This window comes from Actinomycetota bacterium (assembly GCA_014360645.1).
In the GTDB taxonomy this organism is placed as follows: Bacteria; Actinomycetota; Geothermincolia; order Geothermincolales; family RBG-13-55-18; genus Solincola_B.
This window is the reverse complement of the sequence record JACIXD010000012.1, coordinates 1-57671: the sequence shown is the minus strand read 5'-3', so window position 1 is coordinate 57671 and position 57671 is coordinate 1. Positions and strand designations below refer to the sequence as shown.

Sequence of the window (57671 nt, the reverse complement as noted above, 5' to 3'; positions counted from 1 at the left end):
CGGTTCACGGTGATGGTGCCCGTCTTGTCCACGCACAGCACGCTTGCCGCTCCCAGGGACTCCACCGCGGGCATGCTGCGCGTGAGTACCTGTCTCTTGGACATGCGCCAGGCACCCAGGGTGAGGAACACGGTGAGCACCACCGGGAACTCCTCCGGGAGCATGGCCATGGCCAGAGCGATGCCCACCAACAGCCCCTGCAGCCAGTCTCCGCGCGTCGCGCCGTAGAGCAGGAAGACGAGGGCGCAAAGGGCCAGTCCCAGCAGGGCTATACCCACCACCACCCGCCTGGTCTCCCTCTGCAGCAGGGTGGGTTCGGGCGTGATCTCTCCCAGGGCGCGCCCGATCTTCCCCATCTCCGTGGCGCTTCCCGTGGCCATGACCCGCGCCACCCCGTGCCCCTTCACCACCAGGGTGCCGGCGAAGACGTAGGGAAGGTCGTCGCCGCCGGGACGGCCCGCGGACGGTGTCCCCTCACAGGGGAGCTTGCGCACCGGCGCCGACTCCCCCGTGAGCAGGGATTCGTCGACCATGAGGTTGGAGCAGGCCAGGAGCACGCCGTCCGCGGGCACGCGGTCCCCCTCCGCCAGCAGCATGAGATCGCCGCGCACCACCTCCACCCCGGCGATGCGCACCTGCCTCCCGCCGCGGATCACCAGGGCACGGGGACTGGAGAGGTCTCGCAGCGCCTCCAGCGCCCTCTCCGTCCTCTGCTCCTGGAAAAAGGTGATGCCCATGATGAGGAGCACGAAGCTCATGAGCACCATGGCCTCCTGCAGGCTGCCCAGCGCGAGATAGATGGCGCCCGCCCCCACCAGGAGCAGGAACATGGGCTCTCTCAGGACGTCCAGGGCGATGCGGAAAGGGGTGCGTTTCTCGGCGGAGGGCATGCTGTTCGGACCGTCTTCCGCAAGCCTGCGGGCGGCTTCCTCCTCGGCGAGGCCGTCCAGGCCCGTGAGATCGAACTCCTCCGTCATTCACTGCTCCCGTCCGTGCCCGCGCGGCGAGGCAACCGAGAACCTCTGGAAGCCCACCTGCCGGAAGACGGCGACCATCAATGACCACCACCCGGCTCAGGTTCGAAATACTTCTCGGCGGAGGCCTTGACCCCTCGGGTGGCACGCCGGTGACCGGGTCGTGCCTTACCCCCTCGGTCCTGCCCTGCGGTCCCCCCCGGCCGCCAAACCCCGTTGCCCCTCGAACCACACCCGGATACCTGGCCGGAGGAGATACCGGTGCGGGGCTCTTGCCGTTATTGCCCTCTGCGGCACCTTTGCCCGGCCTTTCCTTATTCTGCCATTCACGCCACGCTCAAAGGCCTGAACCCAGGAGGTTCTCCACGAAGTCGCGGATGCGCGTCTCCACCTGGGCGCGGTCGTACCAGCGGGAGTCGGTGTGGTCGGCCTCGATGATCAGCGCCGGCTTGCCGGTGCGCCGCGTGAACTCCTTCGCCAAGTCGTACTGGCCGAGGGAGTAGGGCTTGCAGCTGCGGTTGGAGTGCATGATCATGCCGTCCACCCCGAAGCGCGTGGCCAGGGACTCTATCTTGTCCGCCATCCTCTCCAGGTTGATGTTCAGGTACACCTCGGTGTAGATCCTGGCCATGCTCTCCAGGGGCTTCTCCGCGTCCACCCCCTCGAAGGTCCAGGCGCTGGTGTAGGTATCCGCCACCAGGCAGGTCTCCAGCTCCATGAACAGCCTGCCGAGATTGCGCATCTCGTACCACACCGGGATGTTGTCCCACAGCAGGCGGTATCTCTCGGAGGGCAGGATGCCGATGCCCTCCTCGATGCGCCGCTTCATCTCCTCCAGGACCCCCTGGTAGAAGTCCACCACCTCCTGGGTCCCCCGCAGGGTGACGATGGGGGCCATGAGGATGAAGGCGTCGAAGCAGGTCATGGGGGCGGGACGGTGCTCGTTGCAGGCCAGCACCTCCTTCCACAGCGCGGAGGCGAAGAGGGACTTGGCGGCGACGTCCACGAAACGCGCGTCGTCGTATTCCTTTCTCGTCATCTTCTCCAGGAAGGAGACGTATTCATGCATCTGGCGCACGGAATATGCGGCGAGGTGCTCGGGCAGCTCGCCGCGCACGAAGGGGGTGTCGAAGATGAAGAGGGGCACGTCGAAGAAGCGCGCCAGCTCCTCGTACCACTTGAACACGGTGTTGCAGATGTTGTTGCAGGCCACCAGGAAGGTGGGCCTCGGCAGCCCCCCTATAGGCCCGCCCCTGGTGATGGCGCTGCCGATGTCGCCTCGGGCGTAGGAGCAGAGGTCGCGGGAGAAGCCCCGCCCCTCCGCCACCTCGCACAGCTCCACGTTCATGTGCGCCGCCCCGCACATCGCCCCGTGGTTTTCGGGATAGACGGGGATGACGTCGAAGGCGATGAGGGGCTCCACGGGGGCCCCGCTGGTTATCCAGGCGATGTGCCTTTTCGTGCCCTCCGCTCCCTTGGCCTCAATATAATACTTGGTCATGAGCTCGCGCATGGCGCCCGCCGACTTTATCTTGCGGCGCTCTTTGTCCGCCTTCTCCTCTTCCGTGAGCTCCCTCACGTCCTCGCTCATCTCATGCCCTCCTTGTTCGCCGCCGACGGCAACCCGATACTCGCCGGCAATGCCGTCCATGCGTTCCCGCTTGCCTCGCGATCCCACCCTTCACGGCGGTCCGGGGCCGTTCCCCCGCGTTCCCGCCACCGGGAGACCGGGCAGTTCTGGTAATATATACCATGTAACCTTCCCGCTGCGCGTGATGCCCGGAACCCGCTCGCACTCTTCTTCCGCCTGTTCGCGCCGCATGACGGCTTCGAACCTCTTCCGCCTCGCCGCGACGAGCCCCGTCCCCGCTCATACTCCCGAGATGGTCTCGATGAAGGCCTGCAGGCGGGTGCGGAGCTGGCCGCGGGAAAAGGACTGCAGCTCGCTCTCCAGCACCAGCGAGGGCACCTCCAGCTCCTCCTGGAGGCACTGCCTCAGGTAGGGGATGTCGAAGAGGTGAGGCTCGCAGAAACTCTGGAGGTAGAAGACCACTCCCTTGGCCCCGCTGTCCCCGACCTGCCGCACCAGGCGCTGGAAGCGGTCCTCGATGCACTGGTGCTTGGCGGGGCAGTTGACCCGCTCCCACATGCGTTTCGCCAGGGCCTCCTCCGGCGGAGCGGACTCGTCCACGAAGGCGTCGAAGTAGCGGTGTCCGCAGCACAGGTCGTCGTCCACCACGTCGGCGCCCAGCTCCAGCAACAGCTCGAAGAGATCCGGTGTGGTGCAGACGCTGCCGCTCACCAGCAGAGGCAGCTTTCCGTCTCCCCCGATCGGCTCGCTTCCCTCCAGGTCCTCCAGGAGTCCGTGCAGCAACTCGTTGTGCTTCTCGCGCCGCATCCAGAACCCGGCCACCAGGCAGGCGGTGGCGGACAGGCCGTCGATGGCTCCGGGCCTGGAGGCGCGCAGCCGGTAGAGGCGGTCCGCCAACCTGCGGTTGCGGTTGTAAACGCGGATGCTCTCCTCGAGGGCGTCGTCCCCTATCTCCCGGCCGAGGAACCCCTCCACGCCGCGGCGGAACCTCTTCACCTCCTCGATCAGGAAGGGAAGGGATACCTCCTCCCCCATGCGGATGGGCAGCACCAGGTCGCCGTGGTAGGAGAAGCCGGTGTTGCGGCGCCAGATGTCCGAGAGGCGCATCATGGTGTCGCAGGTCTGCACGAACACCGCGCCCTCGAGAAAAGAGAGCTCGCCCGCCAGGGCCATGTCCAGGTCGGTGCGGGCCAGGGAGCAGCAGTAGGCCTGCAGGTGGGCGTCGGCGTGGGTTATGGCGCGCACCGCCCCCATGAGGCGTACCGGCGTGAGCCCCGCCGCATGGAGGATCTCCTCAGGGGTATAGGAGCAGAAGACGCCTACCGGCCTCTCCCCCTCCTCCCCGAGCCGTGCGAGCCGGGGATAGGGGTCCCTCCACAGCTCCAGGCATTCCTCGACGATGGTCCTCACTTCCATGGCCCTCCTTTCCCCCGCGGCCTTTTCCCTTCCCCGCTCATGCATACTCCGGACCTCGCGCAGAACCTCCGCATCCTTCTCGGTAGCACCTGATCTCTCAGCGAATGCCACGTCTATTCTACCAGCAAAGCGAAGGCTGGGCCCCGTCCCGTTATCGATGCGCCGGTACGGAGAAGGCGCTCTTCTCCGCCTCCCCGGCGGTCATCATCGAAGAGCGAAGGCAAGGTTGATATCCGGCTCAACCCTATGTCTGTCATTGCACACAAACAAGGGCTCATCAGCGGACAGGTAGTCTTCCGTTGGTCAAGAGGGTCGGTTACGGCAGAACCCAGTCTGTCTCATGGTCCCGGTATGCAGGGTAAGACGGAGACGGTCCGAGCCGCTGTCAGCCCCTGCTGCCGCGCTCGCCCTTTCCGCCTCCTCCGCCGCCCGCGGGAGGGGCTTCATCGGGGGGATAGACCACGATGGCGGGATCGGGGCAGGTCACGCAGGTGTTCTGGCAGGCCCCGCACCCCACGCACCTCTCGGCGACCACCCGCGGCCTGCCGCGGGAATCGGCCTCGATGGCCGCGTAGGAGCAGCGCTCATAGCAGACCAGGCAGTCCTTGCCCTCATTCCAGGCGATGCACTTAGACCTGTCCACCGCCGCGGTGCCGATGCGCACCTCGCCGTCGGCGGGGCGCCTGATGGCCCCCACGGGGCAGGCCCGCGCGCAGGCGCGGCCGCAGAGCTCGAACTCGCACTTGGCCAGGGCGGGATTGAGACGGGGAGTCCACAACCTCAAGGTCCCGAACTCCCGCCCCGCGGGTTCCAGACACCCGGTCATGCAGGAGCGTACGCACTCCTGGCAACGCATGCACCGGGTCACGAAGGCCTCTTCGTCCTGGGCCCCGGGCGGCCTGAGCAGCGGCTCCGAGCCCGCCGCGGTATCGCGCCAGGCGGCGTGGGCCAGCACGGCACCGGCGCCGGCCATGCCCAAGGCCAGGAAGTCGCGCCGTCCCACCTTCAGTTTTCTCATGGCGCACCGCCTCTCCCCGATACCCGCGCCGTATGCGGGGCGGACGTATCCTCGTCTTCCCCCGAAACAGGGTTCCCTGATGCTTTAGGTTCCGTCCCCGGGCGTCGGGACGTCCGGGAAAGAGGTGACCTGCGGCTCACGGGAGCCATCGTTCTCTCTCGCCGTTCCTGAGCGCCTCGCGTCTCCTCCTCGCGGTCGTGCCCATCACCGGCGTGATCTGCGCCCTGCGTCGGAATGCCTGTTCCCCTACTCCTTGATCGTCTCTTTTTGCCGGAACGCTGCAGGGGGGCGCCGAAAGAGCACAGGGACAGCGCTCCCTCCACCGGACACGCGGCCACGCACTCCCCGCACAGGGCGCAGTCGGCGATGGCAACGCGGCCCGTCTTCGCGCTGTCCGCCACCTCCACGATGCCGAAGGGGCAGACCAACGAGCACCTCCCGCAGTGGATGCATGCCTCCTCGTCCTTCACCAGCGCCAGCGGACTAGCTTTGGCGGGAAGGCGGGACCCCGCCATGCTCGCCGCGGATAGGCAGGCTCCCAGGGGGCACATCTCCTGACACCAGAAGCGCGGCCCGGCCACCACCGCGAGCACCGCCAGGGCTATGAACACGATGGGCACGCCACCCGCGAGGACGAAGACGACCGCTCGGTTGGCGATGACCAGGGGGTCGAAGATCCACAGCGCGTTGACGCCCAGGAGAAAGAGTATGAGCAGTGCCGTCAGGAAGGGATATTTTATGCGCAGCCTGAGGTTTCCCTCGCCGATGGGCTTGCCGGAGAGGTCGCGGGGCCGTAGGCGCGCGAGGCTTGCGGCACGCCTTCTCTCCAGCGAGGGGAGCATCTCCAGGAACGAGCCCAGAGGACAGATCCACCCGCAGAAGAAGCGCCCGCTGAAGACGGTGAGACCCAGCAATATCCATGCGGGCAGCAGATACAACCAGAGGCTGCTCGCCCGCGCCGCAACGAAGGCGGCCAGGGGATCCACGCGCAGGAAGAGGTTCTCGCTCATCGTCCCGGCCGGCGGGTAGGAAGCCGCCCAAGCCGCCAGCACGAAGAGCGCGAGGAAGAGCGCCTGCACCGTTCTGCGCGTCCAGTGGACGGCGCGGCGTCTGCCCGTCCTCATGCATCCACCTCCCTCACGCCCAGGGATGCGAAGTCGCTCGTCCCCACCCCCAGTTGCTCGCCGAGGGTTATGTACCTGATGCTGGATGGAGCCACGCCGAAAAGCCCGCAGGTGTAGGAATCGACGGCCACGGGGTCGGTGCCGATGATCACCTTTCCCGGCGCGGCCACCGTGCCGGGTCCGCCGGGGCCGTGGTCCAGGAGGATGGTGGTTGCATCGGTGATCACCAGTGCCGGCCTGACCACGGTGTAGATCTCCGCGATGGCCCGGTGCAGGTCGATGTGGTGGAAATTCCCCATATCCCGGGTGATGCCGATGAAGTTCTTCATGGCCATGGACAGGCCGGCGCCGCTGTGGTGCTTCGCCTTGGGCATGCTCACGATGATATCGGCCTGGAAGATCTCCTCCAGGATGCCCGTCGAGGGCAGGGCGGTGGCGCCGGGTATCGCGACCGTGCGTGAAGGCCCCGGCTTCTTCACCGCGTGGAACGCCAGCTCGGCGCCCGCCGCCTTCGCCGCCGGACCGATGCCGTTCCTCTCCAGCGTCTGGTCCACCAGGTCCTGCAGGATATGGTCGAAGACGGTCACCCCGGAGGCCCCCGCCGCCAGGAACAAGCGCACCGCCTCGGCCACCAGCTCGGGATGGGTGGTGGTGGCGTCCTGCGGCGGCCGCGCGAAGGCGGCGTTCACCTTGATGAGCACCTTCCTGCCCGCGACGCCCAGGGCCCCGAGCCCTCCCCAGGCCTCCAGGCCCCTGCGCAGCATGGCCGCGGAGTCAGATCCCTTCACCACCACCAGACCGGAAGGTATCTCTTTCGGTCCTGGCGGCGTAGGGATCTCGTCAGGCGCGGCCTGCGGCCCCACTTCCACCGGGCAGGTGTCGCTATTGCCGCCGCATCCCGGTATGGCTGTGGCCAGGTACAGCGCGCCCAGCCCCGCCGCCACCCTGCCGGCCTGGCCGAGAAACCTCCTCCGCTCCAGTTCCCGCAATTCTTTACCTCCTCAGGGAACATTATCTCACCCGCCCGCCACGGCAACCCTGACCACCATCATGGGGTCAGCCCCGGACATGGGACATTCTGATCTCCATTTTTCCATCCTCTGAAACATTCCCATGAACATCCTCTAACCAGGATTTCGATTGTCCAGCGCGCTTGCGTCCTTCTGCCCTCCCTAGAGACGAGCCGGACCCCCGGTGTAGCAGCGTGGATCTACTGCAAGCTCTTCAGGCGCCGCTTTCCGCCCAGGGATGGGTTTGCTGGAAGAGTGGGTTTGCTGGAAGAGCGGGCTTCGGTAGCACCGTGGATCTATTGCAAGCTCTTCAGGCGCCGCTTTACCTGAATCAGCGGTCTCCCGAACTCTTCCTCTTAATCGGGCGCTTCAAGCTCAGGCAACCATCTGCGCCAACATCTTCGTGAGGACAGCCGAGCGTACTTTGGGTCAGCCGTTCTCCCGGAACGCCATTTTGTCCCATGTCCGGGGCTGACCCCAGACCTCGGCGGCCGCCTCTACGCCGCTGCGCAGCGCCCCCTCAACGCAGGAGATGAGGTACATGTACTCCCCGGCCAAGTACAGCCCTTCCACGTCCCGGTAGTTGTTCTTGCGCATGTGGTGGATGGCCCGCGCCTGGCCAGGAGGGTCGAGGCATATGGCCTCATCCCAGCGCACCGCCACGGTCATGTAGGGCTCGTCCGGCATGGTGGGCACGATCATCTGCAGGTCCTTGATCATCATGCGCTTCAACTCCTCAAGGGGCAGCTCGTTGAGTTCTTTCGCCCGCCTGCCCCAGGTCAGGCAGTGCACCAGGCCCGCGCCGGGGGGCGCAAAGTAGGGTGACTTGCCGCCGGCGTCGGCGAAACCGGGCTGGATGGAGCCCTCGTTGCGGGAGAAGGTGACCGCGTACCACCCCTCGGGAAGGAGTCTTTCCTTGAGGGCGAAGATGAAGTGGATGCAGGAGCTGTAGGTCACCGTCTCCAGGGGCTTGCGGAGAGTGTCCGGCAGGTCGGGGATGAGCCGCAGGGCGGTGGTGGCGGTGGTGGTGCAGATGACCGCGTCGGCGTCCATGAATCCCTCCGGGGTCTCCACCCCCTTCACCTTCGAGCCCTCCAGCACCACCCGGTTCACGGGGGTGGAGAGCCGTATGGAGTCCTTGCACTCCTCGTAGAGGGCGGCGGGCAGGGAACCGATGCCCCGTTTCAAGAACTTGAGGCCGGGCATGAGTCCCATGAGCAGGCCCAGGATATGGGCCGCCCCCACCTGGTCGGGTTCGCCCAGGGTCAGGGACGCGGTCAGCGGCTGGAAGACGTAGTCCAAGGCTACCTGTCCGCCATAGCGCAGGGCGTATTCCTCGATGCTGATGTCCGAGAGGTCGAGCACCGGCTCGGGGTCCATGGTCTCGAAGTCGAAGTCGCGGCGGCGCCTGAGCATGTGGAAGGCCGCCCTGGCCATCTGGGGGTATCCCCTCCAGGGAAGACCGCGGAACCTCACGATCTCGCGCCAGTGCTTCAGCGCCTCCCGGGGATTGATGGTGGCGGGTATGGGATAGAGTTTTCCGTTCCGCCACATCGCCCCCATGAAATTGAAATCCTGGATGGCGTCTTTCATCCCCAGCTCCTCGCAGAGCCGGAAAGTGGTGGTGCAGAGGTCGGCGGAGAACTGCGCGCCGAGGTCGAACTGGTAGCCCTCCTTGTTGTAGCCCCGGGCGCGTCCTCCCGCCACGTCCTTCTCCTCCAGGCAGATGACATCCACGCCCTTCTTGCGGAGCTCGTAGGTGGCCGCGAGTCCTGCCGGCCCCGCCCCGATGACGACTATGGGGTCAGCCCCGGACATGGGACATTCTCCTTTCCGTTCTCGCCGTCCTTAAAAACATTGTCTGCATACCTTATAAGCCGCCGCCCAATCGGTATAGGTCTTCGGGATCTTCGTGGTCAGATGCGTCCGTAGCCGGTCACGTTGACCATGAAGGCATAGCGCAGGAAGAAGCGGTGAAACAGGGGCATGAAGGGCAGCGCCGCCTGCATGGGGTACTTGAGCACCAGGTCTCTGGGGCTGCGGTCGATTATGCGCTTGGCCACCAGCAGCGGATAAAAGGTCCAGTTGAGGCGGCGGAACTCGTCGTAGGCTCCGGCGGGGTCGCTCAAGGCGCGCGCGGCGACCTTCCCTGACGCGAAGGCCCCGTGCATGCCGAAGAAGAGCAGGGGGTCCATCACCCCCGCCAAGGTGCCGGCGAGGATGAGGTCGCCATGGAAAAGCCTGGGATTGGAGAGATGCCGCGTGGGGGCCGCAGCTGCCCCTCCCTTCGCCCCCCCTCCCAGGGGCAGGAACTCCTTGAAGGGGTACCCGTCCTCCAGGGTGGCCTGCTCGGCGAACTTCTCCATCTCCCATCTCGCCACGGGACGGTGGCGGTTGAAGATGAGGGCGAAGGCGATGCCGTTCACGGAGCAGGTGAAGGCGTAGTCGGGGGTGTAGTCGTCGAAATAAAAGGACACCCGCGCCTCCTGCCAGGGCACGCGGCACTTGGCGAAATACCCGTAGAGGGGCTGATAGGGCACCCCCGCCGCCTCAAAACCGTCGCCGTGCAGGCCGGTGGCCATGATGCTCCCGCGGGGAAGCTCGCTCACCTGCCGGTCGGTGACCACCGCCTGATCGAACTCGAACTTCACCCCGTGCTCGGTGGCGATGCGGTACAGATAATGGTCCATGGAGGACTTCCTAGGCCCCCGCTCTATCATCCAGGACTGCACGTTGGGAGGGAACTTCAGCTTGAAACGCTTGCCCCACACCACCAGCATCCCCTCGGTCATGCGCACCATGGCCGGTTCGAGGTCGATGCCGGTATAGCGCGACATGGCCGCGGCGTCCATGGGGGTGCCGTGCGGCGAGGGGTTGTAGATGGCGAGACCTCCCACCCGCTTCCCCTTCTCGAGCACGGTCACCTCCCGGCCCTCGCGTGCGAGGTTTATCGCGGCCACGAGCCCCGCAAGCCCGGCGCCCACGATATAAACCGGACCCTCCTTCTTTCCCATCGCTTCCTCCTAGATGTCTATGTACCTGGCATATCTATCCATCCTCTCCAGCAAGAGGAAACCGGGTATCATGCGCCTCAGGCTCAGCCCCTGCATCCTCCCCAGCAGGTCCGACCGCGCCACCGCCCCGATGGCGGTGGTGAGGGCCACGCCGCGGGTCGCCTCCGGGGCATAGTTGATGGCCACGCGCCGCAGGAACCACATGCGGTTGAAGCTCCTGTTGCAGAGGTCGAACATCTCCTGGGCGGTGGCCTTGTCCTCCAGGGCTATGGCGGCGATCTTACCCGAGACCATGGCCCCGTGGCAGCCGAAGTAGGTCCCCGGATCCTGGGCGCCCGCCAGGGTGCCGGCGAGGATCTTGTTGCCGGCGAAAAGGCGCGGCTGGCCCGGATAACGCGAGGCGAAGTAACCCCTCTCCTCGTGCCAGGTCTTGAACTCCACCCCCTCCGTCTCCAGCAACTGCCTCTCCCAGACGTCGCGGTGTTTCTTGCCCACCGGGCGGCGGGCGAAGAAGAGCCCCGCCACGATCCCGTTGGAGGAGGGCAGGTAGCAGTAATCCTTGGTGTAGTGGTCGAAGTATATGGCCACGCGCGAGGCGTCCGAGGGCGCCCCGCGGGGTCGGTACCTGGAGCTCAGCACGTAACCGTAGGCGGTCTCGTGCGGGATGCCCAGGGCATCGAAGGACTCCCGGTACGGGCCCGTGGCCACGATGGTATTGGGCGGGAACTGCGCCAGGTCCTTCTGCGACCGTACGGGGTTTCCCCATTCGAAGGTGACCCCCATCTCCACCGCGATGTCGTGCAGGTAGCGGTCGATGGCGGTGCGGCGGGGTCCCCGCTCCACGTTGCATAGCATGGAATAGGCGGGGTTGAGCCTGCACAGCTTCCCGAAGGCATAGACATCGAAGTTCTCGCACGGCCGCACCTGCGGCTCCCCGATGGGAACGCCGAGGAAGCGCGACATCAGCCCGGTATCGAAAGGAGTCGAGTCCACGAAGGGATGTGCGCCCGGCATCCCCCCCACCCGGTTGTACTTGTCCACGCAGTGGACCTCGTACCCCAGCTTGCGCGCGGTTATGGCCGCGCACAGGCCGGCCAGCCCCGCTCCCACGATGAAGACCTTTTTCTCGGCCATCCTCTCCCCCTAAGACTTTCCTCTTCCCGACCTTCGCGCTCCCGCGCCGGAGTCCCGCCTCGCTTCGCCTGCCCCACTGTCTCCTCTCCGTCTGGGCTTAGGGCTACCGCTGCGTCAGCCCGCGGCTCGCGCCGCATCCTTCCGGGCATAGGCACCGTTGCGCCTCCCCGAGTCCGGAGCGATTGCTTTCGAGATCCATCCCTCCATATGAGCCCCTTCAGGCGAGGCTAATAGCGGCCGAAGCCGGGGAGCGACCGCAGGGCGATGTCTATCGCCGGCTGCAGTAGCGCCGGACGTGCCAAGTACAACCCGAATGCCGCCCTCAGCCCCAGGTTGCGCAGAAGATGGGGCTGGGCATCGAAGAAGCGCTTGTAGAGCCAGGAATACCGATAGGCGGAGGTGAAGCTCTTGAACAGCCTCCAGGCCCGCTCCCTGTCCTCCACCGCCACGGCCGCTATCTTCCCCGACACCAGGGAGCTCTGCACCCCGAAGAGGAAGAAGGGGTCCTGCATCCCGGCCAGGGTCCCGGCCAGGATCTTGTTGCCCGCGAAGAGGCATGGAGAGGTGATCTTCCTGGTCGCCACCACTCCCTCGTGGGGCAGCCAGGACTCGAATTCCATGCCCTCCCATTCCCGCAACTGCCAATCCCACTCGTCCCGCAGCGATCCCGTCACCGGCCTGGAGTCGAAGGCCAGCGCGAAGGCCACTCCGTTGACGTTGGCGCAGTAGTTGTAGTAACTGGTGTAGCGGTCGAAGAAACCCATGATCCGAGGCGGGCCCTCGTGCCGCGTCTTTCCGATGAAACCGTAGACCTCCTGGTATGGGCGTCTCAAGGCCAGGAAGGGCTCCACCTCCAGGCCGGTGGCCACGATGGTATTAGGGGGGAGCTCCGCGAAATCCTTCTGCGAGTTAAGATCCACCCCCATCTCGAACTCCACACCCAGCTCGCGCGCCTTCTCGTAAAGGTAGATATCGATCGCGGTGGACCGCGAGCCTCTCTCCACGGAATGCAGGTACAGCCTGCTTCCGGGGATCAAGTGCCGCTTCCCGTAAACATAGACGGCGAACTCGCCCGTGGGGGTCACATAAGGCGGCTCCAACTCCACTCCGATGAAGTCCCCCAGCCGCTCGGGATCCATGGGGGTGACGTCCACCGCGGGCCGTATATAGGGATCGCCCCCCACATGTTCAAACCTCTCCAGCACGCGTACACGGTGTCCGTTACGCGTGCAGTTGATAGCCGCCACCAGGCCGGCCAACCCCGCCCCTACTACCGTGACCTCAGCCATGACACCCCCCGCGCCTTCTCTTCCCGGTTCCCTCTGTATCACCGTCGCTTCATGCCACAGCTTCCGGAGCCCCCACACTCCCCACGCCGCTTTCCTGCCGGGCCGGGGTGCCGCCCACCGACGCGCTTGCCGGCGGGCGGCGCTTTGAACCCAGAATCGCCGTTTTCCGGCTGTGCCGGGATGGGGTTCCCGTCAAGCGACGTGTCCGCGCGCCGCTGCATTCCGCTCGCCCCGTTTCCCGGCCGAGGTCATTACCTCCTCTATCACCCCCTCCCTGCTGTTCCCGGCCGCCTGGCCGGGTCTGCGGGCTCATGCCCGTCCGGACATACCGCCGCTGCCGCCGCTCCGGACGTTCCGCGCCTTTCTCCCCGCTTCACGCCCGCGCCGGCGGCCGCGTGCTCAGAGCGACATCTTCTTGCAGAGCCCCGTCTCGTAATCCCACCTGCGGGCGGCGATGTTGTTGGGGTCTACCGCCTTCTTGAAGGCCACGTAGGCGTCGGTGAAGGCCGCCGAGTTGGGCATCACCAGGGGCAGGACGTCATCGAGGCTGGGCATCCCCTCGGGCAGGGGCACGGGCATGCCCTTGTTGAGGGGGATGGCCCCGCAGGCCAGCACCAGGCCCTCGCCCAGTATGCCGGCCATCATGGCGCGCATGTAGGTCATGAACATGCGCATGTTGTCGTCCTTGTCGCCCTGGTTTGAATAGAGGTCGTATTCCATGTAGGCGGAACGGCCCATGTGATAGGGCTGCAGGTAAGTGGAGGCGTCATCGGGAGGAAGCGCATCGTCGGTATGGCCCGCCTGGTTGGTGGTCTCCACGCGCATGCGCCGCTCCGCCTCCAGGAAGTTGTCCAGGTGGCCTATGAGGGCGCCGATGAGGAAGGAGCCCCGCACCCGCATCACGCGCACGGTGACGTTGAAGTACTTCTGCCAGCGGTCGAGGTTGACGCTGCGCAGCTCACCCACCAGGTCCTGCACCGCATCTACCGGCATGAACTCCCACTCCGGGTCGATCTCCGTGATCACCCGCTGGATGATCTCCGCCTTGAGCTTCGCCTCCTCCTCGGTAGTGCCGGAGAAGATGGTGAAGAGGTTGTTGCGCGGGAAGGTCCCGGCGATGGAGGAGGCCATGGCGTTGGTCGCCCCCACGAAGATGCCGAAAAAGGAGTTCTGCATATGGGCCAGCTCCAGGGTGAGGTTCTCGTTGGCCACCTTGTAGAGCACGTCGATGACGCACTCCAGGTCGTCCTTCTCGTATGCTGGGAAAATCTGGTAAATATGCTCCGCTTCCGGATAGAGGCGTAGGGTCATCTCGGTCACCGTCCCATACTGCCCAAAGGCGTAGCGGAAGAGCGAGGCCATGTCCGGCCCCGGGCCGGGGACGTGCGCCTTCACCGCGCCGTAAGCGGAAGGCCCGGTCTTGAGGATGGTCCCGTCGGGCAGCACCATGGTCATGTCGATGATGTTGTCGATGCCGAACCCGTACTTGGAAGCCAGGGTGTTGATGTTACAGAAGGCGTGGTTGGAGATCACCCCCGCGGTGGCGGCGGTGGAGGGGTTGAGCACCCGGCACTTCGCCTTCTGGGCCTCGATCTGGGCCATGAGGTAGTTGACCCCGGGCTGGATGACCATGTACATGTTCTCCCCATCCACCTCGAGGATCTTGTCCATGCGCCTGAGGTCCATGATGATGCCCCCGTAGAGGGGGATGTGCAGGCCCATGGTGGTGAGGCCCGTGCCCATGGGGATGACGTCCACCTTGCACTCGTTGGCCACGCGGTAGACCTCCGCCACCTCCTCGGTGGAGGAGGGCATGACCACCAGGTGCGGGTACTGCGCGGGCAGCGGGCCCTGGTCGCGGGAATAACCGATGAGGATCACCGGGTCGTCGGTCACCCACTCCTCGCCCAGCGCTTCGGCGAGCATCTCCTTGGCCCGCGCCAGGTCCTCGGGACGGTTATGCTTTGGATCTGCTTCGTGCTGGAAGATGATACCCGATATGCGGCGTTCCTTGATGTCCTTGGCGATATCCCTGACCCACATGGCCTACACCTCCTTCCCCAGCGACTCCAGGAGCACTTCCGCAAGGTCGTACACCTTCATGCCGCTGCCGGTGGCCTCCACGGCCTGGTTGAACATCTGTACGCAGTAGGGGCAGCTGGTGACCACCGCCTCCGCTCCCGTCCATTCCGCCTCGAAGAGGCGTTCCTTCGCCGTCCACAGGGCATAATCCGGGAAGGCGTAGCGCACTCCCCCGCCGCCGCCGCAGCACAGGGAGTTGAAGGTGGCGCGGGGGAACTCCAGCAGCTCCAGGCCGGGGATGGCGCGCAGGACCTTGCGCGGAGCCTCGTAGATGTCGAAGCGTCTCCCCAGCTTGCAGGGATCGTGATAGACGGCCTTGAGGGGCACCTCCTTCTGCGGGGAGAGCTGTCCCTTCTTCAGGAGGCGCGAGAAGAGCTGGCTTATGTGCAGGACCTTTATGTTCGGGTCCAGCTCCCGGGCGTACTCCTCCTTGAACACCCATGCCGCATGGGTGTCGGGGGTGACGATGGTCTTCACTCCCAGGGAGTTGAAGGTCTCGATGTTCTCGGCCGCGTAGGTCTCGAAGAAATCGCGGTCCCCGAGCAGGAGCATGAGGGAGCCGTCGCTTATCTCTTTGGCTCCCAGCGTGCCCACGTCCAGCCCCGCCTCCAGGAGCACCTGAGCGGCCGCCCGCACGGCGTGCTTCAGGGCCGGGTCGCTGGTGTAGGCGTCCCCGGCGTAGCAGAGCACCTCCGCCTGCTCCTTGGGGAGGTTCTTCAAGGCCAGCCCCTTGGCCCAGTCGCCGCGCTTCTTCTTGTCCGCCCCGAAGGGGTTGTCGTTCTTCTCCAGGCTCTCCGCCAGCGCGGCGTGCTCCGGCATGGGTCCCCACCCCTCGCGCACCGCCTTCTCGCGCATGAGCTCGAAGACGCGCGTGGGATGGAGCTGCTTGACCTCGTAGCACTGTTCCTGGCAGGAGGAGCAGAGCATGCACGTGTACAGGATGTGGCGCATGGACTCCGTGGGCTCGATCTCGTTGATGTGCAGCCCGCGCGCGATCTCCATCTTCCCCGAGGCGTAATAGGCGTCCCAGCGGAAGCGGGTGCCGGAGGGGCAGTTGCGCCAGAAACGGGACTCCGGGCAGAACTGCACGTGCACCGCCTGGCATACCTTGCACTTGGTGCAGATGAAGTAATCTTGCTGCAGCTCGTGCAGCACCTCCCTGGGCGCGGTGATCCTCTTCTTCATCCTCTACACCCCCTCCAGCAACTGCTCGGGGTTCAAGATACCCTCCGGGTCCACGATGTTCTTGAAGGTCTTGAGGACCTTGAGGAAGCCCTCCTGGACGCGGTCGTACACCATCTTGGCGACCTCCCCGCGGGGGCGGTCCACGAAGGAGCCCTCGTCCAGGAGCATGCGGTAGGCCTCGGACCTCACCGCCGCCGCCTTCCCGGCCTCGCCTTCATCCCTGGGATCGTAATAGATGTCGCTCTCGCAGTAGCAGGAGGCGCCGAAATAGACGGGGATCATCACCTGTCCGACCTCGTCACCCGCGTATCCTCTGGCCTGCGCGATATCCCTCACCCGCGCCAGCAGGCCCGGGGCCCGTCCGTAGAAGTCGTAGTGGTCGATGACGCCGGTGCGGCCGCGCAGGTAATCGCGGTCGAAGATGTACCAGGGCTCCTGGAACTTCCGGTCCATCTTCTCCACCAGCTCGCCGTCCAGCGGCCTTGCTCCCAGCGCCTCCGCGTCCTGGCGCACGTACCTCTCCCAGAGGTCCACCAGCTCCACGTGGTGCTCGAGGCTGATGGCCGTCACCCAGGGCGGCAGCTTCGCGCGCAGCTCCTCCGCCTCGCCAGCGCTCTTCGCCAGCAGGGCTGAGAGATAGCGGGCGTTGGCGGTCACGCACTCGAAGCAGTGCTCGTCCCGGTTCACCTTGTAGGCGAGCCGTGCCGCGGGCTCCGCCTGGTCGAAGCCGAAGAGAAGCATGCGGCGCGTCTCGCGCAGCGGATAGGTATAGACGATGCCGTAGAAGGGGATGCCGAAGATGTCCTCGGAAGCCCCGAAGAAGAGGGAGAACTGGGGTCCCTGGTCCTCCCTGAAGTCGGCGATGCCCTCCGAGGTCATCTGCTGCGAGCCGGACACCCAGATGCGCCCGTCCGCCAGAACGGCATGGAAGATGGAGAGGTTGGGGAACCTGTAGACCGCGTTGCCGTTGAGCACATCGCGGTCGATATAGGAGCGCAGCACCGAGCGCGACCGCGCCGCCGCCGGGAGGAGGAGCTTGCAGTCCTTCTTCAGGCACTCCTCCTGCAGGCGTTCGTAGGTGACGCCGGCGTAGATATGGGCCATGAGGTTGCGGCGGTCGATCTCCTTGATGCCGTCCATGCGCCCCAGGTCGATGAGCAAGCCCTCGCCGGCGGCCAGCGAGTTTTCCATCTTTTCCCTTCGCACCGAATACATGGGCACCCTGGCCTTGGAGGCGAGCTCCGCCACCTCGCTCAGTTCGTACTCGTCCGCCGGTTTCACCAGGACCAGTCTGGTATCTCCGGGTGCATCCTCGAAATAACCCGCCAGCGCCGATGCGCCGCGCGCCACGTTGGCCTTTCCGACTATCTCCTCCAGTTCACGGATGACATCCGCCGCCACCATCGGCTTACCTCCTTATCCCTGCCGCCCATGCCTGCCTGCTTGCCGGAAAAGGGCCCTGGCGGACCCCCTTGCGTGTCCCCTGGTTTACATACATTAACTTTGTGTTATATATATTCGTGTGAACGACTGGTCAGTCATTCCAGCGAGGTTTATTATAGGTACGTACGGGCGACCTGTCAAGGCGGCAAGAGGCGGGAATCCTGTGTGTTTTACCAGCTAAACGGCCATATTTGACAAAATCGATATAAAGTCGATTTTATGGGCGGGGGGCAGCGCGGCGGCGTACATGCGCCGCGAGACCGGAGACCGGGTCATGGAGCATCTATGTCCAGGCGGGGTTTTACCTGTTCAGCAAGGGAGGGTGATGTTATGTCAGAGGTGACCATCGTCGGCGCCGGCCTGGCCGGACTCACCGCCGCCGTCAACCTGGCGCGGCGCGGCCACCACGTGGTGGTCCTGGAGCGGGAGGAACGCATCGGGGGTTCCCCGCTCTACCATCCCTCGGGCCAGGGAAGCCCGTTGGACCTAGAGGGGATCTGCAGATACGTGGGCTTCGATATCCGGCCGGGGATCGAGCCCATCCGGGAGATGGTGGAGATCGCCGGGGGCAAGGCGATGAAGATCGACCCTTCACTCATCAACGCCTATTTCTTCGAGCGCGGCCCCCGGGAGAGCAGCCTGGATTCACATCTCTATCGCCTGGCCTTGGAAGCGGGGGTGGAATTCCGTTTCGCCACCCCTGTCCTCTCACAGGAGGATTTCGCCCAGCTGCCCCCTAACACCATCGTGGCCACCGGCCTGCACTTCGAGGGTTTCGACTCCTTCGGCATCCCCTACCTCACCTCGCATCATTTCACCTACAAGGGCACCTGCGACCCCGACCTCAATTTCGTGCACATGTACCACGACACCTACACCAGCGATTACGGCTACACCTCGGCCTTCCGAGGCATCCTCTACGCCCACCTCTTCAACCGCCGCAAGCCCATCTCCCTGGCCGGGCGCGACCGCTTCGCCGAGCAGGTGAAAAAGTACTCCGGCTTCGAGGTGCCGCGATGGAGCTCCTTCACCTTCCCCGTCCCCGCCGCCAGCATCCGCACCCCCAGGATCTTCGCGGGCAGCAAGATCCTGGCCGGCACCCTCGCCGGGGCCATGGACCCGGTGGCCTTCTTCGGATTGCACGGCGCCCTGGTCTCCGGCAGGATCGCCGCCATGGCTGTCGAGGATGGGGAAAGGGCATGGCGCGAGTTCAGGCGCTGCACGCGCGTCTTCACCACGGCCTATACCCTGGCCCGGATGATGGAGCTGCAGCCTACCCCGCTCACGGTGTTGGGCTTCCGGCTGGCTTTCATGGGATTCGACCGCCTCAAGTTCGTGCACCGCATCATGCAGCAGGGCATGCCCGGCTACGCGAACGTGGCGGGATGAAGGTCCGTACGACGAGGAAAGCGAGGTAATAGGATATGTACACGGACAGGAGAAGAAAGATCGTGGTCATCGGATCCGGGCCCGGCGGAGCGGGGGTTGCCGCGCTCCTACAGGCGCGCGGGCACCAGGTGACCCTGCTGGAACGCAACCCGTTCTACGGTGGAAAATGCTGGTCCTTCACCCGGGACGGGTTCGTGGTGGACTCGGGCGTGCACATGTTCTCCATGGGCGACTCCGGGCAGCACGGGGACATCAACCGCATGGTCCGGGGAGACCTGGAGTGGCTCACTGCCAACCCCGGCGAGCATCTGCTGCTGGGCGGACGCAATTTCATGAACCTCTACCAGAGCCTCACCGATCCCCGCATGCCTATAACCAACCTCCGCGCCAACCTCGCCATGGCGAGGGACATGGCCTTGAAGATGTTGGGGCGCGGGCGCATGAGCAGGGAGCTGGAGCGCGAGATCTATCGCGCCTCGCGCAAAAATTCTCCCCTCGAGACGTTGATGGCGGTGGTGAAGATCGCGCGCCTGAACCCCTCCTACCTCGCGGAGCTGGACGAGATAACCATGCAGGAGTTCCTGCACCGCATAACCGACGACTGGGCTCCCCTGCAGGGGATGGCCGCCCTCTCTATGCTCCTCACCGTGGTGCCCTATGAGCAGGTGAGCGCGGGCGAGTTCCTGTGGTGCTTCGCCAACGCCTTCCGCAAGAAGACCCTGGGGGTGCCCCGGGGAGGTTCGCGCGAGATACCCGGCGCCTTCCTGCGCGCTTTCCGGCGTGACGGAGGCACGCTGCGCCTGGGGTGCGAGGTGAAGCGCATCGTGGTGCGCGACGGCAAGGCGCGGGGCGTGGAGACGGGGGAAGGCGAGGTCATCGAGGCGGACGTGGTCATCTCCAACGCGGGGATCAAGCGCACCCTGGAGATGGCGGGCGAGGAGAACTTCCCGTCCGAATACGTCTCCTACGTCCGGGGCCTGCGTTACTCCTACTCCTTCATCACCATAAAGTACGGGCTCGACCGCAGGGTGATCGACCTTCCTGCCCCCAGTTTCTTCAACATCCCCAACGTGGACCCGGACCACATGTTCGACTACATCGACGAGGGCGGCGTGCCCGAAGACCCCTTCCTGTTCACCCCCATGCCCTCGGAATGGGACCCCTACGCCGCGCCCCCGGGAAAGCAGCTGGTGATCTGCGGCGTGCCTGGACCCATAGAGGTGACGAAGGAGAACGTGGAGCAGTGCGAGCGCATCCTGGACCGCGCCGAGAAGAGGCTCTTCGAGATCTTTCCGCGCATGGAATCGCACATCGAGTGGAAGATGCGCACCCACATCGCCCACACCGCCTCCATCACCGGGAAGCCCACGGGGGAATGCATCGGCCTGGCGCAGTGCGTGGGGCAAACGGGCGTGCACAAGCCGGCGCCCTGGACGCCGGTGAAGGACCTGTGGCTGGTGGGCGCGGACGCGGGCGCCCGCGGCGTGGGCACGGAACAGGCCTCGGGAAGCGCGCTCTATGTCGCCAACCTGCTGGGCTGAGCGGCTTATAAAGGGAGGAGACGCGGCTTCCCGAACAGGCGAAGGACCTGCGAAGACGGGATGCAAGCCGCGGTCACCGGCGGCAGGAGTTGCGGGACTCGAAACAAGGTCGGCCACTGCGGCCGTGCCCCCAACCCCGATTCCGCGGGCCAGAAAAGAAGAACGGGAGCCGGGCGTCCGGCTCCCATGTCCTCCCGTAAAACCGGTACCGCGTCGGCGCAGGCAACGGGATCCCGGCGGCATCGACCCTTGCTCTTCCCCCTCGGAGGCCCGGCCTCCAGGACCTCTCATATCTCCAGCTTCTCGAGAGGCACGCGCCCGTCCTCGTCCGGGCCGGCCGGCTCGTAGAACCAGGTCGTGGAACTCGGCCGACAACCTCTCCGCGTACGGCAGGAAACTCCCTGTGCGCGCCCTTTAATCCCTTCCCGGCTCCCGGGCCCTCAGATGATCTCCACTTTTTCCGAAGGCACCTTTCCGTCCTCGTCCAGGCCGGCCAGCTCGTAGAACTCGGCGAGCATGCGTTCCATGTCGGGGACGGATCCCGCGTTGGCTCCCTCCTCGGTGGGGGTTAGGGCGCGCGGGGGAAGCACGTCGTCGTTCCTGCCCGAGCCGCGCAGGTTGAGGATGTGTCTCTTCAGGTACCAGATCCTCCACCCGCACTGCAAGAGCTCGTCCAGGGTCCAGTCGAAGCCCGTCGCCGCGCGCATCATCTCCACCTGGTCGTTGAGGGACAGGAAAGCCCCGATGAACTCGCACATGCACAGGGAGTTGAAGAGCTGGCCCACCGACAGGCACTTCCAGGTCAGCTCGGCCTTGCCCTTGCTGGTCATCCCTTTATAGGGCCCCTTGAGCCCGATCTCGGGCCAGGATCCCATGCCGCCCTCTATGAGCAGGTTGGTGGAGTTCAGGTGGCAGGCGCCCCGGGCGCCCACGACGTAGGCCAGCCCGTAGCCGTGGAAACCGCGCGGGTCGTGGGCAGGGAAATCCAGCCCGCGCACCGTCACCGCCAGCTCGGGCGCGCCCAGCTCCTCCGCCAGAGCTCGCGAGCCCGCGGCCATGCGCTCCCCGAAGCCCTCTCGCGCCGCGGTCATGCGGATAGCCTCCAGGGCGGCCTCCATGTTCCCCCAGCTGAGGTCGAGCCCGGTTTCTTTTACGCCGATGATCCCCCTCTCCTGCGCCTCCATGAGCCCGGCGAGCACCGCGCCCATGGCGATGGTATCCATGCCCAGGCGGTTGCAGAGGTCGTTGGCCTTGGCCACCGCCTCCAGGCTGGGGTTCATGAGGTTGGTGCCCATCATGCACACCGTCTCGTACTCCGGGCCGGCGTGCTCCTCCATGGCGAAGGGGCCGCCCTCCACCCTGACCACCCGCTTGCAGCGCACCGTGCACGCGTAGCAACCGACGATCTTCACCAGAAGATGATCGTTGTAATAGAAGGAGTTCAGGGTATCCAAGGCCTCCATCCACTCCCCCAGGCGCCAGTTCTTCACCGGCACGTCCCCCGAGAGCATGCCGGTGTCCAGGGCCCCGTTGGTCCCCATCTCGTGCAGCGTTCCCGCCAGGAGGCCGTTCTCCAGTTTCTCCGCCACCGCCTTGCGCACTTCTTTGGCCTTCTCGGGGTCGGCGTAACCCATCTTGCCGCCGCCCCGCACCGCCAATGCCTTGAGGTTCTTCGAACCCATGACCGCCCCGAGGCCGCATCGCCCCGCCACGCTGCCTATCTCGTTCACGATGGCCGCGAAGCGCACCCCGTTCTCCCCCGCCGGACCTATCTGCATGGTGCGCACGGGCCCGCCATCTCCCTTGAGCTCTTCCTGCAGGCGGTCGTTGGTCTGATAGGCGTCCAGGCCCCAGAGGTGAGAGGCGTCGCGCAGCTCCGCCTTCCCTCCCTCGAGCCACAGGAACACGGGCTTCTGCGCCCTGCCCCGGAACACGATGCCGTCGAAGCCCGCCAGCTTGACCGCGGCCCCGAAGGAACCCCCCACGTTGCATTCGCCCCAGAGGCCGGTGAGCGGCGACAGGGCGACCACCGACGACCTGCCGCTCCCCGGGAAGTTGCTCCCGGTGAGGGGCCCGTCGAGGAACATGAGGGGGTTCTCCGGCGAGAGAGGGTCGGCCAGGGGATCCATCTCCTTAAGCAGCAGGTAAGCGCCCAGGCCGGTGCCTCCGATATAGGACCTGAAGACCTCCTCCGAGAGCGCCTTCTCGGCAATGGTTCCCTTTCCCAGGTCCACCTCCAATATCCTCCCGCAGAAACCTCTCATGCTCCTCTCCTTCCTCTCTCCGCCGGACCGACACCGGCGGCGTCATCGCCTCTCTTCCTTCCGCCGAGATCGCTTCCCCGCCGCCCTCGCGCCCCTCCGTCTCCGCCTCAACCGACCGGACTCCTGCCCCAGATGTATATGCAAGGGAGCACGTCGCGGTAGGACGGTTTCGCGGATTCCGCCGCCAGTCGAGCGGCCAGCGCCCTCACTTCCCCCTCGGACATTCCCTCCCTGAGCCACACCGACACCGGGGAGAGCTCCCCTGGAAGGCAGTCCCGCAGTTCACGCAATGCCTCGTCCGTCCCCGAGTAAGGACGTGTGACCTCGGCATGCCAGGTGAAGCTTTCCACCTCCTGGAAACCCGCCTCCTTCACCTCGCGCACCAGGTCCGAACGCCGGAAAGCGTAGGAGGGATGCGCTGTCTTCAGGATCCCCGTCGCCTTCTCCCAGAGGAATCTCTCCTCTCCCCAGTCCATGGATATCTCCTCCTCGGCGAGCACCGGCTCGAAGATGGAGAGAAACCCTCCCGGCTTGAGCACGCGCAGCGCCTCCCTCAACACCGCCGCGCGGTCCCGCACATAGCAGAGCACGGAACGCGACACCACCGCGTCCACCGCGCGGTCCTCGACGGGCAATCGGCCGACGTCGGCATGCAGCGGGCGCAGGTTCTCGAGGCCCCTTTCCTCCGCTCTGCGGGAAAGGGTGCGCAGCGCTCCTTCGCTGCTGTCCGCCGCTATCACCATGCCTCCCCGACCGACCACGCGCGCCGCCTCCAGGGAAAGAAAACCGGTGCCGCACCCCAGGTCGAGGACCACGGCACCGGGTCTGAGCGACGCCCTGTGGAGCACGCGGTCCCGCACCTGGGAGCGCAGGAGCCTTACCTGCCGGTCCGCGGAGACCTCGCGCTCAGCGTCATCGAGCCACCTGGCCCAGATATCTCCGGGCAAAGGGAGTCCTAGTCCTCCTCTTCTTCCTCGATGATCAGGTCATCGAGCCCTTTCTCCCTCAGCAGCCCTACATATACATCGTAAGCGGGCTTGATCACCGGGAGCATCTTGAGCAGGCGCGGGACGGAGCCCTCTGCCTCTATCTCCCCGCTGGAAAGGGCTCCCAGCAGGTTCAACTGCCCGCACCAGAAGGCGTGCGCGGTGTCCAGCTCCATGGACAGGGTGGCGTCCGGCTCTCCCTCGCCGGTGAATTCGCCCGGATAGACCTTCACCTCGTCGCCCCGGCAGTCGATCCAGTATTCTCCCTCGGGATTGCGGTACACGAACCTCACCAGCAGGTTCGAATCCAGGGCTTTCTGGCGGATGGCCGGGTCCTTCATCAGGGCGTCGAACACCCCCACCAGCAGGTCATAGAACACCTTTACGTCGTCGAAGTACGGCATCGCTTCCTCCTCTCCCTAGCGCCTCGCTCCTTTGTCCTCCTTGCCCCCCCGTGTGACCGTCTTTCCCGCCGCGCCGGGGGCGGATGATGATTGGTGAAAGGGCCCTCCGATGCTTCTCTTTCGTCCTAGGAGGGGTTTTATGGACCTTTATTTTTTTATCCCGGAAGGCCCTTCACCAAACCTGAATCCTCTTCCGAACCTCCTTGCGCCCAGCCATGGCGGTAACGTGGCTTGTCACCGACATCAGCCGGCCGCGGGAAGGAAACGGGAAATATCGAAAAGGCGTAAATGGAACACGTGTGCGGTGCGCGGACATATGAGACTATACCACAGCCGTCAAGAGTTGTCTATCATGGGGTCAGCCCCGGACATGGGACATTTTTCTTTATCGATTATGACATCTTCGATTATGACATCTGCTCAGGAACACGCTAAATGTAGGAGCTTTAAGCCCATGGCGCAACCTCATTTTGTGCCGGCGCCATCCCTTCCTGAGCTAATGGATTAATGTGTTTTTTCTTTTTACCAACCGTCATGCCTTACGCAAACCGCCGGTCAACACCCGCGGCTTCACGCACCTGTTTACTCTCCTCCAGGCGCCTTTCCATCAGGAACGGGTTCTGTCTCGCCTCCTGGGGGAAGAGCGATTCGTCTTTTTGGGTTATGCTTTGTGGCCGTAACGGCGGCGAAGTTGGATGATGGCGCCGGGGGGAAGAGCGATTCGTCTTTTCGGGTTATGGTTTGTCCCATGTCCGGGGCTGACCCCATAATATTTTATTCAGGGCGGCGGGCTCGGGCACCCAGTAGTCCGGCTTCTCCGCCTCCAGTACCCGGCGTGGAAAGGGGCCCCATTCCACCGCCCCCGCGGTGATGCCGGCGGCGTGTGCGCAACGTATGTCGAAGGGGCTGTCCCCGATGAAGGTCGCCTCCTCCGGCGCGGCCTCCAGACGGCGCAGCGCCTCCAGGGCAGGCTCGGGGTGCGGCTTGTGCATCACCGTGTCGTCGGCGGTGATCACGGCGTCGAAATAGCCCCCGTAGCCGAAATGGCGCAGGTCGTGAAAGGCGCCGTCGGCTCGCTTGCTGGTCACCAGCGCCATGAGATACCCCCTTTCCCGCAGGCTCTCCAAGGCCTGCCTGACCCCGGGGAACTCCCTCACCAGGCGACGGTGGTTCTCCTCGTAGATGCGCTGGTAGGTGGAGAATATCTCTTCCGCGCGGGCGGGGTCGATGTCCATGGCCTGTTCCATGAGCGGCCTTCCCACTTGGGAGAGCACCTCTTCCCTGCTCCGCGGGGGGATGCCCAGCACGCGGAAGGTCTCTGCGAAGGTGAAGAGGATGAGCTCGATGGTGTCGGCGAGGGTGCCGTCCCAGTCGAAGAGGATGGCCCTGACCCTTCCCGGCGATGCCTCAGGAACGTTCCCCGACATGTCCTCCCCTCTCCGCGTTTTCCCGCCGCTAGACTGGCATTATTTGACATCCCGCAGGCTTCCCGAACGCCGCATGTCACGCCCTTTCCGCGGGGTGCAGGCGCGAGGCTTTCCCGACAGGTGAGAGAGCGGTCTCGCCGGCCGCGGTCGAGGCCCGGAGCCGCTCACCGGAGATGCAGGGTCTCGTTGACCAGGATCACCATGGCCGTTTCCGGTATGCCGCCGTCGAAGTACCTGACGGCGGAGATGGAAGCCAGGTCTATCTGGAGGCGGAACATGTCGTCCAGGTCCATGCGCAGGGCCTCGCAGAGGATCCCCCTCACGGGACCGCCGTGGGTGGCCACCACCACCCGCTCGTCTCCGGGATGGCGGGAGGTGATCTCCCGCACGGCCTCCATCACCCTCTTTTTCACGGAGGCGAAGTCCTCTCCCCCGGGGATGGTCACCGAGGAGGGGTTGCGCATCCATCTGCTCGCGGTCTCGTTGTCCTCCGCGAAGAGCTCGGCGATGGGCTGTCCGTCCCACTCTCCCATGTCCACCTCCATCAGCCCCGGCATGACCACCACCTCGAGGCCCCTGCTCTCGGCCAGCGGCTTTACCGTCTCCAAGCAGCGGCGGAGGGGACTGGAATATATGGCGGCGATCTCCATACCTGCGAAAAAAGCCGCCACGCGGCGCGCCTGCTCCCGCCCTGTATTGTTCAATCCGATGTCCAGGCGTCCCAGCAGGCGGTGCTGGGCATGGTATTCGGTCTCTCCGTGCCTGACGATATACGCGGTTCCCATGACCCCATCATTTTATTTGCCCCCGGGCGGGGGCGCAATGACGCCCGCGGCGGCGCCGGTGAATACAGGGCGTGGCCCTCCCTCACGCGCGGCGCGCCCCCGAAAGCCTCCGCGAAGAGGCGCCTTCCCCGAAGGTCAACTCACATGCGGCGCTCCGCCACCGCCATCTCCGCCAGCGCGGGGGAGTTCCCGCGGAAGATAAAATCTCCCAGGGCACGGCGGTCGCTCACCCCCAGCACGCGCAGCGAAAGCACCAGGAGGACGCCGCCGGAGACCTCGCCGGCCCAGAAAAAGGGATCCGTGAGGTGTTCCCTTATCTGCTCCATGATGGTCCCCAGTGAAGGGTGGCGCAGGAAGGGACCCAGGGAGGGCCAGAAGGCGGTGGTGGGCTCCATCCATATGCGGTCCAGCAACAGGTGGCTCGCCATGCCGCAGGCCAGAAGAAGCAGGCGTCCGTCGCCGCGCCGCCTCCACGACCACGCTCCCGCCAGCAGCGCGGCGAGGGTAAGGGCCACGGTGTGGGTGAAGATGCGGCCGTTCTGGAAATAGGGGCGTAAGAGGACCTGGCCGACCGTCTTGTCTATCACGTCCGGGAGCACGGCGCCGGCCAGCAGCCACCGCATGTCCGGAGCCCCGTAGGAGAACCCGCGCCGCTCTCCCCACTCCCTCGCGGCCAGGGACGCGGGGGCGGCGGCGTAGCCCAGGTGCGCGAGGAAGAACACCTCTATTCCTGCTCCTTCTCTTCCTCTTCCGCGCCTTCGCCCGCGAACAGGCTCTCCTGCCCGGAGGGAGGCTCGGCCGCGCGCCGCCCCGCCCGCGTCCCCGCGAACCCCGCCTCGTCCAGCGCCAGGTTGGCGAGGTCATCCGCCTCCGCGTTCTCCTCCCTAGGGACGTGGAGGACCTCCCAGTCGCGGTAACGGCCCAGCATGGACATCACCTGCGCATACAGGCTGCGCAGGTTCTTGTCCCTGACCCGGTACTCCCCCCTTATCTGCCTGGCCACCAGCTCGCTGTCGGTGTGGATGCGCAGGCGGTCCACCTCGAAGACGGAGAGCAGGCGCAGGGCATGCACCAGCGCGGTGTACTCCGCGTAGTTGTTGGTGGTCTCGCCTATGGCCTCGCCGAAGGCCGCCACCTTCCTGCCCTGCCGGGTCTTCACCACCACCCCGATGGCCGCGGGCCCCGGGTTTCCCCGCGCGGCGCCGTCCACATGGACGTGCAGTTCCTCGAAACGTTTGGCCCCTTGGAAAAAGGGGTCCACCACGCTCCTCTTGCTCCTCCTGGTCGAAGGCATATCGCCGCCTCCTCCTCTTCCCGCTCTCCGCCCCCTACCTCACTTCACCAGGATACGTCCGCAGTTGGGGCAGCGGAAAACCGCCTCGGACTTGAGGAAACGGTCATACTCCTTGCCGGGGAGCTCCACCCGGCATCCCAGGCATACCCCCTCCTCGACCTTCACCACGGCCAGGTTGTTCTTGCTCCCGAGCAGGCGGCGGTAGAGGTCCAGGACCTCCCCGTCGATGCCTTCCTCCAGCCCTTTCTTCCGTTCCTCCAGGTCCGCGAGTTCCGCCCGCAGCCTCCGTACCTCGTCTTCCAGCGCTTTCCTCTTGCCTTCCAGCTCCGCCCGCAGGGACCCCAGTTCCGAACGCAGGCCTTCCACCTTCCTTGTCAGCTCTTCCTGGGCCTCCATGGCCTCGAGGGCTCCCGTCTCCAGCTCGTCCATCAGCCGCTTAAGGGAGCGCACCTCCGCCTGCAGACCCCGCAGCTCCTTGGGGTTGCTCACCTTGCCTCCGTAGAGCTTTTCCTCTTCGCGCTGGAGCTTTTCCTCGATGCGCTGCACTTCCTCCTCTGAGGACTGAAGTCTCCCGCGCCATTTCTCCAGCTCTTCCTGGAGACCTTCCAGCTCGCCGGCCAGCTCCTCCTCCCGCGAACCCAGCTCCTCCAGCTCGGCTTTTAGGGGATGTTTGTCCTCCCGCTCGCGCAGCTCGAAGATGCGGGTGTCCAACTCCTGTACCTCGTAAAGGGCTTCCAGACCGCTCAATCCACACCTCCGTCGCTCCAGGGACAGGTATCGCTCTCAGACGCCAGCACCTCGACCTCCAGACCCGTTTCCTCCGTCCTCTGCGCGAGCAGGGACGCCAGGTGTCCGACCACCGGCCGCTCGGTATGGAAATGCCCGGCGTCGATGACCGCCATCCCGAGGGCGAGGGCGTCGCGGGCCGCGTGATAAGACACGTCTCCCGTCACCAGCACCTCCGCGCCCGCCCTCGCGGCCACGGGCACGAGGTCTCCCCCGCTCCCGCCGCAGACCGCCACGCGGCTCACCTTCCGATCGGGGTCGCCCGCCAGGCGCACGGCGGGGTTTCCCAGCTCTCGGGAACACCTCTCCGCCAGCTCCGCCAGGCGCATCCTTTCGCGCAGCTCGCCCATCCTTCCCAGGCCCGCCCCCACCGCCACCTCCCGCAGGGGATATACATCGTATGCCGGCTCCTCGTAAGGGTGGGAGGAGAGCAGGGCTCCGAGGGCCGCCTCCAGCCTGTCCCCCTCCACCTTCACCTCGAGCCTCACCTCTGCGACCTCGTTGGGGCGTCCCGCCTCCCCGTACGCCGGATGCGCCCCCGGGCTTGGGGTGAAGGTGCCCGTGCCCTCCAGGCGGAAGGAACACCCGGTGTAGTCGCCTATCACCCCGGCGCCGGCGGCGAAGAGGGCCTCGCTCACCGCCGCCACCTCGCCGGGAGGGAGAAAGGTGACCAGCTTGTAATGGAGGCCGTGGGGCGGTGGCGACAGGGGACGGTGTTCGGGCAGCCCCAGCCTTTCCGCCAGGGCGGCGCTGACTCCCAGCGGCGAGACGTCGAGGTTGGTATGGGCGGCATAGACGCAGATCCCGCTCGAGAGCACCTCCCGTAGCAGGTCCGCCTCTATACGTCCCTCGGCCAACGAGCGCAGGGGCCGGAAGATGAGGGGGTGGTGGGTTATCGCCAGCCCGGCTCCCCGTTCCCGCGCTTCCTCCAGCGTCTCCGCCGTCAGGTCCAGACACACCAGGACGGCATCCACCGGGGTTCGCGGCGAGCCCGCCTGCAATCCCACGTTGTCCCATTCCTCCGCCCACGCTGGCGGCGCCATCTCTTCGAGCAGGGCTATGATCTCCCCCGCCGGACAGCTCATCCCTTCCTCCTTACCGAGCACGGGTTATCACCATTATATGGACTGGAGGGCCGGGTTGATAGAGAGCTCCTCCCCTCCCGGGCAGGCCATGCGCCCCCGCGGCCGAAATGAACCCGCGTATCATGGCGAGGACGGGGAACGGGTTTGACGTCGGGATGTGCCCTCTTCCGCCTCGTCCAGGGATGCATCGCCTCGCGCTCCCCGGGGCTCATCTCGACCTCTCGGCCCCCCTTCCGAATAGACTCTCCGGATAAAACGGCTCGGCATGAACACCAGAGCAGCGTCCGCCGCAGCCGGGGAAGCCGCCTCCGCCACTCCGAAAAACCGCCCGGCCCGAATCACCGGAAAGGGGGGTGCAGACGGGCGCATGGATCGACTAAAAATATATGTGGACCTATTATGGACTCCGAGCGGGACGCGGTTCGGCCCGCGAGCGGCCGCGGGCGCGCGGATTGGTGCCGCGTAATAAAATAGTGGTGGGGCGTGCGGCATATACTGCCTGCGAAAGGGAGGGTGGTCTTGCAGATACCGGGCGAAGCGCTCGAGGTCTCGGTGATCTCGCTGCGAAGGGAATACACCTCTTGCGTCCTGTCCCTCCTGCGTGATATGGGTCTCGAGGGGAGAGCGCTGGAAGAGGCTCCCCGCGGTCTCGCGGGCCTGGAAGGCCTGCTGATCGTGGATGGCGACCACCCCCACGCGGACCGCTTCCTGCAGGACGCCATACGCGTGCTGCGCGAGGGGAGGATCGATATCGAGATCCTCCGGGATCCGGACCCCTCGAGCGTGGGGCTCGCGGTGCTTCGCTGCCGGCTGCACCGCGGGCTGCGCGCGGACCTCCACCAGTACCGTTCCTCGCTGCTGGCCCTCAACGACGTGGTGCGGGCGCTCAACCGCCCCCTGAGCGACGAAGAGGCCCTGCCCTCCGCCCTGCGCGAGCTCGCGCACCATTTCGGCTGCGCTCGCTATGCCCTCTTCCACGCCGTCGAACCGGGAGCCGACCCGCAGATACGCTGTTTTCACGGCCTGCCGGTGGAACTCCTGGTGAACCTGAAGAGCGTGAAGGGAAGGGCCGCCCTGCGCCACCTCTTCTATTCCATCCTCTCCGTGGTCGACGTCATCGACGGGGAGACGCTCCTGCGCATCGAGCCGCGGGCCGTGGAGTGGCTGAGCTTCATCGAGGGGGAAGGCGGGCAAGCACCCAGCCTTCTCCTCTTCACCCTCAAGAGCAACCGCCGCCCCGTGGGCATGGTCTCCATGGACTTCGAGCGGCCGCGCGCCTTGAGCACCCGGGAGAAGGAGGCCCTCTCTCTCATCGGTCAGCAGCTGGGGCTGGTGTTGGAGAACACCCAGCTCTTCGAGGTGGTGCAGGCGGCACGCCGGGAATGGGAGGCCACCGTGGACTCCCTGCGCGACATGGTCTTCATGGTCGGCCTGGACGGGAAGATCATGCGCGCCAACCGCGCCCTGGCGCGCTATTCCGGCATGTCTGAAAAGGAGATCGTGGGCAGGGAATGCTCGGAGATCCTTATCTGTGGGCGCGGTTACACGGGCTGTCCGCATATCGACACCGCTCTGGAGCGAGGCGCGGAGGGCTATGAGATGGTGGACGACCGGGGCAGGGAATACCGCGTGCTCATCACCCCCTACCTCAACACGGCGGGCGAGGTGGCGGGGACCGTCCACCTGGTGAGCGATATCACGGAGGAAAAGGCGCTGGCGCGCCTGGAGGAGGAAAAGCGTCAGCTCCAAGAGCTCGACCGCCTCAAGAACCGCCTCCTGGCCTCGGTCACCCATGAGCTCAAGACGCCCCTCAACGCCATCATCGGATTCTCGGAGCTGCTTCTCTCGGGGACCTACGGGGACCTGGAGGAGAGGCAGCGCCGCTACCTCGAGAACATCCTCGCCGGGGGCAGGCACCTCCTGGAGCTCATCAACGAGATCCTGGAGTATATGCGGGCGCAGGCGGAGAGCCTCACCCTGAACCTGGAGGAACTGGACGCGGGGGGACTGCTTCGCAACGTCGCCGACATCATGCGCCAGGAGGCCGCGCGCGGAGGCATAGAGCTGAGCGTGGAGGCGGCGAGCGGAGGCCACCACGTGCATGCCGACCGGCGCAGGATCACCCAGGTGCTCTTCAACCTCCTCTCCAACGCCATCAAGTTCACCCCCCCGGGCGGGCGGGTGACCCTGCGCGCCTTCGCCCGCCACGACGGGGTGGTCATGGAGGTGGAGGACACCGGCGTGGGCATCTCGAGCGAGGACCAGAAGCGCCTCTTCATGGAATTCACCCAGGTGGGAGAGGGGGAACGCAGAGGCGGAGGCACCGGCCTAGGCCTGGCTTTGAGCAGAAAACTGGTGGAGCTGCATGGTGGTAAAATATGGGTCGAAAGCGAGCCCGGCAAGGGAAGCACGTTCTCCTTCCTCCTTCCCTTCTCGCCGGGCCGCGAGAGCGCCGAGGAGGTAGGAGCGGGTGAAAGAACGGAATGAAGACGGACCGCGGGACATGGGGCCGGGCGAAGCCCTGGTGCTGGCCGTGGACGACGAGCCGGTCAACCTCGATTTCCTGCAGGCGGTGCTGGAGCCTGAGGGATGGCGTGTGCTGCGGGCGGACGGCGGGAAGGCGGCGCTTCGCGCCATGGAGGAGCACTCCGTCGACCTGGTCCTGCTGGACATCCTCATGCCGGACGTGGACGGGGTGGAGGTGTGCCGGCGCATCAAGGGGGATCCCCGCACCGCCTTCGTGCCCGTGGTCATGGTCACCGCCCTCGATTCCACCGCCGACCGCGTAAAGGCCCTGGAGGCGGGAGCCGACGACTTCCTCACCAAGCCGGTGGACCGGCAGGAGCTGCTGGCGCGCGTACGTTCCCTGCTGCGCCTCAAGTCCATGCACGACGGCCTGGAGGGCGCCTATCGCTCCATGACCTTCGTCACCGCCCTCAGCGCCAACCTATTGAAGGGGAGCGAGGAATACGAGCCCTTTTTCGTGGAGACCGACCGCGAACTGGCCCAGGCGTTCCTGGCCACCTCCGGGGATCAGCGCGGTCCGAGACGCATCTTCCTGGGCCTCAACACGCCCCCGCAGGGGATAACGGGAACCCTTTTCACCAGCAAGGGGGACACCCTCGAGGAGCAGGACCGCATCTATTCCAGCGCGGTGCTCAAGGCCATGGGTATCCCGGAGGGAGACGCGCTGCTTGCGGAAGGCCTCGCGGGCGGCATCTACAGGCCGGAAGGCGGGGGTGGGGACGCCGCCTGGGTGAGCGACGGGCGTCGCCTGGTGGTGGCATCCGCCTATCCGGGACCCGTGAGCCACTTCGACCTCGAGGCGCTCAAGACCTTCTTCCTCGATGCCTCTTTTTTCCAGGAGCTCTCCCTGCGCATGCAGGAGACGGAGGAGGCCTTCCGCTACACCATCCAGGCCCTCGCTCGCGCCTCCGAGGTCAACGACGAGCTCACGGGGGAACACATCCTGCGCATCAACCTCTACGCGGCCTTCCTGGCCACGGAGCTCGGACTGCCGTCCCGCGAGGCGGAGGTCATCGGTTACTCCGCCCAGATGCACGACGTGGGCAAGATCCATGTCCACCCCGACATCATCCGCAAGCCCGGGGCGCTCACGCCGGAGGAATGGGAGGTCATGAAGACCCACTGTGAGGCGGGCGCCCATATCCTCGGCACCCACCCGCGCCTGGCGGTGGCGTCGGAGATCGCCCTTACACATCACGAGAAATGGGACGGCTCCGGCTATCCCCGCGGCCTGAAGGGCGAGGAGATCCCGCTCCCCGGGCGCATCGTGGCCATCTGCGACGTGTACGACGCCCTGCGCAGCCGGCGGTCCTACAAGGAAGGGTTGCCCCACGAGCGGGCGGTGGAGATCATCCTGGAGGGAGACGGGCGAAGTGTCCCGGAGCATTTCGACCCCAGCCTTCTCTCCATCTTCCGCTCCCACCACAGGCGCTTCGCGGAGATCTACGCGGACCTCGCGGATTGAGGCCCTTCTCTTCGGCGGGTGAGTGGATACACTTACGTCTTGACGACAAGAATCGCAAGGATACCGCTGGCCGAGGTGCCCCTGAGAGAGGCCATGGTCGAAGCGCCGTCCGCGAGACGCCGCGCGTCCGCGCGCAACTTGCTGGCCGCGGCGAGGGGCCGCCCATGCCCTCGGCGTGCGGTTATAATTGTCTGGGCCGGTAAACACGAGCGGGAAACAAACCACCGGCCGCGAAGCGTTCCCGGCGGCCCGTCTTACCGCCGGGAGCGGCAGGTGCGGAGACGGAAAGTCGGAGGGATGCGGTGAGGACGAGGTTCATAGTCAGCGACCTGCACCTGGGAGCGGGCGATTACCTGGACGATTTCGACCAGGACGAGGCCTTCGTCGCCTTCCTCACCACGGCGGCGAAGCGCCGCGGCGCCGAGCTGATCCTGAACGGCGACTGGATCGATTTCGTGGCCGTGAACCTGGAAAAACCCTCTCACCGGCCTTTCTCGCGCATGGGGTGCACCGAGGGGGAGTCCCTCTCCAAACTGGAGCGCGTGCTGGAGGCGCACGCTCACTGCTTCGAAGCCCTGCGGCGCTTCATGGAGAAGGGACACCGCGTGGTGGTGGTACCCGGGAACCACGACGTCGACCTCTTCTGGCCACGGGTGCGGGACCGTCTGCTGGAGGTGTTGGGCGGTCCGGATTCCGACCATTTTCATTTCGAGGCCAGCGGGGTGTACCGTTTCGGCAGCGTGCACGTGGAGCACGGCAACCAGTACTATGCCGACAGCGTCTTCGAGCATTTCACCCACCCCTTCCTTCGCGACCCCAAGACGGGGGAGCTGCGCCTCGAGCGCAGCTGGGGAAACTGTTTCCTGGAATATTTTTCTAACGGGATGATGAGCGAGCGCAACCCCTTCATCAACAACGTGCGTCCCATCCCCAACATGGTCTTCATGGGCATCCAGGACGAGAGCTGGTGGTTCAAGCTCGCCTACGGCTACAAGCTCATGCGGTTCATGTCCCGGGTAGGCTTCCCGCCCTTCCGCGAGAGCCGCGAGCTCCTGCGCCGCAAGCGCGAGGGGCGCCTGGACAGCTGGGGATATACGCGCAAGCGTTTCCTGGACCTGCTCTCCGGCCGCGGTAAGGTGGAGCTGATGGGCATCGACGACGCCGAGGGCCTGAGCGCGGAGTTCCCCCCCGAGGAGGAGCACGAGGAGCCGGCACGCGAGCAGGAGGGGCTGCTGCTGGATTCTCTGGCCACGCGCGAGGACGCCCTCTCGGTGGCGGCGCGCGACCTCCTCCTCTCCGATCAGGGTATAGACGTGGTGGTCTTCGGGCACGACCACCGCTACTACTCCAACGAGCTGCAGCCGGTGCTGGGAGGAAAAAAGGGGAAGTACTACGTGAACACCGGCACCTGGATACCCATGCTCTTCCTCACCCGCACCAGGCGGCAGCTGCGCTGGCGCGACCTCAGGGACGAGAGCCTCTACCAGCAGCTCCTCACCTATGCCGTGGTGCGCCGTGGGCTGGGGGGATACCACGCCTCGCTGCGCCGTATCGACCGGGTCCGGCGGGACGGCGACGCCGCGGGCGGCGATGCGCCGGAGACGGGCTGAGCTGCCCTTCAGGATTTGGAGCAGATGAGCTGGACGAACTTGCCCACGCCCTTGAGATGGGGCTCCTGTCCCGCCCGCTCTTCCAGCTCCAACATTCCCTTGAAACACTGGCCGTCCTCGAAGAGCGAGCAATCGATGAACTCCGAGAAGACCAGAAGCCCGTACTGCTCCACGATGTCATATCCCAGCGGTTCCAGGAGGGCGATGAGCTCGGCGTCCGAGTAGAGGTGTCCGCGCCCGCTGTGTAGGGGGGTGGGGAACTCGTCGATGTCGAAAGCGTCCATGGCCTCCCGGATGTTCCCCTCGGCGATGACCTTGCGCATCACCAGGCCGTAACGGTTGAGGAAGACCAGGGAGAGGGTACCCCGGGGGCGCAGCACGCGGGTGATGACGTTGAAGGCGCGCAGCGGGTCGTCGACGTACTCGATGGTCTCGTGGCAGATGACGAGGTCGAAATCCTCCTCGATGCACCCCTCCAGGTTCTCCACGCGCTCGTTGAGGAAGCGCATGTAGCTGGCGCGGTCGGGGAGCTGCAGCCGCGCCCTCTCCTCCGCCGTCTGCAGCAGGCACGCCTGCGGCTCCAGCATGGTCACCTTGTGTCCCAGGGCGGCGAAGCGCAGGGCCACCTCACCCAGCCCGCTCCCCACGTCGAGCACGTTGAGCTCCCCCGTCCGCCTTATCTCCTGCTCCAGGTACCTGGAAAGGTAGCGGAAGGCCAGCTCCGCCTCCAGGCGCGTTTCCGGCGCCTCCGCCTTTCCCATGAGCAGCTCGGCTTTTTCCTCCGGGGACTGGTCCATGCTTCCGGCCTCCTTACATCACCTTCTTTGCCTGCAAGAACATCATAGGGTGACCTTTTCCGGCCGGTCAATGCGGGGCATAGGCCTTACGGCCTCCTGCCGTGCGCGCATCACCGCGCCATGAACCCCCGATTTAAACCCGGGCGGAGGAAACGCGCTCCGGCCTGGGCCTACTGGCCAAAGAGCGTAGGAATCCGTAAGGCCTATCCCCGCTTGTCGTCCTCGAGGGGGCGATATAAAAAGGGGCCGAAGCGGCCCCGCGTTATCTGGTGGGCGTTGCGGGATTTGAACCCACGACCTCCTGCTTGTAAGTCCCTGGGGAGGACAGCGTGTTTTCTCTCAACCAGAAGTTTGGGGCGACCCCCGATGAGGCGGTGGACCTCCTACGCGCGGCGGAGCGCTTGGGGCTGTACCCTTGCGGGACGGCCTTTCATGTCGGTTCGCAGCGCCTGGATGGGACCGCTGGGCTCGTGCATTGGAACTGACGTTGCGCGTGTGGGGCGAGGCGAAGGAGCTGCCGCTGCGCCGCCTTAAAATCGGCGGGGGCTTTCCGGTAGCGTATAATTGCCCGGTGCCCGCCATAGACGCCATCGGCGCGGACGTCTTGCGCTGTCTGGAGGCGTTCCCCCCGGGGACGGAGTTGATGGCGGAGCCGGGGAGGCTCTGGTGGCGGATGCCGGAATCCTGGTGGCGTCGGTCATCGGTAGAGCTTCCCGCGGGGGGCTGTACCTGGACGTGGGGGCGCTGCACGGATTATTTGAGGGTTTTCAATCGGGGCTGACCATGTCCTACCGCGTGCGCAACATCACGCGGGGGGAAGCCGGGCCGGTCAGGGAATACGTGTTGGCCGGGCCGACCTGTGACCCCGACGATACCATCCAAAAGGGAGCGAGGCTTGGCGACACCCGAGTTTGGGACCGCTTGATATTCTCCCCCACCGGGGCGTACACCGATGTCTACGCCACGGAGTTCATGGGATTTTCCCGACCAAACTTCTATGTCACGGCGAAAGTAGGAGACGAACCTGGGTTTTGGCAGGAATGCGTGGGCAGCGGAAGAGAGACCGCGTGAAGAACGGGACGAATTGGGGAAGAAGTTCGTGGCAGACATCGACGGTCATAGGTACGAAGTCTATCCGGAGCTCAGCAAGGTGCCCAACCGGTGCCGGCTTACCTTATGGGAGATGTACGAGACCGCCCTGGATATGAAAGAGGCCGTCCAAGAGCAGCGCGTGTACACCTTACAGCAGTTTTTCGAGGCCATGATTGACCCGGAGCACGTTAAAATCCTTCCCCTAATGGACGGCCGTCCCATAGGGTTGATGTTGGGAACGCATAGCCTGGAGAAGATGCGCGTGAACTACGTGAACCCCGATTTTCTTTGCGGTCGGTTTCCGGAGGCCGCGGCCGCGGGAAGGCTTTTCTATCTCACCGTGGCGTATTTTTCCCCGGAGATTCGTGGCATGGGGTTCTTTAAGTGGTTCGTCCCTCTGGTTCTGCTGACCCTTGCCGACCTCTGCGACGTGTACGTATCAGACGTATCCGACGCCAGGGAGGCGCTCAAGGATTACGTCTTCAGCTGCGCCGCGGAGATGGGAGCCCCCTTCCGTCCGGAGGTGGTCGGCACGCAGGACTATTACGCGCTTATACGGGAGTTTTAGCGGTTAGAGTTTTTAACGGCTGGAGCGCAGGGTACCCATACGGTGACGGTTGTGCCCTCCCCGACCTGCGATTCCACGCGTATGTCTATGTTGAGTTGGTCCGCATACAGCTTCGCTATGTACAATCCGAGCCCCGCGCCTTTAGAGTGATGGTCAAGCTCCCGCGCCCGCGTAAAAGGGTCAAAGATGGTCGGGAGCTTCTCCGAGGGGATGCCTTCCCCGAAATCCTGCACGGTGAAGACCAAGCCCCCGACCTTTTCTGCGGCGTGCACGTTCACAGGAGAGCCGTTTTGGCTGAAGTTGAGCGCGTTGTCGATGACCGCCTTCAGGATGATGAACAGGTATTCTGCGTCGGTGAGCACGGGACTGCCATCGGGAGGAAAATCGAATTTAAGCCGTTGTTTCTGCTTTTTCGGGTAAGCCTCGTAGAGGCGGTTCAGCAGCGCCGGCAGCTCCATTCTCCGTTTAGTGGGATGCAGTGCTCCTTCTTGGTGGGCAGAGATTCGGAACGCTTGGTCGACAAGCTCTTGGAGTCGCTGCACTGCCCCTTGCAGCCATGAAAGGCATGCTTGCCAGTCTTCTTCTGTGAGGGCAGCATCCCCCATCAGCAACTGAGTCATTCCGTTGGCCACGGTGATGGGCGTGCAGAATTCGTGCGCCATGAGCATGATTATTTCTTGCTTGTACATATTGGCCGCTTTTAGCTCCGCTACCTTGGCACGCAGGGCAAGGGACATCGCGTAGTCGCCAAGGTACAGGGCAAGCCGTTGGGACAGCCGTTCCAGGAAACGCATGTCGGTGGTGCTCAGCGCTTCCCCGGAGATTTTTTCCCCCACGAGCAACCACCCCACCGCGAGGTTGGGCGTATCACAAGGGATAATCGCAGCAACGCCCATTGCGCGCAGCTGTTTGCCTAGTTCTTTCGATTCTGTTGAGGACGCCTCTCTGCACAGCTTTTCCGTGAGGTGAGCTATGCGCTCTGCTTCGCCCAGCCATTCCAACGCAGCATCCGAGTATTCATTGCGATACCTCATCTCGAGCGCGTCATCTCGAAAGACTCCGAGCCGCAAGGATTTCTCACCCACCACTTGCGGGTAAGTGCGCACTTCTATTGACCGCAAACCCAGGGCGGCTACCACGCGCTCCAACCCGGAAAGTATGCCTTCAGCGTGGTCTTTTTTTCTGAACCATTCGTTGGACGCCTCGCTTTCCAGCTTGGCGGCGTCATACAATCCAGAGAAGAACAGCCGCGCCGAAAGCGTGCGCAGCCACTCCCAGATGCGCGGCGCCAATGTGAACAGCGGCATCAAAACGACGGTTGTGGTCAAGGCCATCATAGGGATGCTCGGCTGTAGATAGTGAAAAAGAGCGAATAGAGCCGCGATTGGGAGAGAAAAGAGGAGCGCAGCAATCAGCCCAAGCCCCGTTTTCCTAATGATTATCCGCATTTCCAATAGGTGGTAACGAACTATGATGTAAAAGAAGAACACGGGCACGAACGCCCCAGCGAAAAAAGTGACGTACACGAAATCGCCGTTGCCGGTAAGTGCGGGCAGCAAGTATGTAAACACGGCGATGATGAGGAGAATCAAGAACAGGAACCAGCGAAGCGCCTCGGCCCGGGCGCGGTCGATGCCCCTATATGCGCGCGCTTTTCTGTGCGCCTCTATTACGCATGCAACGGAGGAAAGCAGGAAGGTCATGGCGATGACGGGGAATAGCTTTCCTGGCAGCATGGTCAAGTTGGGACCGGAGACATCCACGCCCGCAACTCCCAAAGGGGAAACGGCGGTTACCGCGTTCAACGCCCCAAGGGTTACGCAGACGTTGCGAATGCGGGGGCGTACCGTGGCCTCCGGCGACAGGGTATAAACGAAAAGGAAGGAGAATAGCAACCCCGTGTTTCCGAAAAGGTACGCTAGCCGGAAAGACCACAGAGTGACATTGATGTTGGGGGGGTCGAACAATTTGTCTACGAAGCCGCAGAGCAGCCAAAGGCCGGTGAAAAGGAAGCTCAGGGCCAGCATGCGGTTGGAGGCGCGCTTTTGATGCCGTTTGTAGGCAGAGGCCCCCAAAAACCAAAGCAGGCACGCGCCCGCTACGGTCAGGGCAAACCCCAATATGTAACTCGCGTTGTTTGTCATCGTTCACGTCCCGGCGTTCCAGCCGCTCCCGTCGCCGGTTTCCACGGCGGCACACCACATTAACCATAGCATGAGGCGCTGCCAGGCCCCCGTAGCGCTCAGCAGTCTTTCCCTAGGCGCAGCTTGGCCACGCTCCAAGCGAACTCGTAGAGATGAAGGCCCTTGGAGAGGGCCAGGGTTTCGCCTGGCAGGACACCTATCTCGGATGCCTTGTATTCCTTGAGGAGCTGGATGCCGGCCAAGTTGGCCGGGAAGCCGCCCCAGAGGTCCCAGGAGCGGAAATATAACGGTGAAGTGGAGTTTTCTTTCCTCAGGGTAGATGCGGGTGTCTATCTGGCGTAGGCATGGCGGGTCCTCGAGGTAGATGGCCTGCGGGTCACATACAGCCATGCACGCCTGGTTGGTGCCAAAGCCTTCCTCACGGTATATACGGACGACTTCGGCTATCTGGTCCTCAAGATATTCGCCGTAAGTGTAGTCCTCGTTCTCCGCGCGCGAGTGTTTGGAACATAGCTTTTCCGGGTAATTGCACACGTACTCCATATCGGTGGGAGGGGGGAGCCCCATTCCCGGGGGGATGTCGGGAATTAGGGGCCGTGTCTCCGGGTGGCGTATGTGAATGATGGCGAATTCGTATTCTCTGCGGCGGCTCTCGGCATAGCTCCCTCTTTCCACTCGGTATTCACGCACTCCGTCGGGGAGGGCGTCTCCTTTCCCAAAGAGGCCGTACAACGCCAAAAACCAGGCGTCGGGCAGGTCGCGCGCCTCGATGAAAGTCGGCTTCATTTCAAGCCTCGGCCCCCTTCGGCGGGAAGGAGGGCTTTTTTCGGCAGTGGTTGTAGCCGTTCCCAATCTGATAACTTCATGACTAGACTTTAAAAACTGCCTACTGCGCAAACCCTCTCTGTCTTGCTTCCGACATTGCCGACAGAAGGTATACGACGAAACACACGCTCTCCCATCAGACCAGCTTAGAGTGGGGACTGATGGGGTAAGAGGGGTCCTCATAAAAGGCTATGCATTCCTTCGGCATAGCCTCAAGGAATTCCCGGACGGACGTTGTAGGGACATCCATGCCAAAGTGTTCCTTGGCCAATTTCGCCCAACGGTGCATGGTTTTCTCCAGCGTCGGCTCTGGGTCTGTGAAGCGTTCGAGGTTGATGATGAAGTCCATGATGTCCTCAAGAGCGTCCGACTGGTACGTCCACTCCCCATCGACTACAACCCCATAACGGTTAGTTAGGGGCGCGCTCTTTTCTTTGTACTCTCGATGCATGAAAACCGTGGGCTTTCACCCCATTTTTTCCATTGTAAGCTCCTTTCCTCGATTTCTTGATATTAATGTAGCATAAGGTAGTGTCATCTTCGTTGTGGCCTGTATGAGATCGTGCATATGTCTATTGCGCTTAATTTAAGGGTTAAAAGATCCACGAAGGGAGCCGGAAGAGAGCTTTCTTGGGGGTGCCGGCGGTGTTGGGCATTTCTTGGTGTGAGAACAAAAAGTTGGCGGCGGCTCTGTACAGCTCCGGGGAAAAGATGCTTTTGTTGCGGGGCCTGAAGCGCATGGTGGGTATCTGTTGTCGATACCCTCGAGCACGCCGGCATGAATAGGATAGCGGCAGTGGGCCAGGATGCCGGCTAGCCTTCTTTTGAGCATCCCGGCGAACTTCTTCAGGGGCTCGATCTCGGTGTAGGCGGCCCTCAGGTGCCAGCCCGGAGGAAACGCTCCGCCCAATGGGGGCTGCGGCATCGCCGGAGGCGCTTTAAGCCGTCCTTCAGCGGATAGAAGGCGAACAGCCTCTTGCCCATGGAAAGCGGTTCGGAGCTTCTCGTGCTGCCGGCCAAGAAGATCCTCCGGGCCGGAGAGCGGGACGCAGGGGTGCCCTTGTATGCGTCCTTATGCTTGCCCTGCCCCCTCTTGGCCTCGGCCGCCCGTACCTTTTCCACCACCTCCCGCCCGTAGGAGGAGATGATGTGAAAGGGGTGGCAGACGATCTCCGCCTGCGGGCACCACTTCCTCAACGCCGCCTCGAAAGGGTCCCGCATGTCCATACAGCAGGCGAGGACGCCCGAGCAGCTCTCCTCCCTGAAGAGGGAGAAGAAATCCTCCGGAGTCCCCTGCCCGCGGTCTTTGCCCACCCAGAACACCGCCCGCTCCTCGGCGTCGATCGCTTTTCTCCTCGGCCCTTGCGATCTCCACCACCAGCCCCTTCTCCCCGCTGTCCTTTCCCTCTCCGAAGTCAAGGGCTACCACCCGTTATCCCTGAATGCCCACCGGCTGATCGATATCCTTTTTCCTGACCGTCGTCGCTCCCTTCTGCGCTTGCTTTACTTCCGCAAAAACCTTCGCAGATGGTGGGCGATGGTCCTTGTTTCTCACATACTTTATGGAGAAGAACCAAAAACACTTCCCCCGAAAGGAACAGGCCTTCTGGAAGCTCTCCGGACCCTGGTTTTGCCAGGCTTTGAGTAAGGCGAGACACAGTTAAGTTGAAGCCGCAAAGGGAGAGGCCACCTGTAAAGTGCTATAAACCTTCCTCGGCATTGCATTTATTTGGCGTTTTAGTCTACCTGCATTTAGGTAGAATAGAGTTATCGCGTGGTGGATTTGGGGGGTGTCCGTTAATTGCCTAGATATCATACACTTCCAAAATCACCACGATTGAGCCTGATGTTGAGGTCGGCAACCGCCGACTCGAGTTGAGATGGGTTGGAGGCACTAGTAAAAACGATGAATTTCACGGTCCATGTGCCATTGGACAGGACGCCCTCGATCTTATCCGAGCCACGCAGACGGAAATAGCTTGCTTTCGGCAGGTCGGGATTTAAATAATCCGTTTTGACTTCCTTGACGTAAGGGACCAAGTCGACGATCTTCTGCAAGAAGGCCTTGACTTTGGTATGCGCCCCACCCCATGAGTGGTCGGATAGCCGGACAGCTTTCTTCGCAGCAGGGTCGACGGCAATCGGGAGTAGAGAGGTCGACTGGCGCTCGAAATAACTTTTGAAGGCCTCAAGGAAGATCGCCCCTAAGGGAGAGAGCTCCACATACTGGACACCGTCGATCTTCTCGCGTTCGACCAGGGCCTCCATCTTTTCATCCCAGTCCTCCTCCAGAGCGCTGGATGGCAGGATATCCTCCTTGTCCAGGGAAAGCAGGACCCCGCATTTTTTCACCCAGTAGCGGAAGTCGAGGGAGATCGGAAGGGGCGGCAGGGAGATGATCATAGGGAAGCGCTCGTGCTTGTAATATACTGGGATGTCAAAGACCTGGCCAAGCATAACGGCGATGGCAATCTGCGCCTTATAGCCCCCGGTGGCGTTTATAGCGCACAGCTCCGGGGAACCGGACTCCCTGACTATGCGGGATATGGTCTTGGCAAGGTTTCTTAATCCCCGGGTTCGGAAACTCTTTGGGTTTTCGTCGTGCAGTCCCTCAATCTGCTCGGTCGTGACTTGCCATTCACTGCGACGGTAATAATTCTTCAATACTTCGGCAACATCATGACCGTCCTGCGTGTCGCTATGGCAGAGGTAAAGAGAGCCTCTTTCGGAGATCAACCCTTCCTCGAGCAAGCTGGCCATGCTGTTGATCTCGGCCCCGCAGATGCGGTCTTTCGGGTCTCGGCAGTAGAGCTCCTCGGCGAGCGCCTCCCAGTTCCGCTCCAGATAAGCCCTGCGCAACCCGGCAAGCTCTTCGTTGTTCTCCGGTATCGAGGACAGGTTGGGGTAGAAGAGGCTCGTCCCAAGTGTGCAGATAACGATCTTCCTCATGGCTTTATGCGCACCCTAAAGAACTATCAGCTTACAAAAACCGAGAAGCGATACAGGCTTTTCGTTCTCCACCATGACTCGGCGCGACTTGGGAAAATCCCTGACTGCCGATGAGCCCCGGCGGTAGAATAGATCGCGCAGCCTCTTCCTTGTTGGTTCGGGAAGCAGCATCGACAGGCTCGCTCCCACCAGGCCCGAACCCCATCCCAAACGAATATCGGCCTCCATGGTAGAAAGCGAATCGATTATCTTCCCTGGATCCCTGTCGCCCTTCCCGCAGGATTCGAAGAACTCGCGCTCCCACTCGATCTGGTCTGAGACGAACACCCTGCAGGCCTGGAGTATTTGCTCCAGGCCGTCAACTAAAAGCTCGTTTCTTTCCTTGAACCGCTCAGCAAGCCATGCGTCCCAAGACAGGGTGAACTCAAAGGCGGCACCCGGGGAGAGGGCCTCTGCGAAGATAGGGGACTCGAACGAGAGGCTGCCGTTGTTCTGTTTGTCCAGAACCCTGAAATCGTATATGCGGTTATGCGGTTTTGATGGAAGAGCATCCGTTACCTTCAGGCAGCGGAAGATATCGGTATGAGGGTCGTGGAGATACGAGCCGTCCCTCCTGGTATATCTTTCGAGATCGAAGTACTGCGCTATGCCTTCCTCGACTATTCTTTTGGCGAACCCCTTGCTCCCTCTGGCAGGCCTGCGCCTTTCCCTTTGTTCGATATCTGTGATCCTTCTTTCTATTTTTCTTATGAAGTCCTGCTCGAAGCGTCTTTGGTCCGAGCTCTTCAAGCCCTTCAGGTAGTTGTAGATGACCGCTGTTCTTATGGCGCCCTTTATGGAGGAGCCTGGCACGTAGGGTTTATTTCCTACGTCCCGTATGAGAGGCATCATCTGCAGTGGGCGCGCATTACCGTGGACCTGCACTACATAACGCGACAGGCTTTTTAGCCCAGCTTCGTCGCTGACCCCATTCGAAGCGAGATAATCCCCGATGTTGAAGGCTTGGCCTTTCCTTCTGATCGCTTCTGAGAAATCCTCGATGAGGCCTTTCTCTCCAAGAAACGCAGAAAGCTTATCGTCACTGATCACGTAGCAGTTGCCGCCGGAGATCACATAGTCGTAAGGTGTTATCTGACCCACATACGAACCTATTCTTACCGGTGTCAACGCTTCCAACCGCAGGTTCAACGTTTCCATCAAGCCACACTCCTGGCAGGTATCAGCCAAGCAAGCCCATAACGGTAAACGGGATGCAGCTCCTTCTTCCAGATGGATGGAGTGACGTCAACAATACAACCTTCCATTTTATCAGACAGGAAGGACCCTTCCGCGATCATGAGGAGCCTCTTTCTCCGAAACGAATCAGGCGTAAAGGGGGAACTTATCCATCCTTTTCTTTCCAGGAGAGCGATTTGCGAACCTTTGAGCTTGTCCAGCTCATCTTCTCTGGGGAAAGCAAGGCTCAGGCAAAGCCATGCGCCTGAATCCGCATATCCAGGGCTGGGAAGCAGCTCTGAGTCGAGGAACTCCGGCTCGAATGCGCCGCTCCCGGTGCTCCGCTCCCCTCCGATCCCTAGTTCTCCGAGGAATCTCATGGCACTCCTGAAATCCTTCTCCACTGCTGGATCACATTCGTATAGGAAATAGAAGCCTCCGCCCTGCCGGCAGTGCAGGCGCGATACGTAGTAGGGAAGTCCCTTGAGCGTAGGCCTGTCCAGGGCTACGTGCACATCGGCTCTGATCTCGAAAGCTTCGTCCACTGACTGCTGTGCCCGTACCATATCTTCGAGGTCTTCCTCTGCCAATCCATTATCGAGCCATTTTCCGTACATCGTCGCTGTGATGTAGCGCAGCTTCTTTGCCTCTTTTCCTGTCTGGGGGCCGAAGGCCGAGCCCAGGTTGGGCGGAGCCGGCAAGTAATATGCCCTGTGGGGTCCACATTCACCGTTGGTCTCCGTGTAGGGAAAGGCGGATGAGATGCGTATCGGGTGCCCTCCATTGGCGTATGCCGCAAGCAGTCCATCCACTCCGTCTTTTCCAAAAAGGTATCCCCATGCATGGCACAGGGCACTGAATAAGGTGTCGGTGTGGATGACACCGCTTATCCTCTCAAGAGCGCCGGTCGCCTCTCCGAGATGCAGAGGCGTCCTGGGCTTGATAAGGACGACACCCACCTTAACCTCCGTTGGCTAGTGCTTTGAACAACTCTTCTAGCTTTGCGGCCAGCCCGTCCAGCTTATCAGCCTCAACCGCAACAGCCTCGCCCGCTTCGCCCTTGTACTGATCGATGGTGCGAACTTCCATGCGATTCGCCGCGAATGCCACTTTCCCGTAGCCGCGAGAGCCGTGCCCCCCCAAGGCGTCGTCCTCCAGAAGCTGCATCATGCGCAGGAGATTGGCCAGGTCCTCCCTGGCCTGATCGAAGTCGAGGACATCATAGACTATCTCGTACTGAAACTCAGCCCCCGCGGGCACCCTCTCTAGGTTGCGCGGGTTAGCCGCCGCGGTCACGCGATCCAGCGCGTTCTCGAACTTCCACTCCGTATACTGAAGGGGGGTTTCCATCTTTTCCAGCAAATCTCTGGATTCTTCGGTCAAGAACAGGTCCCTGACGCGCAGCGGGGACGGGATGTTGTCCCCCTCCCTTGCCCCCGTGCTTCCGAACAGCCTGCAAACCGGGCATCCCCGTTCCGGGCACTCGTGTCTTTTGCCCTGTCCGGTTGACCGGTTGAACAGCACCTTCTCGCTTCTCTCCATGAGGTAGCGCAGTTTTCCTTTGAGCGAACTCCCGGGAATATATGGTTGGCGGGTCAGGGGGTCCCTCACCACGGCCGAGTCAATCCCACCGATCTCCAGGGTCTCCTTCGATGCGCCGATATGGAGACCGGTACAGCATATCAGTTTTCCTGAGATAAAGACCTTTCCGAGCAATGGAAGCTGCGATATCTCGCTCATTTTTGAACCCCCTTAATCCTATTCTTTTCCGCCGTGGAATCGGTGGTACGCTATTATCGATTCCATAAAATTCGCAAACCTCATGAAATCGGCGTAGTCTTTAACCCTGTCGATGGCAGGATCGATCACTTCCTGAAACGGCCCGAGCGGATTATTCTTGCCTTCCCTCAGCCTTCCCGTGGCATAGGCGAGTTTAGGTTTCAAGAGCAGGAGCGACTCGCGGCTGAACTGCTCTGGATTTCTTTTGACCTGGGCCTCTATCTTTTTTACGGCGTCCAAGAATCTCCTGATCTGACTTCGCTTAAGATCAACCTCTCTCGAGCTTAAACGCCTCCCCATCTCTTCTGCCAAGGTGATCATATCCTCAACTTCCAACTCGGACATCTTTCTCAGCGATTTGATCTTCCCAGCGACATTCGCAGTATGGCTCTCGGCTCTTTCTCTATTCATCTGTTCTACCTCCTCTTGACAGTAAGTCTGCCCATGATGCAAGCGAATAAAGGATGTCGTAATTGCCTATATCGAAGAGCGCTCTCTCGAGGGTCATCCACCTCTCAGGAAGCTCTCCCCCATTGTGCCCATCCTTCTTGATCGTTTCCCGCGCTCGCGCAACCGTATATGCAAGATAGGGAAAGGCCAGCTTGCCTGATTCACCGCTGCGCTGAAGGCTTTCATATCTGCGCGCGATCGCCATCACGTTGCGCAAGAACGCGCGAGAAAGAGCCAGTTCGGCGTGTTTATTCCCGTTCTCGGTCTTTTTCACTACCCCCTTGCCCTCTCCGAGGTTCAGAAATGGCAGGAGCAGTTGCTCAACCGCTCGGCTGTACTTCTGCCACTTGCCTGTCCGCCCGAAGATCTCGATGCGGTCTTTTGAGCGATCAACGCTTTTCGCGTTGTTCTCCGCGATCTCCGCGATACGCGCCAGGTCGTAAAGGGGATGGTCGTGCCTGCTTATTACGATGCCACCGCTTATATGGATGCCCTGGTTTTCACAGGTATAAAGCGCGAACGTCTCCCTGATGTCGAAGGCCGCCTCGATTATATGGTTCCACGCACCCACGATGAAGAGATCGTCGCCTCCCGCATACACTATTTCGAGCGGGCGTGGGAAACGCGTGTCTTCCAGGACGGTGAAGTTTTCATAACCCTCCGCGCCGCCTCTGAGGACGCTGGGCAGGACCTCCCTAAAATAGTTGTTCATCAGCCGAGACAGCACGGATATGCGGGTGAAGCTCATCTCTTGCTCGGGAATACCGCCGCCGAATATCCTTCCCAGGTCGTCGACATCCATCCGCAGTATGCCGAGCCAGTGGGCTCCGCAGGATTTCTCCGCAAGGTCCTCGAAATCTTCCCCCTCACGGTAGTGGGGATAGCTCAACCCATAATCATTTGGTGAGTGGTATGAGTCGGCATCCCACCTTTTGTCGAGAACTATGCCCCACCCTCCCTCGGGCTCACTCGCTTCTTCATCTTTGGGCCAGAGAAGATGGCCGAACGGCAGCCGCAAGGAGTGATAGCCGGACACCTCGTCCTCGGACATCCACAGCCTCTCAAGCCCCCTCAAGCTACCGCCAAGAACGTATAGGTCCCTGCACAATGGGCAGGAAAGCACCGGCTCTTCGCCCTCCGCATGCTCTCGCAAAGGCTCTAGTTCGTCGCTCTCGCAATGGCATATCCTGCACTCGTCTTCCCCGGGCTCGAAGGGCCCGAGCATCTCGAATCTGCGCTCGATCAGCTCATCAATGATCCTATCCTTCTTTCGCGTCTCAAGCTTGACGCGCAGGTCCTCGAGCACTTTCTTGTAGGATCTCTGGCTTTCGCCACCCTGCTCGGAGCTCCTCATCATCTCCAATCCGGCGAACTCCTCCCAGGCTACGTTCAGTCCGATACTTCCCGAAAGCTCGTCCCGGAAAAACGCGTTGGCTGCCTTCTCGGTTTCCCTTGCCGCCTCTCTCGCTTTCTCGGTGTTGGGCATGAGCAACCGCAGCCTGCCTCCACCGCTGAAGATCAAGTTCACCCTTTCGAGTCCGCATGTGTGCAGTATCCTGTTCGCGATGTTCTCGCACACCATCTCGAGATAGAACGACCGTGCCCGCAGTGACCTCAGGGCTCCTTTTGAGGAGATGTTGTAGATGAAGGGCTGGATACCGGAAAGGTCAGCGTCGAGAACAATATAACGTTTCTCCGCGGCATCATAGATGAATTCCTCGTCCCAACCGTCCACGTCCGGCTGCTTTTCGATCATGTATCCATAAAGGCAAGAAGAGATTGCCGCCGTGAGCTTCAGGTGGTCGAACAGGCTGATGTCGGGGTCTCTTTCCGGGGCTCCCCCCTCGACCCTAGTATCACCGGGTACGTAACTCAGATATTTCTCGAGCAGAACAAGTAGGGTATTGACACCAAAAGCGCGCTCGATAGCCCTGATATCCGTTTCGAGGCCTGACAACAGGGCCGCATAGGCTTCGCGGGTTCCTTTTATCTCGTCATGCAGATGACATGGGAAAAACACCGTGTCTGCCTGTTTCAAGGGGTAGTAACGCGGCGAGGAAACAGACGCTTCTCCGGGGTCTGAGTCACCGTCATCAACCCGTATCTTCGAGAATATGGAGAGCAACGGTATCTCTCTCTCCCAGGATGTCTTGGCATCCTCCTCGTGTTTTGTCCTCTCTCCTGCAGCTAACATATCCGCGGCATTCACAACCATAAGAAGTGGCACCTTTTCTTGCCGAGCTTCCCTTGTATGATGCCAAAGAGAATATGCGCTGTACTTTTTTAGAAAATCGAACTCCTCAAGCCAATCGGCTCCGAATTGCTGGTGTGTTTTGGAACTCGGGTTAGGATCGGCTCTCTGAACGAGTTTGCCAATGTCGTGCAGTAAAGAACCGATGACCAAGTCCTTGAATTGTGACAATTCATCCTCCCCCAAACATAGCCTCGATCAGGTAGGCCTCTGCTGAAAAGCTGTATATCATACCCTGGAATTTTGTCACCGATATTATAACCAAATTTGTCAACCCTGCATGCATACCAATGCGGCCGGCCATCCCGCCTGCCTCTTCGTCCAGCCTTGGGATATCCGGCCGAGACACCAACTATCAGGCCTTCCCAACCTTACTTACGCCCATATCCGCAATACGTAACGCGCGTCTTCCCGCAACCGAGGAAAGTAGTCGGAAGTGACGACTTTCCGTGACGGGCCCGCCTCGCGGCGAACCTTTATAATCTTCCGTTACATCTGCGCTATGGAATCGTAATCTTTGTGGGCGACCTATTTCCGCGGACGCAGGTGTTGATAGCGCCGGGGCAGCGGTCCCTCCGTGAGACGTATATGCGCCCACTCGTGCAGGATCGGTATTTATTGGGCGAGCGGAAGGGAGGGAAGAGGTGCCCGAACGTGGGCCCGATGAAGGCGCGAAGCCCATGTAGCCCTTCCCTCCATCGAGGGCGTCTGCCGCATCGACCCGGGAACCCAATGCCGGCTGCGGATGAACGCTGTCCATCCATGCGAGTCACGAGGCAGGGGAAGAAGAATGATGCGCCGATCAAGGAAGGGGGTGATATAGGTTAAGTGTCCGTAAATAAATTCTTGGGGCGTATACCGTCGGGTTCTGGCCGATCTCCCGCACTGGCATTCCATCACGGGTGGCGACGACGGCAACGGGGCTCGCAGCAGAGTAGCTCGTAAACCCCACCGGGATGCCACGGTCAGGCGCCATCGGCCTGCCCCGGGAAAGCGGCATGCTCCTTTGACGCTTTGCCTGTACCATGGTATATAAGAAATGCTCTTATACGGGCGTTGACGAGCCGCTGTATCGAGTGGCGTCTCCATTGAGGCGCCTTTGCGGATACAGTGGCGTGTTTGCGTCTTGGACCTTGAAAACCGCCCTCGGCGGGCGGGAAGAGCATGCGGTTACCGCGAGAAAGCGGCGAGTGGAGGCGCCCTTGTGCCTCCTTGAGAAGGAGGTAATCGCATGCGCGAGAGGAAAAGCTCGCCGGCCGGGGTCGGCAAGGCCTGGAAGGACCGCGACCTTCCCGACGACGGATTGGAGATGCTCTTTTCCGTCTACCGGGAGGAGCGACTCTTCCTGCTGCGCATCATCAGGAACAGCCCCTACACCCTCGAGGGCATGGAGGAAGACCTCCTTCACGGGGCGGTGGAAAGGATGCTCTCCAGGGCGGAAAGCTCCGGTCCTCGCTGGGAAGACCGCGCCCACTGCCGTAACTCCCTTCTGGCCACAGCCAGGAACCTGGCCATCGACCACCACCGCAAGGAAGCGCGCAGGAAAAGGCTTTACCTTCACGAGGCGGAGCTCCACCCCCACGGCGCTGATGCGGAAGCGGGCGCGGATGGGAGCTTGGCCTATGAGCTACTGGCCGACGCCGCCGGCATGAACGAGGGCCCGGAGGAGTGCTGCCTGCGGGAGGAGGAGCACGCGTGCGCACGCAGCCTGCTCGCCTCGCTCGAAGACGACGAGATGCGGCTGATCGTCATGCGCGAAGAGCAACGCTTGGCGTGGAGCGAGATCGCCGGCCTGATGGGGCAAAGCGAGGAGAGCCTGCGCATGCGCTATTCCCGCCTCAAAGCGAGGCTGCGCCGTGCCTGCCGGAAGAAGGTTGGTTTATAATGCGGGCATGGCGGGCATCGCATGGAACGAGCGAAGGTGCTTTTGAGGAGGAGGGCGGCTGAATGGGGGGAAAGAGGATAGACGCTCTGCGCGAGAAGTGGTTGGAGCTGCACGAATCAGGACGCAAGGAAGAGGCCGATAAGCTCTACTGGGATGAGTTGTTCCCGCTCATCCGCGGGGAATTCCGGCGCAAGTGCACCGAGTTCAAGAACAGGTACGACGCCCTGATCATGACCGTGGGCACGACTCCCCAGCCCCTCATCCTCACCCTTGACGCGGTCAGGCCTTCCAGGGTGTTCTTCATCTACACTGCCGACACGGAAGCGCACCTGTCCAGGGTGATCCAGGAGGTTGATTTTCTCCGCCGGCACGAGGTGCACTACGATCGCGAGAAGGTGAATCCCGACGACCCGGTGGATATATACGAGAAGATCGGCAGGCGCTGGGAGGAGTGGTCGCGGGAGGGCGAGATGCGCTGTGCCCTGGACAATACCGGGGGAAAGAAATCGATGGTCAGTGCGGCCGCGGCGGCGGCGAATTTCCTGGGTATAGACATCCTGTACGTCGACCACGAGAAATACCTCGCGGAGCTGAGGACCCCCATGCCGGGCACGGAATACCTCACCCAGCTGCCCAACCCCTACATCACCCTGGGGGAGCTGAAGATCCGGCAGTGCCTGGACCTGTTCAACGCCGGGAGCTTCGAGGCGGCTGCGGAGAAGTTGAGAGAGGTCAGGGGAGAGATCCAGGGCAAGAGGGCGCTTTCCGTGGCGACGCGGGTGGAGACTCTCGAAAGGATCGTCCGTGGGTATTCCCTCTGGGACAGGTTCCACTTCAGGCGGGCATGCGAAGAGCTTCGAAAAGCAAGGGAATCCGCCAAAAGGTTCGAGCTTGAGGTGGACCTGGACGGGTTGGACAGCAACCTGATGGTCCTCGAGACGCTCTCGCGAGAGGCAAGGGGAGAGAGCCTGTTCAAGGTCTTAAGGAGGTCTCCCGAGTTCGGGCTGCACCTGGCGGTCGACCTCTACTGCAACGCGGCGCGGAGAGAGCTAGCGGGAGCGCCCGACGACGCGGTGGTGAGGATCTACCGCTGCCTGGAGCTGGTCTCGCAGCTGCGGTTGGCACAGATAGAATCGGAGGGCGTGGAAGGCTTCGATACCGACAATCTCAGGTGGGAACTAGTTCCTGAAGCGGTAAAGGCCAGGTACGAGCACTTTGCACGGCAGGTTTACGGAAACGACTATGTGAGGATGCCGCGTGATCTGGGCATGATGCACGGGCACATCCTGCTCGCCGCCTTTGATGATCCACTCTGGCGAAGAGAAGGCGTCGATGGTTTGAAGAGATTTCATAAGACGGTAGATAAGAGAAACGAGCTGATCCTCATCCATGGCAACAAGCGCGCCACCGACGGCAACGTGGAAGAGTTCACTCAGCAGGCGTACCTTGTACTCGGGCGCCTCGCCAACATCATGGGCGAGGACCTCGACGACCTCGTGGACCGTCACAACTTCATAAGGCTGTGAGCTGAAGTGATCATGAGCATAAATGGCTGCGTCCTGGCCGGATTTAGGCAGGTCCGACTCTTCTGCCGCGCTTTCGGCTCCGTCACCGGCGATAACCATGGCTCAGGAGGGATCTGGCATTGAGCCTGCTTTTGGAGTCGTGCCTTGACCTGATGGCACCGGACACGATGGAGATATCCGCGGGGGGCGGACAGCGCTTGAACGCCGTTTTCCTTGACCTGGTGAGAGAGGCGGACGAGGCGTTGTCCGCACGCCTGCACGACATGAAGCCGCCCAAGCCGTACACCGTCTCCACTCTCATGGGCGAGATGGAGTCGCTCGGCCAGGGCAGGCTAAGGCTGGGCGCCGGAAAGTGCTACACTCTGCGCTTCACCATGCTCGAGGAGAGCTTAGCCCGCTTGTGGGTGGAGGAGATCCTCCCTGGGATGGAGGGGCGCCCCCTCCGGCTGGGCGAGGCCGAGCTCATCGTGGCGGGAACCCGAGCCGGCGCGGTGGACGCAGATGACCTCTACCGCGAGTGCATAGTGCAGAGGAAGCCGCCACCGCGCAAGCTGACCTTGAGGTTCGTGACCCCGACCGCTTTCCGGAGCGGCGGGCGCAACATGCTCTTCCCCTTGCCCCGGCTGGTGTGGCAGAGCGCCAACCGGGCATGGTCGGCCATATCCCGCGTCGACCTCGGCACGAACCTGCACGAGCTGGCCGAAAGATACGTGCAGCCCTCGCGCTTCAGCCTTTCCACCCATATCCTGCATTTCGACCGCTTCCGCCATGTGGGCGTGGTGGGCCGCTGTGAGTATATCCTGGGCACCGAGGACGAGGACCTGCGCCGGGCCATGCATCTCCTGGCGCGCTTCTGCGAGTATTCCGGGCTGGGAATGAAGACCACCATGGGCATGGGGCAGGTCCGCTTCGGCACCACGCCCGAGTTACCGGCGGCGTGACCGTGCCCGGGATTCCGGCTATGCGCGATTGAGCGCTCCCTGCTTCTTCTTGCCCTCCCCCGCTCGCTCAGCCCCTGCCCGGGGCCCCCTGTCCCTGCGGCGGTGCCCGCGCATCCACCCCGGCCCATGTTACACGGCGTTCCCACGTTCGTATTATTGATTGCCCGAGGAGGACTGAAGATGGCGATACTTTATGTACTTGAACAAGGAGCAAAACTGAGGCGCAAGGGTGCCCGGATCATCGTCGAGAAAGACGACAAGGTGATCTCGGACATCCCCGGCTTCAAGCTGGACCAGATTATCATCTACGGGAACGTGTCCTTCACCGTTCCCATCCTTGACTACCTGCTCAAGGCGAACGTCGGGGTGTCCTTCCTCAGCATGCGCGGGAGGCTGAAAGGCCACCTCTGGCCGGGCTTCACCAATCACGGTACCCTGCGGCGCCTGCAGTTCCTGGCCACGGAAGACGCGTGCAGGTGCCTCGACCTTGCCAAGAGCTTCGTGCACGGCAAGGTGCACAACCAAAGGATAATTCTCCAGCGCCAGCGCCGACGCAGGGGGCTTACTGGCATGGAGGAACCCATAAACGCGCTCAAGCATTGCCTCGCGGAACTGCACGGCGCGGATACGCTGAATGAGGTGCGAGGCCTGGAGGGTCGCGCTTCAGCGGTATATTTCTCCGCCCTGCGGGAACTGCTGCCCGAGGAGTTCGCCTTCCCTTGCAGGACTCGCAGGCCGCCCCGTGACGCCTTCAACGCCCTCCTGAGCTTCGGCTATTCCCTACTGCTGAGCAACATATGGTCTGCCCTGGAATCGGCAGGCCTGGACCCTTACCAGGGCTTCCTCCACGGCGACCGCTACGGCAGGCCTTCTCTCGCCCTGGACCTTATGGAGGAATGGCGGCCCGAGCTGGTGGACTCGCTCGCCCTGACCTGTGTAAACAAAGGGATACTGAATAGTGGCGACTTCCGTGAGAAGGACGGTTCGGTCTTCCTGAGCGAGAAGGCCCTAAAGGAGTTCGTGGCCCAATACAACCAGAGGCTCTACGGGGAGTTCAAGCACCCGGACCGCGACAACCCGGTGAATCACCTGGTGGCCTTCCAACTGCAGGCTCGCAGGCTGGTGGCGGACCTGCAGGGCCGCAAACCCTACCGCCCCTACCTATCCCGTTAGGAGCGACCCATGCAGGTCAGGCATTTCGTGGTCGTCGTCTACGATATCCCCAATGACCGCGTGCGGACGAAGGTCTGTAACGAGCTCAAGAACTACGGCGACCACGTGCAGCTGAGCGTGTTCGAATGCGTGCTCAGCGAGGGGAAATACCATGAGATGAAGGAAGCGCTGGAGGAGATAATCTCGGACAACGAGGCCCTGGTGCGCTTTTATAAGATCTGCCAGTCATGCGTGGAGAGAAGCGAGATCATGGGCGAAGGGGTTTTCTCGCATGACGTGGACATCTACGTGGCATGACCGGAAGCCGTGATATACTGTTTAAAAGGAGCCTAGAGCACTCCTTTCATGCGGCCGTTTGTAAGCGTTGCATGCGAGTACCTTGAAAGCCGAATAGCGTTCGAGGGCGTGTATTCCGCCGTTTGCCTGGCTGACGCCTTTATATTTGCGAGGTATTGAGCCCTACCCATCACATGTTGTTGCTCAACCTCTGAGGCACACCATGCATCTTGAAGCGTAGGATTTGAAGTGGAGGGCTTGCGACGACCTCCGAGGAGACCGGAAACCTCGGGGGTCGTCGCAAGGCTGTTATTCCAGGCCGCGATGATGCAAAAATCCAGCTCAAGGTATGTTTCTGACATCAGTTAAAGTCATCTGAAGGTCATTACAGCGGGGAAATGGAGATACGATCATGGGCATTGATCTTGGATCGTCGCGATTTCGCACAAAGTACCTTTTAAAATGAGGTAAAATTCGTGAAGCGTAGAAAAAGAAAAATCTCCGTTCAGGAGATTGAAACCATCACAACCTCTCTTTAATTATTCCACCATTACCCAGGTAGAAAAAGAAAAATCTCCGTTCAGGAGATTGAAACCATGCTAATCATGCACGCTTCTTCAGGAGAGCCTCCAAGTAGAAAAAGAAAAATCTCCGTTCAGGAGATTGAAACCTTCCTAGTTTTGCTATTTACTCTGTCCAGAAATCTTGTAGAAAAAGAAAAATCTCCGTTCAGGAGATTGAAACCAATCGAGGAGCTCGTTGAGAACCTCCGGCTCAATACCAGGTAGAAAAAGAAAAATCTCCGTTCAGGAGATTGAAACCAGATTGTGAGGCGTGGCACAATGAAGGTCATATCCGGGTAGAAAAAGAAAAATCTCCGTTCAGGAGATTGAAACCTGACAAGCTCATGCATACTTACGTGCATATCTGCGAGTAGAAAAAGAAAAATCTCCGTTCAGGAGATTGAAACCACCTCCAACCTAGCACGGGCCAACATTGGGACACCATGTAGAAAAAGAAAAATCTCCGTTCAGGAGATTGAAACCGGAAATAGATATCGCCCTGCCGATAAATCCTCTTGCCGGGTAGAAAAAGAAAAATCTCCGTTCAGGAGATTGAAACCACGTATTCGTGTTTTATTTGGAGCACCCTTTCAGTCAGTAGAAAAAGAAAAATCTCCGTTCAGGAGATTGAAACTCCCCGTCCTCCTTCCTTCCTCCCATAACCACCTTCTAGGGTAGAAAAAGAAAAATCTCCGTTCAGGAGATTGAAACTTTATCGTGACAAAATCGACATAAATCATTTTTTTCTCGTAGAAAAAGAAAAATCTCCGTTCAGGAGATTGAAACGACACTTACTATGCACCTCCCCATACTCGCATCCCTCAGGTAGAAAAAGAAAAATCTCCGTTCAGGAGATTGAAACGCGGTACAGTTTTTCCGCCTGGAGTTTGTCATTGATATCAATGTAGAAAAAGAAAAATCTCCGTTCAGGAGATTGAAACCGGGGGTCGAAGGTGGCCACCGCTCCGGCAGGGGAACCGTGTAGAAAAAGAAAAATCTCCGTTCAGGAGATTGAAACATATCCCGATCAATTCATCCCCGCGCAAGAATTCCTCCGTAGAAAAAGAAAAATCTCCGTTCAGGAGATTGAAACGGCGGCAGTCTCCGAGAGTAGGTGGACGCGGATGATGGCGGTAGAAAAAGAAAAATCTCCGTTCAGGAGATTGAAACCTCGCTGGACCGCGGGGAGCGGTCCTGGTTACCCTGGTAGAAAAAGAAAAATCTCCGTTCAGGAGATTGAAACCGATGGTGTAGGCGGGACAGATAGCGGGCTTCCTTACGTGTAGAAAAAGAAAAATCTCCGTTCAGGAGATTGAAACTCTCTCCCCAACCAATCGATCCATCCTCGTAATATCGAGGTAGAAAAAGAAAAATCTCCGTTCAGGAGATTGAAACATCCTCTTCCTCTTCCCGCGCCACCGCGATGTTCTGGAGTAGAAAAAGAAAAATCTCCGTTCAGGAGATTGAAACGGGCGGAAATAGATGTCGCCCTGACGGCATACCCGTTGTAGAAAAAGAAAAATCTCCGTTCAGGAGATTGAAACGATGCTCATATCCTCAAGGATGCGTTCTATCTCTTCCTCGTAGAAAAAGAAAAATCTCCGTTCAGGAGATTGAAACTTTCCAGGCCATGACCCGGCCTGGAGGTTTTTTGTTGGTAGAAAAAGAAAAATCTCCGTTCAGGAGATTGAAACAAAAACTATTGACTGCCGCCGAATTAGCGCAGTTATTGGTAGAAAAAGAAAAATCTCCGTTCAGGAGATTGAAACAGCCCGGAGCGATGCGCTCCGAGGCCAGGATATAGATAGTAGAAAAAGAAAAATCTCCGTTCAGGAGATTGAAACCTCATCTCTTAACAATGCCGCGGCGTTTCTAATACTAGTAGAAAAAGAAAAATCTCCGTTCAGGAGATTGAAACGGGCGCTTGCGTGGTAAACATGAAGACCTTTCTAGAATAGTAGAAAAAGAAAAATCTCCGTTCAGGAGATTGAAACCGGTACGTATATCTGGGTGGTAGACCGCCTCAACTACCGCGTAGAAAAAGAAAAATCTCCGTTCAGGAGATTGAAACTAGATTATGATGTGGCGCCCATCCTGCAATTGCAATGTAGAAAAAGAAAAATCTCCGTTCAGGAGATTGAAACATTTCGTCGATTAATTGAAACTGCAACAGGAATTTAAGAGATAAACCGTTTCCTCTCGGTAAAACGCCTGCATAGGATAGTGATCAGCGGCTCAGAGGCTGTAAGACCCCACGCTTGTCCACCTGGTATCCCAGGGCCTTTAGGACTTCGGCCTGGGTCTTCGTGGGCATCTCCAGCTTGCGGACTGGCGCCCTTCCCCTGTCGGCGATGGAGAGCACGGAATGGAGATGAAGCATGTCATCCATGACATC

General features: G+C 62.0%; 47 protein-coding genes, 1 pseudogene and 1 CRISPR repeat array (1 of these 49 running past the window's edge). Of the genes and pseudogenes, 13 read left to right on the top strand and 35 right to left on the bottom strand.

Going from position 1 to position 57671, the window contains the following annotated elements:
* The 13 genes from H5T74_11180 to H5T74_11120 form a co-directional block, all read right to left on the bottom strand.
* Positions 1-977: the 5' portion of a cation-translocating P-type ATPase gene (locus tag H5T74_11180; protein MBC7230936.1), read on the bottom strand. It extends 1582 nt beyond the left edge of the window; 977 of the gene's 2559 nt are visible here — the first part of the coding sequence; its start codon is at positions 975-977; its stop codon lies off the left edge, out of view.
* Positions 978-1311: 334 nt separating this feature from the next.
* A complete protein-coding gene (locus tag H5T74_11175) occupies positions 1312-2565 on the bottom strand; it encodes a 2-hydroxyacyl-CoA dehydratase (GenBank protein ID MBC7230935.1) in 1254 nt (417 codons plus the stop codon).
* Between the two features lie 279 nt (positions 2566-2844).
* A complete protein-coding gene (locus H5T74_11170) occupies positions 2845-3981 on the bottom strand; it encodes a 2-hydroxyacyl-CoA dehydratase (GenBank protein MBC7230934.1) in 1137 nt (378 codons plus the stop codon).
* Positions 3982-4366: 385 nt separating this feature from the next.
* On the bottom strand, positions 4367-4999 hold the full coding sequence (locus H5T74_11165) for a 4Fe-4S dicluster domain-containing protein (protein ID MBC7230933.1): 633 nt from the start codon (positions 4997-4999) through the stop codon (positions 4367-4369).
* Entirely contained in the window at positions 4996-6123 is a 1128-nt protein-coding gene (locus H5T74_11160; protein MBC7230932.1) for a 4Fe-4S binding protein, read from the bottom strand. The genes H5T74_11165 and H5T74_11160 overlap by 4 nt, the downstream gene beginning before the upstream one ends.
* On the bottom strand, positions 6120-7112 hold the full coding sequence (locus tag H5T74_11155; protein ID MBC7230931.1) for a DUF362 domain-containing protein: 993 nt from the start codon (positions 7110-7112) through the stop codon (positions 6120-6122). The genes H5T74_11160 and H5T74_11155 overlap by 4 nt, the downstream gene beginning before the upstream one ends.
* A gap of 450 nt (positions 7113-7562) precedes the next feature.
* On the bottom strand, positions 7563-8951 hold the full coding sequence (locus H5T74_11150) for an FAD-dependent oxidoreductase (GenBank protein ID MBC7230930.1): 1389 nt from the start codon (positions 8949-8951) through the stop codon (positions 7563-7565).
* A gap of 98 nt (positions 8952-9049) precedes the next feature.
* The gene (locus H5T74_11145) at positions 9050-10147 is read right to left on the bottom strand and encodes an NAD(P)-binding protein (GenBank protein MBC7230929.1); all 1098 of its coding nucleotides are present in this window, start codon (positions 10145-10147) and stop codon (positions 9050-9052) included.
* Between the two features lie 9 nt (positions 10148-10156).
* Positions 10157-11281 carry an NAD(P)-binding protein gene (locus tag H5T74_11140; GenBank protein ID MBC7230928.1) on the bottom strand — a complete coding sequence of 375 codons (1125 nt, stop codon included), beginning with the start codon at positions 11279-11281 and terminating at the stop codon, positions 10157-10159.
* Positions 11282-11508: 227 nt separating this feature from the next.
* Positions 11509-12570 (bottom strand): NAD(P)-binding protein, encoded by a 1062-nt coding sequence (locus H5T74_11135; GenBank protein MBC7230927.1) that lies wholly within the window; start codon positions 12568-12570, stop codon positions 11509-11511.
* A gap of 399 nt (positions 12571-12969) precedes the next feature.
* A complete protein-coding gene (locus H5T74_11130) occupies positions 12970-14613 on the bottom strand; it encodes an FAD-binding oxidoreductase (GenBank protein MBC7230926.1) in 1644 nt (547 codons plus the stop codon).
* 3 nt (positions 14614-14616) lie between these two features.
* The gene (locus H5T74_11125) at positions 14617-15837 is read right to left on the bottom strand and encodes a (Fe-S)-binding protein (protein ID MBC7230925.1); all 1221 of its coding nucleotides are present in this window, start codon (positions 15835-15837) and stop codon (positions 14617-14619) included.
* A 3-nt stretch (positions 15838-15840) separates the two neighbouring features.
* Positions 15841-17241, bottom strand: coding sequence for an FAD-binding oxidoreductase (locus H5T74_11120; GenBank protein MBC7230924.1), 1401 nt, complete (start codon positions 17239-17241; stop codon positions 15841-15843).
* A 258-nt stretch (positions 17242-17499) separates the two neighbouring features.
* On the opposite strand from H5T74_11120, the gene H5T74_11115 reads away from it, so the two are divergent.
* Positions 17500-18669, top strand: a complete 1170-nt coding sequence (locus H5T74_11115; protein ID MBC7230923.1) for an FAD-dependent oxidoreductase — start codon at positions 17500-17502, stop codon at positions 18667-18669.
* Positions 18670-18704: 35 nt separating this feature from the next.
* Entirely contained in the window at positions 18705-20210 is a 1506-nt protein-coding gene (locus tag H5T74_11110) for an NAD(P)/FAD-dependent oxidoreductase (GenBank protein MBC7230922.1), read from the top strand.
* A 440-nt stretch (positions 20211-20650) separates the two neighbouring features.
* Here the strand turns inward: H5T74_11110 and H5T74_11105 are convergent, their stop codons facing one another.
* The 9 genes from H5T74_11105 to H5T74_11065 all read right to left on the bottom strand — a co-directional run bounded on the left by H5T74_11105 (position 20651) and on the right by H5T74_11065 (position 29241).
* The gene (locus H5T74_11105; protein ID MBC7230921.1) at positions 20651-22474 is read right to left on the bottom strand and encodes an aldehyde ferredoxin oxidoreductase family protein; all 1824 of its coding nucleotides are present in this window, start codon (positions 22472-22474) and stop codon (positions 20651-20653) included.
* A gap of 107 nt (positions 22475-22581) precedes the next feature.
* Entirely contained in the window at positions 22582-23421 is an 840-nt protein-coding gene (locus tag H5T74_11100; GenBank protein ID MBC7230920.1) for a class I SAM-dependent methyltransferase, read from the bottom strand.
* An 8-nt stretch (positions 23422-23429) separates the two neighbouring features.
* Positions 23430-23864 carry an SCP2 sterol-binding domain-containing protein gene (locus H5T74_11095; GenBank protein MBC7230919.1) on the bottom strand — a complete coding sequence of 145 codons (435 nt, stop codon included), beginning with the start codon at positions 23862-23864 and terminating at the stop codon, positions 23430-23432.
* Positions 23865-24598: 734 nt separating this feature from the next.
* On the bottom strand, positions 24599-25291 hold the full coding sequence (locus H5T74_11090) for an HAD-IA family hydrolase (GenBank protein ID MBC7230918.1): 693 nt from the start codon (positions 25289-25291) through the stop codon (positions 24599-24601).
* 164 nt (positions 25292-25455) lie between these two features.
* Positions 25456-26076 carry a histidine phosphatase family protein gene (locus H5T74_11085; GenBank protein ID MBC7230917.1) on the bottom strand — a complete coding sequence of 207 codons (621 nt, stop codon included), beginning with the start codon at positions 26074-26076 and terminating at the stop codon, positions 25456-25458.
* Positions 26077-26216: 140 nt separating this feature from the next.
* The gene (locus H5T74_11080) at positions 26217-26798 is read right to left on the bottom strand and encodes a metal-dependent hydrolase (protein ID MBC7230916.1); all 582 of its coding nucleotides are present in this window, start codon (positions 26796-26798) and stop codon (positions 26217-26219) included.
* Positions 26799-26800: 2 nt separating this feature from the next.
* A complete protein-coding gene (locus tag H5T74_11075; GenBank protein ID MBC7230915.1) occupies positions 26801-27370 on the bottom strand; it encodes a ribonuclease HI family protein in 570 nt (189 codons plus the stop codon).
* Positions 27371-27409: 39 nt separating this feature from the next.
* A complete protein-coding gene (locus H5T74_11070) occupies positions 27410-28117 on the bottom strand; it encodes a hypothetical protein (protein ID MBC7230914.1) in 708 nt (235 codons plus the stop codon).
* On the bottom strand, positions 28114-29241 hold the full coding sequence (locus H5T74_11065; GenBank protein ID MBC7230913.1) for a Nif3-like dinuclear metal center hexameric protein: 1128 nt from the start codon (positions 29239-29241) through the stop codon (positions 28114-28116). Before H5T74_11065 ends, H5T74_11070 begins: the two co-directional genes overlap by 4 nt.
* A 519-nt stretch (positions 29242-29760) precedes the next feature.
* Between H5T74_11065 and H5T74_11060 the strand changes: the two genes are divergently transcribed.
* From H5T74_11060 to H5T74_11050, 3 genes are all read left to right on the top strand, one after another.
* A complete protein-coding gene (locus H5T74_11060; protein MBC7230912.1) occupies positions 29761-31728 on the top strand; it encodes a PAS domain-containing protein in 1968 nt (655 codons plus the stop codon).
* A complete protein-coding gene (locus tag H5T74_11055) occupies positions 31712-33232 on the top strand; it encodes a response regulator (protein MBC7230911.1) in 1521 nt (506 codons plus the stop codon). Before H5T74_11060 ends, H5T74_11055 begins: the two co-directional genes overlap by 17 nt.
* 302 nt (positions 33233-33534) lie before the next feature.
* Positions 33535-34842 carry a metallophosphoesterase gene (locus tag H5T74_11050; GenBank protein MBC7230910.1) on the top strand — a complete coding sequence of 436 codons (1308 nt, stop codon included), beginning with the start codon at positions 33535-33537 and terminating at the stop codon, positions 34840-34842.
* An 8-nt stretch (positions 34843-34850) separates the two neighbouring features.
* On the opposite strand, the gene H5T74_11045 is transcribed toward H5T74_11050, so the two are convergent.
* Complete coding sequence (locus H5T74_11045; protein MBC7230909.1) at positions 34851-35639, bottom strand: methyltransferase domain-containing protein; 789 nt, start codon at positions 35637-35639, stop codon at positions 34851-34853.
* A gap of 329 nt (positions 35640-35968) precedes the next feature.
* Between H5T74_11045 and H5T74_11040 the strand changes: the two genes are divergently transcribed.
* From H5T74_11040 to H5T74_11030, 3 genes are all read left to right on the top strand, one after another.
* Positions 35969-36124, top strand: a complete 156-nt coding sequence (locus H5T74_11040; GenBank protein ID MBC7230908.1) for a hypothetical protein — start codon at positions 35969-35971, stop codon at positions 36122-36124.
* A 181-nt stretch (positions 36125-36305) separates the two neighbouring features.
* Positions 36306-36710 (top strand): hypothetical protein, encoded by a 405-nt coding sequence (locus H5T74_11035; protein ID MBC7230907.1) that lies wholly within the window; start codon positions 36306-36308, stop codon positions 36708-36710.
* 13 nt (positions 36711-36723) lie between these two features.
* Positions 36724-37299, top strand: a complete 576-nt coding sequence (locus H5T74_11030) for a hypothetical protein (GenBank protein ID MBC7230906.1) — start codon at positions 36724-36726, stop codon at positions 37297-37299.
* On the opposite strand, the gene H5T74_11025 is transcribed toward H5T74_11030, so the two are convergent.
* The 11 genes and pseudogenes from H5T74_11025 to cas10 form a co-directional block, all read right to left on the bottom strand.
* The gene (locus tag H5T74_11025) at positions 37296-39443 is read right to left on the bottom strand and encodes a hypothetical protein (GenBank protein MBC7230905.1); all 2148 of its coding nucleotides are present in this window, start codon (positions 39441-39443) and stop codon (positions 37296-37298) included. The two genes, H5T74_11030 and H5T74_11025, sit on opposite strands and share 4 nt — an antisense overlap.
* 98 nt (positions 39444-39541) lie before the next feature.
* Positions 39542-40229 (bottom strand): annotated as a pseudogene (locus H5T74_11020) (thymidylate synthase).
* Between the two features lie 175 nt (positions 40230-40404).
* Positions 40405-40617 carry a hypothetical protein gene (locus H5T74_11015; protein ID MBC7230904.1) on the bottom strand — a complete coding sequence of 71 codons (213 nt, stop codon included), beginning with the start codon at positions 40615-40617 and terminating at the stop codon, positions 40405-40407.
* Positions 40618-40854: 237 nt separating this feature from the next.
* On the bottom strand, positions 40855-41178 hold the full coding sequence (locus H5T74_11010) for a transposase (GenBank protein ID MBC7230903.1): 324 nt from the start codon (positions 41176-41178) through the stop codon (positions 40855-40857).
* Entirely contained in the window at positions 41145-41591 is a 447-nt protein-coding gene (locus H5T74_11005; GenBank protein MBC7230902.1) for a transposase, read from the bottom strand. Before H5T74_11005 ends, H5T74_11010 begins: the two co-directional genes overlap by 34 nt.
* Positions 41592-42080: 489 nt before the next feature.
* Positions 42081-43217 (bottom strand): putative CRISPR-associated protein, encoded by a 1137-nt coding sequence (locus H5T74_11000; GenBank protein ID MBC7230901.1) that lies wholly within the window; start codon positions 43215-43217, stop codon positions 42081-42083.
* A 15-nt stretch (positions 43218-43232) separates the two neighbouring features.
* Positions 43233-44414 carry a type III-A CRISPR-associated RAMP protein Csm5 gene (gene csm5 / locus H5T74_10995; GenBank protein ID MBC7230900.1) on the bottom strand — a complete coding sequence of 394 codons (1182 nt, stop codon included), beginning with the start codon at positions 44412-44414 and terminating at the stop codon, positions 43233-43235.
* On the bottom strand, positions 44414-45391 hold the full coding sequence (csm4, locus tag H5T74_10990; protein ID MBC7230899.1) for a type III-A CRISPR-associated RAMP protein Csm4: 978 nt from the start codon (positions 45389-45391) through the stop codon (positions 44414-44416). Before csm4 ends, csm5 begins: the two co-directional genes overlap by 1 nt.
* Before the next feature lies 1 nt (position 45392).
* Complete coding sequence (gene csm3 / locus H5T74_10985; GenBank protein ID MBC7230898.1) at positions 45393-46172, bottom strand: type III-A CRISPR-associated RAMP protein Csm3; 780 nt, start codon at positions 46170-46172, stop codon at positions 45393-45395.
* An 18-nt stretch (positions 46173-46190) separates the two neighbouring features.
* On the bottom strand, positions 46191-46622 hold the full coding sequence (gene csm2, locus H5T74_10980) for a type III-A CRISPR-associated protein Csm2 (protein ID MBC7230897.1): 432 nt from the start codon (positions 46620-46622) through the stop codon (positions 46191-46193).
* The gene (gene cas10, locus H5T74_10975) at positions 46615-49083 is read right to left on the bottom strand and encodes a type III-A CRISPR-associated protein Cas10/Csm1 (protein ID MBC7230896.1); all 2469 of its coding nucleotides are present in this window, start codon (positions 49081-49083) and stop codon (positions 46615-46617) included. Before cas10 ends, csm2 begins: the two co-directional genes overlap by 8 nt.
* Positions 49084-50143: 1060 nt before the next feature.
* Between cas10 and H5T74_10970 the strand changes: the two genes are divergently transcribed.
* From H5T74_10970 to cas2, 5 genes are all read left to right on the top strand, one after another.
* Positions 50144-50797, top strand: coding sequence for a sigma-70 family RNA polymerase sigma factor (locus tag H5T74_10970; protein ID MBC7230895.1), 654 nt, complete (start codon positions 50144-50146; stop codon positions 50795-50797).
* A 62-nt stretch (positions 50798-50859) separates the two neighbouring features.
* On the top strand, positions 50860-52323 hold the full coding sequence (locus H5T74_10965) for a TIGR02710 family CRISPR-associated protein (GenBank protein ID MBC7230894.1): 1464 nt from the start codon (positions 50860-50862) through the stop codon (positions 52321-52323).
* Positions 52324-52520: 197 nt separating this feature from the next.
* Complete coding sequence (gene cas6, locus H5T74_10960) at positions 52521-53264, top strand: CRISPR-associated endoribonuclease Cas6 (protein MBC7230893.1); 744 nt, start codon at positions 52521-52523, stop codon at positions 53262-53264.
* 180 nt (positions 53265-53444) lie between these two features.
* Complete coding sequence (gene cas1 / locus H5T74_10955; protein MBC7230892.1) at positions 53445-54437, top strand: CRISPR-associated endonuclease Cas1; 993 nt, start codon at positions 53445-53447, stop codon at positions 54435-54437.
* 9 nt (positions 54438-54446) lie between these two features.
* The gene (gene cas2 / locus H5T74_10950) at positions 54447-54734 is read left to right on the top strand and encodes a CRISPR-associated endonuclease Cas2 (protein ID MBC7230891.1); all 288 of its coding nucleotides are present in this window, start codon (positions 54447-54449) and stop codon (positions 54732-54734) included.
* A 462-nt stretch (positions 54735-55196) separates the two neighbouring features.
* Positions 55197-57420: a CRISPR direct-repeat array (repeat unit 37 nt; unit sequence GTAGAAAAAGAAAAATCTCCGTTCAGGAGATTGAAAC).
* 83 nt (positions 57421-57503) lie between these two features.
* Here the strand turns inward: cas2 and H5T74_10945 are convergent.
* Positions 57504-57665, bottom strand: coding sequence for a hypothetical protein (locus H5T74_10945; GenBank protein ID MBC7230890.1), 162 nt, complete (start codon positions 57663-57665; stop codon positions 57504-57506).
* Positions 57666-57671 lie beyond the last annotated feature (6 nt).

Excerpts from the sequence above, each read along its gene's own strand:
- H5T74_11175 (MBC7230935.1), bottom strand. The coding sequence starts at position 2,565 with ATGAGCGAGGACGTGAGGGAGCTCACGGAAGAGGAGAAGGCGGACAAA.
- H5T74_11170 (MBC7230934.1), bottom strand. The coding sequence starts at position 3,981 with ATGGAAGTGAGGACCATCGTCGAGGAATGCCTGGAGCTGTGGAGGGAC.
- H5T74_11165 (MBC7230933.1), bottom strand. The coding sequence starts at position 4,999 with ATGAGAAAACTGAAGGTGGGACGGCGCGACTTCCTGGCCTTGGGCATG.
- H5T74_11160 (MBC7230932.1), bottom strand. The coding sequence starts at position 6,123 with ATGAGGACGGGCAGACGCCGCGCCGTCCACTGGACGCGCAGAACGGTG.
- H5T74_11150 (MBC7230930.1), bottom strand. The coding sequence starts at position 8,951 with ATGTCCGGGGCTGACCCCATAGTCGTCATCGGGGCGGGGCCGGCAGGA.
- H5T74_11145 (MBC7230929.1), bottom strand. The coding sequence starts at position 10,147 with ATGGGAAAGAAGGAGGGTCCGGTTTATATCGTGGGCGCCGGGCTTGCG.
- H5T74_11140 (MBC7230928.1), bottom strand. The coding sequence starts at position 11,281 with ATGGCCGAGAAAAAGGTCTTCATCGTGGGAGCGGGGCTGGCCGGCCTG.
- H5T74_11135 (MBC7230927.1), bottom strand. The coding sequence starts at position 12,570 with ATGGCTGAGGTCACGGTAGTAGGGGCGGGGTTGGCCGGCCTGGTGGCG.
- H5T74_11130 (MBC7230926.1), bottom strand. The coding sequence starts at position 14,613 with ATGTGGGTCAGGGATATCGCCAAGGACATCAAGGAACGCCGCATATCG.
- H5T74_11125 (MBC7230925.1), bottom strand. The coding sequence starts at position 15,837 with ATGAAGAAGAGGATCACCGCGCCCAGGGAGGTGCTGCACGAGCTGCAG.
- H5T74_11120 (MBC7230924.1), bottom strand. The coding sequence starts at position 17,241 with ATGGTGGCGGCGGATGTCATCCGTGAACTGGAGGAGATAGTCGGAAAG.
- H5T74_11115 (MBC7230923.1), top strand. The coding sequence starts at position 17,500 with ATGGGCGGGGGGCAGCGCGGCGGCGTACATGCGCCGCGAGACCGGAGA.
- H5T74_11110 (MBC7230922.1), top strand. The coding sequence starts at position 18,705 with ATGTACACGGACAGGAGAAGAAAGATCGTGGTCATCGGATCCGGGCCC.
- H5T74_11105 (MBC7230921.1), bottom strand. The coding sequence starts at position 22,474 with ATGAGAGGTTTCTGCGGGAGGATATTGGAGGTGGACCTGGGAAAGGGA.
- H5T74_11095 (MBC7230919.1), bottom strand. The coding sequence starts at position 23,864 with ATGCCGTACTTCGACGACGTAAAGGTGTTCTATGACCTGCTGGTGGGG.
- H5T74_11090 (MBC7230918.1), bottom strand. The coding sequence starts at position 25,291 with ATGTCGGGGAACGTTCCTGAGGCATCGCCGGGAAGGGTCAGGGCCATC.
- H5T74_11085 (MBC7230917.1), bottom strand. The coding sequence starts at position 26,076 with ATGGGAACCGCGTATATCGTCAGGCACGGAGAGACCGAATACCATGCC.
- H5T74_11075 (MBC7230915.1), bottom strand. The coding sequence starts at position 27,370 with ATGCCTTCGACCAGGAGGAGCAAGAGGAGCGTGGTGGACCCCTTTTTC.
- H5T74_11065 (MBC7230913.1), bottom strand. The coding sequence starts at position 29,241 with ATGAGCTGTCCGGCGGGGGAGATCATAGCCCTGCTCGAAGAGATGGCG.
- H5T74_11045 (MBC7230909.1), bottom strand. The coding sequence starts at position 35,639 with ATGGACCAGTCCCCGGAGGAAAAAGCCGAGCTGCTCATGGGAAAGGCG.
- H5T74_11025 (MBC7230905.1), bottom strand. The coding sequence starts at position 39,443 with ATGACAAACAACGCGAGTTACATATTGGGGTTTGCCCTGACCGTAGCG.
- H5T74_11015 (MBC7230904.1), bottom strand. The coding sequence starts at position 40,617 with ATGGACTTCATCATCAACCTCGAACGCTTCACAGACCCAGAGCCGACG.
- H5T74_11000 (MBC7230901.1), bottom strand. The coding sequence starts at position 43,217 with ATGAGGAAGATCGTTATCTGCACACTTGGGACGAGCCTCTTCTACCCC.
- csm5 (MBC7230900.1), bottom strand. The coding sequence starts at position 44,414 with ATGGAAACGTTGAACCTGCGGTTGGAAGCGTTGACACCGGTAAGAATA.
- csm3 (MBC7230898.1), bottom strand. The coding sequence starts at position 46,172 with ATGAGCGAGATATCGCAGCTTCCATTGCTCGGAAAGGTCTTTATCTCA.
- csm2 (MBC7230897.1), bottom strand. The coding sequence starts at position 46,622 with ATGAATAGAGAAAGAGCCGAGAGCCATACTGCGAATGTCGCTGGGAAG.
- H5T74_10970 (MBC7230895.1), top strand. The coding sequence starts at position 50,144 with ATGCGCGAGAGGAAAAGCTCGCCGGCCGGGGTCGGCAAGGCCTGGAAG.
- H5T74_10965 (MBC7230894.1), top strand. The coding sequence starts at position 50,860 with ATGGGGGGAAAGAGGATAGACGCTCTGCGCGAGAAGTGGTTGGAGCTG.
- cas1 (MBC7230892.1), top strand. The coding sequence starts at position 53,445 with ATGGCGATACTTTATGTACTTGAACAAGGAGCAAAACTGAGGCGCAAG.
- cas2 (MBC7230891.1), top strand. The coding sequence starts at position 54,447 with ATGCAGGTCAGGCATTTCGTGGTCGTCGTCTACGATATCCCCAATGAC.
- H5T74_10945 (MBC7230890.1), bottom strand. The coding sequence starts at position 57,665 with ATGGATGACATGCTTCATCTCCATTCCGTGCTCTCCATCGCCGACAGG.